This window comes from Paenibacillus sp. P4_E11, assembly GCF_056401635.1.
In genome coordinates this window covers 1-57,671 of record NZ_JBFUIX010000014.1, presented here as the reverse complement: position 1 = coordinate 57,671, position 57,671 = coordinate 1, and the positions used below count along the sequence as shown (strand labels likewise).

The window sequence follows — 57,671 nt, the reverse complement described above, 5'->3', positions numbered from 1 at the left end:
GGCAGTGTCCCTAGGCGGTCCTACTGGCCTTTCTCCCCGCAACAACTGCCTGATGTTAATAACCCGGCTCTCCGAGTCAATCACTCGGGAATTCCCCATCTGGGCGATGGAGGCAGCAGCTACAGCCGTAATATTAATCCAGCCTACTTCAATGCCTTGATTCTCATTGTGTATGCACAACTGAACGGGGTTGTATAGTGATGGCTGTGGAATCGGCTGGGTAAACATTGGATAGTTGGAGAACCCGCCTTCGTCTGGCAGGAAAAAAGCGATTTCCCTCTGCAAGGCGAATACTCGATTTCGCGGACGGATCACATCCGAATCGCCGACCCGAAATATCGATGCACTCGAGATCGCGTCCAAATTTATGTCCTGGACGTTTATTGTACGATTGCATAACATTCCTAAACACCCTCTTTCTCCGTTAAACTTGATCAGCGCTCTGCAGCAAGCGGAACTAACGGTCCAATAATGAGCGCCTCGGGTGGTGTGTCGAAGATCGAGGCGAGCGTAATAATGTCCGTATCCCCGACGAGAAATACAGACGAGATCGACACCCCTCTTATTTGAATGGTCCCAATTCGTATCTCTTTGTTAACCACATTCATGTTCATGACTCTTCCCCCTCCTGCTTCGGAAATGTTTGCAAGTACCGCTCTACACCAAGTCGGATATCGTTCTTGACCCGATCCGATATGATTTTTACGTGATCGTCCCGATCCTCCGCATCGTCCTTCAACTCAAACTTTTGCATGTAATGAGCGATCCGTTCGTTCACTTGCTTCTTAACGTCCGCCAAGATATGATCACGATATTCACCAGCCAACGACAAGTTGTATTTCCCTTCCATCGTCTTCATTTCATTCGGAACATCGACGTTCAAGTAATTCATAACTCCGCTTTGGATAGCAGCATACGATTCCGGTGCATCGGTCTTGATCGGGATCGGCCCTACCATCACATCATTATCTCCTATGGCGAACTGCTCGATTGATTTGGCATTGTCCGGCGTTATGCCGATATTTAAAGTTCCGTCCAGCTTCTCCACCTTGAGCTGATCGAAATTGTATTCGATTTTCTCCACATTAACTGCCTTCTGACGGCGGAGCGCCTGCAGCTCCAACAATATATCATCCAGCTTGCGATCCATCTTGACCAGTTTCTCCGATTGCCATAGCAATTGGGTATACAACTGACGGAATATGGCGTTCCAGTCGTAGCCGCTGTTCATCGTGCTCACCCCTTCCTACCTTGACCCTACTTGCAGTCAAGTCCCTTCTCCCTATTGTATGACGGGTAGACGGAAGGGCATGACACATCATGATGCATCCCTGTGCGTTAAGTTGGAGAAGGCAGCGGGACTAGAGGTGTGCCGACAGCCCCGGCTTGAGGCGCCGGCCCCGTGAATTGTCCGGTATTATACAACTGCGAGTGCGATTTAATAATGCCTGCAGTACCTATTTGCAAGATGGACGAATTGGATATGCCTCCAACCTTCAGCTGTTGGATCACGATGCTCTGATTGACGATGAGGTTCATTATTCGACCACCTTTTTACTGCCGGAATCGATGACATCCTGATCATTCGTCTTAGTAATGTTACCTGCGTTGTTAACTATCGACGGTCCGAAATTATCTCCAGTATTAAAGGAATTGGCGCCCGCGTATGTCTTGGACGTACTCACTGGAGAGATGACAATGGCATCGCCAATCTGTACGACTGAGCTTGGACCTACGCTTAGTATTTTGATGTTACCAACAATAGACGGCATGACGAACACCCTTCGCTCTTTAGTCCATGTGTTAGTGTATGAGTGTATCCGCCCAGTTGTGCGAATCGATTTGCGAAGGAGCTATTGTTGTGCACTCGACACCTGCATCTGACATAGAATGGGTGTATAAACCACGGACGTTACTACTTGATGGAATACGAATTGGAGGGATTACACGATGGCTGATGACGGCAAAGATTTCCCTTTTGGGTTCAATTGGAAGCAGTTCGAGGAACTATTCAACGGAATATCTTCCTTTCAACAAGGAAAAACCCAGGACTTGGCCTGGGTAGATAAATTCATTCATACAATGATGAAGCAGGCCGTACCGGACCCTGCCGCGAAGCAGAGCCAGCAGGGCCAGCAGGGCCAGCAGCCCCAGTCGTTGCAAACGGAAGTATTCGAAACGCATCGCAGCGTAATCGTCAAAATCCCTGTCCCTGACGAGTTGCTGCTACGTAAACTTCAGCTCTTCGCCAACTCCCAGAAGTTGAAAATCGAAGGACCTGGACAAAATGTGCAGTATGTCCGCCTGCCAGCCATCGTCCAATCTAATACGAGCAAAGCTGAGTTCCGTGATGGAACCCTTCAAATCCAAATGCGCAAAAAGGCTAAATCCGAGCGATTCGATGAGGTATACATCCGCTTCCTCTAGTCTTCCCGAAGTTTCTATTGATTCCCCACCAGAGGAATCCGAATGCTGAACGTAGTGCCCACGTCAGGCTCACTCGTTACATGTATGGAGCCCCGATGGTTCTCTATAATGCTGTAACTAACCATTAGACCTAGTCCAGTGCCCTTCTCCTTCGTCGTATAGAACGGCTGCCAGATGTGCGCCAGCTTCTCTGCTGGTATTCCACAGCCTTGATCTATTATGGACACAATCGCCTCGTTATGCCGCTTGGCTACATGGACGTTTAGCTCTCCGCCTTGTGGCATGGCCTCAATTGCATTCTTGATGAAATTAACGAACACTTGCTTCAATTGATTCTCATCACAACATATGTACAGACTTTCCTCGCCGAACGAACCTTCGATCTGAACATTGTTCAGAATGGCCTGCGGCTCCATAATCGAGATGACCATCTTCAGCAAGCTGTTCATCTCGTGCTGACGGAACGCTTGCTCATGAGGCTTGGCCAGTAGCAGCAGTTCGCTAGTAATCTCTTCGATGCGATTAAGCTCGGAATTCATAATGTCCACGTAACCCTGCTTGTCCTTCATCTGGGAAGACAATAGCTGCAGGAAGCCCTTGATCGAGGTCAACGGGTTGCGAATCTCATGAGCGATGCCTGCTGCAAGTTGACCAGCCATCAGCAGCTTCTCGGAGCGTAACATAAGCTCCTCCGTCTGCTTCCGTTCCGAAATGTCTCTGGAGACACAGAGCAGTCCTGTTCCCGCCCCCTCAGGATGATCTCGTACAAGGGTTGCCATTGTCTCCATCCAGACATAGTGTCCGTTCTTATGCAGAACTCGGTACGAATACAACGTCGAATCATGTTGATTCTCAAATTGTCTATTTAATTGCGCTTCGAGCAAGGACAATTCATTCGGATGAATGTATCGATCGTATCGCTTTCCCCTAAGTTCATGCTGTTCGTAGCCAAGCATTTTATTACAGGATGGAGATATGTACAGCATAACCCCATCAAGTGTACAGCGCATAATAAGATCAAACGAGTTTTCTTCAATAAGCTTGTACATCTCTTGACTAATCCGGAGGTTCTCGATTAGCCGCTTCTCCTGGGTAATATCTTTGGCTATCCCATAGACGCCCATCGTAATGCCATCTACCTGTATCGGCAAGAAATACATACGGAATTCAATCATGCTTCCGTTCTTATGCAGTACACGCGTGTAGAATTGTTGCGCTTCTCCGTTTGTGGCTTGCAGGAAATGATCGAACGTTTGCACGTAGTCCTCCGGGTGGATCTGGTTCGTGAGCATCGTTAGGAACAGCTCTCTGGCAGAGTAGCCGGTAATGAGTTCACAAGACTCATTGAGCGTAAGGAAACAGCCCCGCATGTCCAAGGAGAAGACCGCATCGGGATGATTGTCGAATAACGACTTGTAATGCTGCTTATTCAAGTGTAGTGCCTGCTCCAGCTTGAAATGCTGATCTAAATCCCGCCCATGCTTGGTTGCAATCGTTTCAATAGGTAGTTTCTCCTTGAATTGAACCAGATAACCGGACGATGTCCCAGAAGGAAGAATGACCTCATTCAAGTGCAGCTGTATGTCGGAGCAGCCGTTCTTATGGAACAACTTCACTTCACAGCACGATGTTTCTTCTACAATACAATCCATGAGGGATATGACGCGATCACCCCTCGTCATAATCACAGTTCCGATCAATTCAGTCATGATCCATTGTTGTTCCGTGTATCCAGAGAGCTCACACAAGGCTTTATTAACCATCAACCAGTTTCCATAACGATCCATCCAAGCTGCAGCCACAGCAGACATCTGGACGAATGACTTGAACAGCTCCCGTTCAGCCATCAATGAAACAAGCTCCAAGTTTCTCGCCCCCTGTGTCATTGCAAGAGTCATCCTTAGCAAAGTTACTACAATTTTCTAACACATCAATCCAATTTTGCAAGGTTTTTTTTCAAAAATTCCAATTTTATCCGTAATCAAAAAGAAAAAACCAAGCCGCGATCCTCCCGCAGCTTAGCTTAGCTTATATTTCCCAGTTTTGCCATTCACGTTTTTGTCTTTCCCGATCTTCCAGCCAATTCAGCGTTTTTCCATAAAGCTCTGTTTTGCTTTCTCCAGACGAATACGTGTGATCCCCCTTGAAGATCCACTCCAAATCGCATTGACCGTCGGTTCTCATCCAGAACACTTTCTGATAGATGGAACCATAATCAGGAGGAACGGTATCATCGGAGGTGCCGTGCAGTACCAGTACATCACCAGAAAAATAACGAACACGTGCCAAGGGTTGATGCGTCGCCAACGATTCGAAAAAGCTCGGCTTGAAGCTGTAACCCAAATAATCGGCTGACCCTTCCTGAATCGATTTATCGTAGGTCGGTTGTCCAACGATGCGAATAATATCATTGAAGGGATGGGCAACCGCTGACCATAGAGCCAGTGATTTGATTCGCTTATCGACCGATGCTGTCAGCAGTGCTACCGCACCACCCAGGCTATGACCGATTAAGGTCAATCGATCGGGATCGACGTAATCGACGTCCAGCAAGTAGTCCAGAACGACACGAGTCTGATTGATCAAGGAATCAAGTCCGCCGGCCCCATAATTTCCCGTACTCTCCCCGCAACCAGCGTAATCGAATCGGACAACGACGTAACCCGCACGGCTGAACAGCCGGGCCGCATTCACGAACAAGCGGTCTACTCCGATCCGATTGCCTACGAAGCCATGGCAGAATACGATCGTGGGGCATCGGTCAAGCGGGATACCACTATAGCCACCCTCCCGATTCGGATAATGAATCGCGGCCCTCAATTCCTCAGTATCATAAGGTATCGTAATCGTATGTTCCATCTTGCCATTCCTCCGATGCCATTTATCATATAATTCCTATTAGTTTACTATGTTTTAATGGTTATTTGCATAATATCACCGGGCCATGAATCTGTCAATCCCGATTTACCGCCGCAATTGATGAGCAGAAACAGCAAAACCTTCCCTTGCCGCTACAAAGGAAGGCTTGCCGTATTCAATGAACTTTATTCTTGTCTGTCCATGTTCTTACAGGCGCACCTTCACAGGCTTGCCCTGTCTGGCCGATTCATAAGCCGCGATGGCTACTGCCGTCGACTTCAGGCCATCTTCTCCTGTAATCGAAACAGGCACATTCTCGCGAAGTGCACGTATAAAGTCCCGAACGAGCGGGCCATCCATCCCATCTCCCCAGAAGCTGCGCACCGTCTTCCCACTCTCGCTGAAGAATGTCTCGTTCGCTTGTGCGAAACCGTCTACGCTGATGACGCCCTTCGTGCCGATGATTTCCATCGTCACGTCAGTACCCCTCACGTAGCCCAATGGTCGTGACCAGCTCGGGTCCAGGATACCAAGTGCCCCGTTGCGGAATTTCACATGAATCATCCCGGCATCGTCGATGCCCAGATTGTCATGGAACAACTCACCTACTTCGGCATACACTTCCTCCGGCTCCGTGTCCAGTATCCAGTTCATCAGGTCCATGACGTGAACCGTATGGTCCAGAACTGCGCCTCCTCCGGACAGCGCCGGATCAATGAACCATCGCCCGGGCATCCTCCCTCTATTCGTGCCCTTGATCGCCATGACGTCACCGATAGCCCCGTCGTCAATAGCAGCCTTGGCGTCAATGACGGCGGCCAAATAACGGCACGGGAAAGCAGTCATGAGCTGTACATTATACTCTTGGCAAACCGCGATCATCTGCTGCATCTRCTCAATTGATACACCGAGCGGCTTCTCACACAGCACATGCTTGCCAGCTCTTGCTGCATCTGATGTGAAGCGGCCGTGCTCCACATTCTCCGAACAGATGACGACGGCGTCCATCTCCTCAGCCAGYAGCTTATGATGATCGTCATAATAGGGGAGTCCCCACTCCTCTATGTGCTGCGCGACCCGGTCATACTCCGGGTCGTATAGTCCCACAACCTGAACTCCGTCAAGCTTCATCAGTTCGCGCAGGTAGCTATTGCCGTGGGAATGGGCAAAGCTGATCATTCCGATTCGTATAGTAGTCATCGTGACACCTCCTGAGCCTGGTGTTGGAATCGGACAGGCAATCCCGTTTGCAAGGATTCGATCGCCGCACAAGCCAGTCTGACCGCCATCACGCCATCAGCTGCTGTTACGATCGGTTCACTCCCGCTTCGCAAGCATGAGATGAAATGCTGCAGCTGCGTCGTGAATGGATCTACGAGCGAGGATCGATTCGGAAAGCCGACACCTCTCAAGTGGAATGGCTCCGGATCGGATCGTTGCACGACCATGGACCGAGTTTGCGTACTGTCGAATCGCAACACGCCCTTAGTGCCGGCCAGCTCCGTCTGAGTCAGGAACGAGCCCGGATACCCCCAGTAAGCCTCTACGTTGGCGATAGCGCCACTTACGAAGCGCAGGGTGGCAGAAGCATAGTCAACGCCGTCGTTCGTCCGGTTGGATGCGAATACACTCTTCACCTCGCCAAGTGTCCAGCGTAAGAAATCCAGGTCATGAATCATCAGATCCAGAATAATGCCCCCGCTTCTTACCTTGTCCACATACCAGGAGTTAGCCGGTGGCGACTTACTCGCCCGCTTCGCATGGGCAACTCCGATCTTCCCGACCGCATCTGCAGCAACCTGTTGGCGCAACTGCGCATACTCAGGAAAGAACCTAAGCACGTGAGCTGCATATAGCTTGACACCGCCGCGTTCACACGCTTCTTGCATCTCCATAGCATCCTCAGGTGAAAGAGCTAGCGGCTTCTCACAGATGACGTGCTTCCCATGTGCGGCCGCCAGGATAACGACCTCCTTATGTAGATGGGTGGGCAGCGTTACGCAGACTATATCCACATCCGATGAAGCTAGCAGCTCCTCATAAGACGTATAGGCAGCTGCTCCGAACTGTGCTGCGCACTCCAACAGTATGTCCTCGGAACGATTACTGATCGCAGACAATGTGACTCCCGCCATCTTGGACAATCGTTCCATATACATCTTCCCCATCGTCCCACAGCCGATTACAGCAATATTCATCGTTCGTCCTCCGCTTCTCCTGGTTGACTCAGGGTCAACCTCTTTAACATTTCGAGTACCGGTCGTTCAATGTCAGGTTCCAGCATGGCTGGCAAATGAAAGTAATAACTCGACTCATCTGTTTCATACCCGTTGCACTTGAGCTGATAAGCCATCGGTACATATCCGATCATACCATTCGAATAGCCCATCGGCAGAACATCGTCAGATAAGGCTTTCACGTAAAGCCCATATTCGACGACGACTTCGGCATTCATGGCTAGGAGTGATAAGCCCTCTGCAATATCCAGGCGGGTGAATTCCATCATAAGGGCAGTTTCGCGCTCATCGAAGCGGTTCAGCATTTCCATGGCCCACTCGTCATAGGGCGGTTTCCCTGCTGCGGCAAGTGTATTCAGCTCTTCTCGCGATGCAAGCGACCTAACTTGCAGCGGCACTTCTACTCTTACACCCGCCAGTTGTGTTCCCAGGAGCTCAGCCATCGGCCGTTTCAGCACTTTCAACACAGAATCGGCCAGCCGCTCCCCGAAATAAGCGACTTTGTCGCGAGGGTCCGTTATCGCAGGATCAGCGGATTCGGTATATATATTAATATCCGCGCAACATCCCTGCAGGAACATACAGACCGTACCGTCCAGGTCGCGTTCTAGCCTTTCCATCGCATGTCCAGTGAACTCGGACGATACTTCATTCGCACTCGTCGTAACCGGATGGCAGGCGTAGTGTACCATCAGCGCCTTCACTTTCCTATCGACACCGCTGAACCGGATCACATTCACATCATGATCAACCGGACCATCCGGATTCGGTCCACCGATAGTCGAGCCGTTGACGTATTTCCGGCGCTGGATTCCATTATCACAAGAACCCAAACCCCGCTCCACCGTGACCGGCTCCATATTCAGCATCGCTTCCTGTACAGCCTCATATAACTGCCGCTCCAATTGTTCCACATAAGCTTGATCGGCCGATCCGAGTAACCGATGGAAGCGGAAGCTCGTCTGCGGCCCTGAATGACTATGCGTAGCATTCAGAATGACGCATTCCGGCTTCATTCCCCAACGGGAAGTAAGCGTTGCACGAATCGTGTCCATCCGATCCGTCCCCCACCACAACAAGTCTGCGGAGACGATCAATGCCCGCTCACCGTCATTATGCCCTTGTCCGTCACCTTGCTGCAGTACAACCACTCTTGCATTTAGACGAGTATGTACATTCTCGAAAGGCCTGTTACCCCGTACGGCAAACCCTGATAACGGAATGGACCGTTCGGGAGTAATATCGATTTTTGCACAACCAAGCCGTAATGACATAGAAGCCCTACCTCCCATTATATTGCTATTTACCATAGTAAGGGACYACAACATTTTTTGCATGCCAAATCGATCTCGAAAAGAGACAAAATTGACGGAATTATTGATATCATAGTAATGTCTGTTCATACCCTCATTCAGGCTATAGCTTCCCATTGGAGGATTGTTTATATGGTCAAAATTCTTATTGTGGACGACGATCCGCACATTCGCACCCTGATGCGCCTCTACTTGAAAAATGAAGGGTTCGATCTGACCGAGGCGGACAACGGCATCGATGCACATGCCATCGTCAAAGGTACGGGAATCGATCTGGTCATCCTCGACATTATGATGCCGCATATGGACGGATGGGAGTTGTGCCAAGAGATTCGGAAAAACGATCCCGACATTCCGCTCCTGATGGTAACGGCCAAGGGCGAATCAGGTCAAAAGATAAAAGGCTTCCAGCTCGGGACCGACGATTATATGACGAAGCCGTTCGATCCTGTTGAGCTTGTGATGAGGGTCAAAGCGTTACTGAAGCGATACCGTATTGCCTCGTCCCAGGTCATCCCGTTGGGTGAAATCGTGCTGAACCGGAAGACGTATAAGGTCATTCGGGGAGACGAGGAATTGGCTTTGCCTCTGAAAGAATTCGAACTGCTGTTCATGCTTGCCGGCCACCCGGGGCAGATTTTTACGAGAGAGCAGTTGATCACACAGATTTGGGGCATGGATTACGAAGGCGACGACCGGACCGTCGACGTTCATATCAAGCGGCTACGGGAACGCTTTGCCGGGGACGTCCGCCATTTCCGCATTGAAACGGCACGAAGCGTCGGCTATCGTCTGGCGGTGAATCCGGGATGAAAACGTTATACGTTCGCGTCGTGCTGACTTTTCTGGCCGTTATCGTCATCAGCTTGATCTCATCCCTCTTCCTCGCCCTTGCACTATTCCAGAATGATCTAAACGATACGGGGAAAAACGATATGATCGCGGTCGGTGATCGTATGATTCGCGTGTACGAACAAACGAATCCTCCGGATTTGGATGATTTCATGGATCATATGGCCGAATTGGTTTCCTATACCTTGCAGCTTTACGACGGCAATGGCGGGGTGAACTCCTATGTACCGACCAAGGGCAAGAAGGCCGAAGAGATTAACCCGGAATCCGTTCGCAAGGTGCTGCGCGGAGAACTGTACCGTTCACAAGGAAAAGATAAAGGAACGTTCGTCGGCCTTCCGTTTTCATCCGAAGGAAAACGTTATGCCTTATTTGTGCAGAGCTCTTCCAAGAACGAAATCACGATCATCCGTTTGTTGTTCACCATTCTGCTCCTCATGCTCGCGATCGGAAGCTTGTGCATTCTCGTTGCCGGTAGATACCTGGTGAAGCCTCTTCAAGCGATGACGGATGCGACTAAGCGGCTGGCCAAAGGCGACTTCGATGTTCAGTTGAAAATCAATCGCAGAGACGAGCTGGGAACTCTCTCGCGGAGCATTAACGACATGGCTCGGGAAATCAAGCAAATGGAGCGTATGCGACAGGATTTCGTATCGAACGTGTCTCATGAAATCCAATCGCCGTTAACTTCCATCTCCGGATTCGCGAAGGCGTTGAAGGATGGCAATCTGGTTATTCCGGAGGACGATCGCGTCCAATACTTGGATATTATTGTTACCGAGAGCAACAGGTTGTCCAGACTCAGCGATAATCTGCTGAAGTTAACTTCCCTCGAATCGGATCATCATCCGTTCGAGACGGAATCGTTTAACCTCGATGAGCAAATTCGGCGAGTCATCGTTGCGTGCGAGCCCCAGTGGTCGGCCAAAAGCCTTCGCGTCGATATAGAGTCCCCTTCGGGTGCCGGCGTCAGAATAACGGCCGACCGGGATCAACTCAATCAAGTTTGGATGAATTTGCTCGGGAATGCAATCAAGTTCACGCCCCACGCCGGACAAGTCCTAATCGCGATCAGCCGACCCCATCCTCATGAGATTGCCGTTGCGATAAGCGATTCCGGGATCGGCATTGCGCCGGAGGATTTAAGCCCTATTTTCGAGCGCTTTTACAAGGCGGACAAGTCGCGGGCCGAAGACCGGAGCGGCAATGGTCTCGGTCTTGCCATCTCCCAAAAAATCGTTGCTCTCCATCACGGAAGCATAGAGGTCAATAGTACGGTCGGTCTGGGCACAACGTTCACCGTGACGCTCCCCGGTGTCCCTCCGTCCGATTCCGTCCTTATAAAAAAATGAGTTCACGCTCCGTTCATATTTCTCCCATAAGCTCATTGCGAAACACATTGAACCGATCGGAGGAATATAAACGATGAGCTTTATTCAGGATGTTATCGATTCATTGAAATGGTTGACTGTCTGGGAAATGATTTTATGTGCGTTAAACTTGTTCGTCTTGCTGCGGTATGCTTTGCCCCTTCTCAAAAATAACAGGTGGTTTGACTTTACACCGAGCATCGGTGTAATCATTGCGGTTATAAGCCTTATCAATGGCGATGCCTCTATACTGGCTCTGCTGATTTACTCCTCTACAGCCATCCTTTTCTTAAGCACCATTGGAATAATTTTCAAACCAGCCATTAAGCCGATGTCCCCGAAATTCCGGACCGTCATGGTTATCGTTTGCGTCCTCGGTTCCCTGCCTACGCTATTGGCATTATCCATTGCGGGTGAAGTTCGATACAATCCGGTGAGCGATTTAAGCGATAAGAGCTATTCCAAAGCTTTCATCGCGATGAACGAAAGGTTGTCCGCCGAATATCCTTTCGGAGACTGGAAAAAAATCGATTGGGAAGCAAAGAGAAATCAATACGAGCCACTATTCCTCCAAGCGGAAATCAACCAAGACCCGGACCTCTACTATAAAACTTTGAGGGAATACCTCTTTTCTTTCCGTGACGGTCATATCAAAATCGCGAACGAACAGCTGTACGACGATAATAACGCGTTTAAGAATGAAGTCGGCGGCGGAGTTGGGATTAGCGCGGTTCGATTGGATAACGGCAAGGTGTTGGTTAGCTTGCTGTTAGCGGGCAGCCCGGCCGACAAAAGCGGAATCAAGCTCGGAGCCGAAATCATTTCGTGGGACGGGAAAGACGTTCAGGAAGCATTGGACCAAACGTCCTGGAGCGAGAACCCGTCGGCAACCGAAGGAGATCGGATTCAAAATCAAGGACGGTTCTTGGCAAGAGCTCCGGTCGGCAAAGAAATCCAAGTCGAATTTCGGAATCGGGACGATCAAGCGATTATGACTGCGATGCTAACAGCCTACGACGATCAGTACGAGACCTTGAAGAAAACGAAGTTAAAGCTGAAGAAAGAAGATCCTCCCGTGGAAGGTGAGATCCTTCGGAACGAATACGGGTACGTTAAGATCAAATATTTCCTTCCCGGAACAACGCAATCCGATCCCGCGCAAGCGCTGGAAGATATATTAATAGAGTTTCAAGAGAAACACGTAAAGGGAATCATCATTGATCTACGGGATAATCCGGGCGGAGACGATGACCTTGTTGCCCAAATGGCAGGACATTTCGTGAACGAGAAGAAGATCTTTGAATACGTCAGCTACTACAATCGGAATACGGGACGTTTCGAAATCAACCGTGCCGAAACCAGAACCGTTCATCCTTCGCGGATTTACTTTCCAGGGAAAATCGCTGTCCTTATTAATCCTAACACTGCTAGCTCGGGGGAAGGCTTACCTTTRTTCTTAAAAGGAATGCCCAATGTCAAGATTGTCGGCTTTACGTCTACGAACGGTTCTTTCGGTGTCGTTTCCGCTCCTATAGAAATGAAAATGCCGGGAGGATATGTCGTGCGGTTCCCGGATGGCAGATCCCTAAATCGAGACAAAACGATTCAAGGCGATAGCGATGAACGTGGACAAGGCGGAGCGACTCCCGACATTACAGTTCCCATGAACGAGCAAACATTAAGGATGAAGGTTATCGAAGGGCAGGATGTGGAATTGAATTATGCGTTAGCTTCTTTCAATGGCTGATCCTTTTTCGTTGTTCTTAGCTTGATGGTCATGTGCTACTACCCCAAGGCAAAAAAAGTCCTGACGCTGTATGGCAGCGTCAGGACTTTTACGTTAGAAATCCGAACTTCCCATTTTGCCTGATTGAAAATCTTGAAAGGCTTCCATGATCTCTTCACGGCTATTCATCACAAATGGCCCGTGTTGATAAACCGGTTCATTAATCGGCTCACCACTTAGTATGATGACGAGTGTATCATCAGTTTGCCCTTCGATAAGGATTTCACCAGGGGTGTTGCCGAACAACACGAAACTCCCTTCTTTCGCAACGGTGGTGTCGTTGATTCGTGCACTCCCTCTGAGCACCAAGGCTGCAGTATTGTAAGAAGCCGGAAGTTCAAAGTTCGCTTTGCCGTTGGCTTTGAATGCTATATCGAACAAATGGATCGGAGTAAACGTATCAGCCGGTCCACGAACGCCATTATAATCCCCAGCAATGACACGAACAGTTCCACCATTGTCAGGCAGTTCTGCTAGACCCATATCTTTTTTCAACAGTTCTTGATATTTGGGAGCATGCATCTTATTAGCTCGTGGAAGATTCACCCAAAGTTGAATGAAATGAAACGTCCCGCCTCGTTTAGAAAACTCCTTCTCATGATACTCCTTATGCAACAGCCCGGAGCCAGCGGTCATCCACTGAACGTCCCCAGGTCCGATAATTCCGTGATTACCATGGTTGTCATGGTGCTCGACAGTTCCCTCGTAGGCAATAGACACGGTTTCGAAGCCCCGATGAGGATGTGCACCTACCCCCTTAGTTTCATTACTTGGTGGGAAATCATACGGTGCATTATAATCCAACAAGATAAAGGGACTGAATCGTTGCTGCAAGTTATTACCTGACGGAAAGTAATTGGATACTCGAAACCCATCACCTACCATGTGAACGGGTGCGCCTTGGAAAGTCCCCTCAATGGTCCGATAAATGTTTGTCATTTGAAGCCCTCCTTTTTGATCCTATAAGATCATTTGTCTTCAAATAAATAATCTTGATTTAAAGATAATACATAAATTGAATTAAGTCAACTACCGGATAACCTCTTCTTACAATCTATTCAACCCATCTGGGCTTATATGGTACAATTGGCGTATGATAATCAGGAGGTTGCCCGATGACCATATTCCCGATCTATGAAGAAGCTTTGCAAATGCGTAATATAACGGAAGGCATGTTCCCGTTCTACATTGGCATTCATTCCATAGGCAGCTACCCGGTTCACCATCATGAGTTCGCGGAATTCGGGCTCGTGTTGAAGGGGAAGGGCTCAACTGTAATCAACGGTGTGAAGTACGATTTCCAGCCCGGTACCATGTTCATGCTGCTTCCTCATCAAATTCATAATTTCTCTAACGACACGGATTGCTCGATAGAGCTCGTTTGCTGCATGTTCGACATCGGCATCTTAACTGACGCCCTGCTTGAACTCGAGGTTAGCAGTCTGCTTCTACGTATCGGTGACGACATTCAATCGCACCAATTGTTGGATTCCACACTCTTCCAGTCCGTAAGTGCAATGTTTCTGGATATGCGCAAGGAATTCGAAGGTTGTGAGCTGGGAAGGAACAGCTACCTTCGTGCCAAGCTAGTGGAAGTGTTGATGCTGTTCATCCGCTCACACAACGGGATCACCCAACCTCAATCGCTGCGTCCCCATGAGAAAAAGAAAGACACCTGGAAGCTGGTCCAGTATGTCAATACGCATTACATGCAGGAAAACGTTACGTTGGAGTTGTTAGCCAGCATGTTCCAAGTAAGTGTTCCCTATATTAGTCGCTCGTTCAAGGAGCTTGTCGGCCAAAGTTTCCTGAGCTACCTGCATGCCCTCCGTATTCGAAGAGCATCAAGTCTGCTCGCTTCAACCGAGATGACCGTGTCTGACATAGCGGCTGAGGTAGGCTTCGAATCATTCCGTACGTTCTCACGCGTGTTCAAGGAACTGAAAGGCGTGACGCCTTCCGAGTTCCGTCAAACCGCTGCTGGCACACTACCAACCCTTTGATTCAGGCAAATGTGAAATCTTCATCACGCAACGGCTCGACATGAAGCGTCCTGACGTAGCCGTTGCCTTTCTTGGAGAAGAAGTCATGCTGCTTCGTCCGCGTGCTGATGCCGTTGAACACGATCGGATTGACCGGCTCGTCCGGGAAGTATGACTCTAGTCCCAAGTTCATAAGAGCTTTATTCGCGTTATACCTGACGTACACAATAACTTCGTCCTGCAGACCAATGGGTGCATACAGCTCATTCGTATATTCGACTTCATTGTGATACAGCTCCGTGAACAGAGACATCAGTTCTTCTTTCGCCGCCTCGCGCGTATCCGCGTCCAACTGCTGGAACACTTCCTGCGCCAATGTTCCCACATACAGCCCGTGGATGCTCTCATCCCTCAGGATAAGGTCGATAATTTCCCCGCTACTTGTCATCTTTCCTTGCCCTGCCAAGTATAGCGGATAGAAGAAGCCRCTGTAGAACAAGAAGCTCTCCAGCAGGACGGAAGCGGCCATGGCCATGTACAATGACTTGGGCCCGCTAATGTCCGCATAGACGGAAGTAATGCGACTCGCCTTCAACTGCAAGCGTGGATTGCTCTCCACCCATCGGAATATTTCGTCGATCTCCTCAGCCGCCGCAAGCGTCGTGAAGATGCTGCTGTACGACTTCGCATGAATTTGCTCCATCATGCCCATGAAGGACAGCACAGCCTTGCGCTGCAGCCCCTCTACGTGCTCGACGATTCTTGGCATGCCTACCCCGCCTTGCACGGTATCCAGCAACGTTAGCCCGCCTAGCACTTTCTTGTATACGTCCTGCTCCACCTTGCTCAAGTCCATCCATGCCATCTGATCGTCGGACAACGGAATTTCCTCATCCGTCCAGAATTGCATCACATTTTGTTGCCAGAACGCTAATGTATAATCGTCGTCTGGTCGGTTCCAGTTGACTGCTTTCATGATATTCCGYCTCTTTCTTGTCGCATAGTCTGACTAGACCGCACAGCTCGTGCATTCTTCCACAGATAAATGCTTGGTCCTCGTATAATAAAGTGACTTCAGGCCTTTGTGGGCAGCGTAGATGTACATTCTCGCCAGATCACGGGTCGACACGCTGCTGTTCACGTGAAGAATCGTGGAGATGCCCTGGTCGATATGCTCGCCGATTTCTGCGATCAAGTCGATGATCTTGAACTGATCCATGTTGTAGGCTGATTTATAGTAAAACACATTACCAGGCGACAAATAAGGCATCGGATAATAAGTAGTAGAGTTCGCATATGTGCGAGTTTCAATCAACTCCACAACCGGCATCACACTGGAAGTCGCATTCTGAATGTAGGATATGCTTTGTGTAGGTGCAATCGCCAGTCTGTAAGCGTGATAGAGGCCGTTCTCCTGAACACGCTCCTTCAGCCCTGACCAATCGCTTGGTGTAGGAATCGTCATCCCGTCGAATAGTGCAGCAATCTTGGCCGTTCTCGGACTGTAATCTTGCTCCAAATACTTGTTGAAGTACACGCCTGAGGCATATTCGGACCGTTCAAAACCCTCGAAAGTCGTCTGACRCTGCTTGGCAATTTCCATACTTTTCTCAAGTGAATAATAGTTCATCATCATGAAGAAAGTGCGGGCAAAATCTTTCGCTTCCTCACTCTCGTATGCAATGCTGTTCTTGGCCAAGTAACCGTTCAAATTCATAGCGCCTAACCCTACGGAGTGAAGCTCAGCATTAGCCTTGCGCACACCAGGTGCGTTCTCGATGCGAGAGACGTTGCTCACAGTCGTGAGAGCTTCCATCCCAACATGGACCGACTCGCGGATCGCCTTGCGCTCCATGACATTGACGATGTTCAAGGAAGCCAGATTGCAGCTGATGTCGCGGCGAATCTGGTCCGGCATGTCATAATCGTTGATCGTGGAAGTTTCCTGCAGCTGGAATATTTCTGTACACAGGTTGGACATCTTCACCGAACCTAGATCCTTGAGCGCATGAGCGCGGTTCGCATTCGACTTGTTCATCATGTATGGATAACCGGACTCCAGCTGGATCGAGGCGATCTTGGTCAGCATCTCACGGGCGCTCATCACCGTCTTTTTCGTCACCAGTGGATTTTCCAGCAGCTCCTCGTACATTTCATCGATGTCCAGATCGTCGAGGTGCTTGCCATACGCCTTGAAGACAGAGTAGGAGCCGAATACCGTCAGAGGCTTGTTCTCTTCCGCCAGCCGGTACAGCTTGTCCGGAACGATCAACCCGATCGATAATGTCTTGATCCGCGATTTCTCATCTGCGTTAATCTTCTTGCAGTCTAGGAACTCCATAACGTCCCAGCCGAAGATGTTGTAATAAGCCGCTCCAGAGCCCTTGCGTTGGCCCATCTGATCCGCATAGGAGAACGAATCCTCCAGCAGCTTCAGGATCGGCATAATGCCTTTCGCTGCGCCCTCCACGCCCTTGATCGGCTCTCCACGCCCCCGCAGCTTGGACAAGTTGACGGCGACTCCGCCGCCGATCTTGGACAGCTGCATGCAAGTCCCGATCACATAGTTGATCGAGTTGAGTGAGTCGTCGGCTTCCAGCAGGAAGCAGGATACCATCTCGCCGCGACGGCTCTTCCCGGCGTTCAAGAACGTCGGGGTGGCCGGCTGTAGACGCTGCTCCACCATCGCCAGAGCGATCCGCTCGGCAAGCTCTGCATCGCCGTGCCCCAGGAACAGCGCCACGATGGCAACCCGATCCTCGTAACGCTCAAGATACAACCCCTTGTCGTTCGTCTTGAGGGCATAGTCCTTATAAAACTTCGAAACCGCCATGTAGGATTGGAATCGGAATCCCGCTTCCTCCGTCAAGCGGTATACGTTCTCCACTTGCTCGTATGTATAGTGATCGAATACGTTCGTATAATAATTTTCCTTGATCAAGTAGTCCAGCTTCTCACGCAGCGATCCGAATGGAACGCTCTTCGCTTGTACCTCCACCATGAAGGCAGCCGCCGCCTCGCGGTCCTTCTCCAGATCGTAAAAGCCGTCTTCCGTTCTTTGCATCAGCTGGTTGTTCAATTCAATATGCTGCAACTCGTCTCATCCCCTCTTGAAATTGTTCTACGTCAATAGCCGTTCCAGAAAGTTCGAACTTATGTACGATCGGTACCCCATACAACTCCGAAATCTTATCCGCGCTCTTCGCGAATGAGGCTCCCCAATTCCGGTTCCCACTTGCCGAGACACCTCTTAACAAGGTGCGGTTGCGGGATAGAAAGGACATCACCTGCTCCGGAGCGTGCCCGAAGCCAGTTGTATAAGTAATCATTACGTACGGCTCGTCCATCGCCGCACTCTCGCAATCTTGTAATTTTATCGCTCTGAAGCCTAGTTTCTTCACGAATCTTTCTACATTCCCTGTTCTTGAATCGTAGACGACCAGCACGCTAATTCCACCCTTTCCACTCCAAGCTGCCCATATGAAAAGGCGCATCTGACTTGTGATAGAAAGTCAGACACGCCTTGTAATTCACGCTATGATACACCTACCTGCCTCTCAACAGGAAAGCGTTGCTTAACACGAACTTGCAAGCTTGTCCGACACTTCCCTATCTCCCGTAGGTTCAATGTGCCATTATGAAGGGCAGGTCTCCTGGCTCCAGATTCATCACTCTATCCGCCTTCCCAGTCTCACGACAAGTGGCTGTTGGATCGAGCTTCTCTGTTACAGTGGCGGGACCGCATCGGATTGCTCGTACTCGCTCGTACGTACCGAATTTCCCTATTAAGCCTACACTAGATTTACCTAGCTAGGCACCCATTCATATCAATATGTAGTTGTCGATCTCAACAATATATCAATATATTGAAATTGTCAATGGAAGGGCATGGAAAAGCGATAGAAAAAGAGGCCTGCAGATCAATAATCCGCAAGCCCCTTTCTTACTCGACTCAGTCTGTTTTGAATGTAACTTTTTTACCAAGAGCGGTCGTAACTTGTTCACCGTATGCATCGAAGATAGCTTTTGCCTTATACGTATCCAACAGTTCTGCTAAATACTTCGGCCAGTTGCTGGAGTCTTTCTCCTCAAACAGCACTTTCACTTGTTTAGCGCGCATTTGAGTACGGTAAGAACCAATATCCAAACCTACAGGTGGTGATACGTTTGTACCAAGTACATAAAATTTGTTCTTCTTCATCACTTCAAGGATGGCACGATCATGATCGGTCTCACGAGGATCTACAATCGTGATACCAAGCGCACGGGATGGATCTTTAACGTTGTAGCTGAATACACTGCCCCATATCTCTGTGAAGTTACCATTATCCCCGATATCTTTCTTAATTGCATCTTGAATCAGCGTGACTTTGTTGCCTTCCTTCTTATAATGAACGCCTTCTTTACCTACGTTCGCCAGAAGGTAGCCATCTGGGGTTGCAAGCCAATCTAAAATTTCGATGGTACGTTCGATCTTCTTAGGATCTGTCTTGGCATTGAATAAGAACGGAACGCCTGGAAGCGGTTCGTACGCGACTGGCAAATCACCAGCAACGTGGAATGCTGCAAACTCGGCTTTCTGGTTCCCGGTCACTTCACGGGTCTTCTTCTGTGTACTGTTATTCGTGTTGTCAAATGCAATGTCACGTACACCAGAGTAGAAAATCCCTACTTTACCTTGTTGAACTTTGGTAGCTGCATCGCCTGCTTTGTTGAGAAACCAGTCCGGATCGACAACTTTCAGATCAAGCGTTTTACGAATATCATCAATTACTTTGGCCGTACGCAAGTTCGTTCCGCTATCGATGAAATTATTGTCTTTGTCGATGAAGAATCCTGGTACCAAGCCATTCTTATACCATTCCGGGAAATCACCAGTGATTGACGTACCTGAACCGGCTGTTGTAAAACCATACGTGTCATTCTTACCGTTGCCATCTGGATCGTTGAACGTAAACGCCTTCATAACCGCGATCATTTCATCATAATTGGTAGGCACTTTCAGCTTCAAGTTAGGATCCTTTGCATTCAATGCATCAATCCAGTCTTTCCGCACATAATAGGACGCATAGGAGGTTTTCTCGAACGGTACTGGAGCGCGCATGAACTTGCCGCCCACTTGGTAACGCTTCATTTCTACATCGCTTACCCATTTGAAATAATTCGGCATTTTAGCCGGTGTTACGTAATTGGTCAGATCCGCCAGTACGCCGTCTGTCACATACTTGGTCGTTGCAGTACCTTCCGCTTGGAACATATCCGGTGCGCTGCCTGACGCAATCATCGTATTCAGCTTATTGGTGAAATCCGGTCCAATGGACATGAAATCCAGCTTGATCTCGACATTGAACTTCTCTTCAATTGCTTTCTTAATGAAATCTTTATCACCGCTAGGAAGACTGGAAGTATTGGTAGGAACGCCTACCATCCAGGTAAGGCTGAGCTTTTCCTTAGTAGGTGCAGCAGATTTAGTAGGCTCATTAGACTTGGCTGGCGTAGGTGTGGCAGTATTGGTCTTGCTGCTGCAAGCGCTTAATACAAGTGCAGACGCCATAGTCAATAAGATAGCTTGATTCATTCTCTTCAATGCGACGACCTCCCTAGGATACTTGCTTTAAAATTCGATTTCAGCAAACGCTTTCATTACATCCAAAAATACAGTGTGGTTTACTTCACCTCCCGATGGAATTAACTACGGTCAGCTTACTCAGTGTTTCAATGGCTTTCAATCGCAATTCGTTTATCTGTATATTACCTGTATAAAATTACACCTAGATATATCCTGTTACTATCCTGTATGTATCTATTATATAGCATAAAAGTTCGTCTAAGCAACCACCTTTTTTTCATGTTAGGTTCTCTGCCACGAGCCTAGCACTGCCCGAACCTTCGAAAAGCCGCTGTAATCACACTTTTGGTGCGTAGACTTTATGTGGATTTGTATCAAATTACCTGTTCCATCCGAGTTAATCGGTACGAATTGAACGGCTCGGTTCATAGATTCCATAGATTCACGCTCAATATTTTCCAAACGAACATAGTTCGATGCTAGTTCTACTTCGATGTTGCGAGGCCTACTATATGAATCAAGCGGAGCATCCGTATCTATCACGCTTTCGAGTTGAATGCCCTGAAGGTAGATTGGAATACTGGTCCATTGTGCGGCAAAGTGGTGTGCGAGTGACTGGAATCCGCTTCTGGATGGATGAACGTCATCGACGAATAAACCAGGGTTAACACCGATTCCACGCTCGTGATCCTTAGACCATTCATAGAAGTCTACTACAGTAGCACCATATGCTGGTAGATGCTCACTCATCCATGTGTTCAACCTGCGAATCTGATCACGCCAAGCTGGAGTAGCGGCATTATGTTCACCCATATTGGAAAATATGCTGAGAATGCCATGCTCCTTCGCACTCTTCGCCATATGAATCCAATAACGTTGGATGAAGGCGTCATCGCGATTCTGGAACACATCGTTAATTCCCGCAACGATAAATAAGGCGTAGGGCTTGCCTTCCAGTGTTTTCGCACCACGGCTGTCTCCCAGCTCGATGGTTTCCCCTAACACATCACGACGCCATCTCGCCCAGATCTCATCGGTCCGCTGACCGCCAATCCCGTGATTGTACCAATGCAGCCCCGTAATCGTTCCCAGTTCATAAGACAACTGACCCGGTACATTGTTATGCTCGGGACTGAACCCAGGTGCACCATCTACTTGCATTCTGCTTCTAGTTTGGGGAGAACCCGCACTAATGCTGTCTCCGATCACGACCCCGAATGGGAGACGGAACTGGAAGGCAGAATGCGTCTCCCCATCAGCCCCAATGGGCTCCAGCCAACAAGCAGCACGATTATGGACCGTACTGATGAGGCCGTTAGGTTGGTTGATCGACCCATAGGGTTGCGTTTCCTTTTGCTCTGCGAATAAGGTTACTAGTTTGCGCATACGACTGCCCCCTAATCTGAACTGAAAAAAGATGCTCTATGGCTATTATTTTACTTCATTATTTGATCATAAACCATGCCATTTTCCTTCTCTTGTAAGCCAACAATTAACTGCTCCTTCCTCTATTCACCGAACATTGACAAACTCGGACCGGCGTTGTAAGGTGGAAGTAATTGAAACGACCATCGCTTGGCGGAGCATTGAAGAGCCGTCAGCATTGTCACTGGGGGAGCCTGAATAATCGCGGGCTGAGATGAAGACACGTATGCTTCGAACCCTTTGAACCTGATCTGGTTGATGCCAGCGTAGGGAAGTGGAGCAAGGCGCAACCGCGCCTGCATGATAATTGACATGTATCCGCCCCTACTGAGGGCGGATTTTTTTATTACCTTTCCTGGAGGAATACTCATGAGCTCGAACGCTTCATTCGAACGTTATTCCCGGCAAATGCTGTTCGCCCCCATCGGGGTGGACGGTCAGAACAAGCTCGCTGCCGCCTCCGTCCTTATCGTAGGAATGGGAGCGCTAGGAACCGTGCTTGCCAACCATATGGCGCGTGCTGGTGTCGGCCACGTACGGTTCGTGGATCGTGATTATGTGGAAGCGAGTAACTTGCAGCGGCAAATGCTGTATGACGAGGAAGATGTGCGGCAATCACTGCCCAAGGCTATAGCAGCGGAACGTAAGCTCGCTCTGATCAACTCCTCCGTTCGTCTAGAACCGATCGTATCCGACGTGACAGCAGCGAATGCAGAGCAGCTTGTTGCGGGAATGGACCTCGTGTTGGACGGCACCGACAATTTCCACACCCGCTTCATTATGAATGATGTCTGCTTCAAGCATCGAATCCCGTTCGTATACGGCGGTGCTGTCGGATCTAGGGGCATGAGTGCCATCTTCGTCCCAGGGACTACGCCCTGCTTACGATGCTTAATCCAACCGGGCGAAGGCACAGCTGAGACTTGTGATCGGATCGGTGTGCTCTCTCCTGTCGTCGATATCGCGGCCTCTTATCAGTCGGTTGAAGCTCTTAAGTTGCTTGTCGGCGCTGAAAGTGCACGGAGGAACAGCTTGCTTACATTCGACGTATGGAACAACTACCATTATGAAATGAAATTCGGCACCCCGCTTCCGGATTGCCCGACTTGCGGCACGCATCAATACCCTGCCCTCCAGCTGAATGAAGCGGAGGAGGTCGCATCGTTATGCGGACGTGAGACGGTACAGTTCCGATTGGCTTCCTCGTTCGATCTGGACGAATGGGAGCGTAAGCTGTCCGGTACTGCAGTCGTGGAACGTAATCCTTTCTTGTTAAAAGCATTTCTGAGCGAAGGCGAGCGGATCGTATTGTTCCGAGATGGCCGAGCGCTCGTGCAAGGAACGGATGATCCGGTCCGAGCCAAAACGTTGTACGCCCGCTATATCGGTATGTGAGAGGAGCAGATGAGATGAAAGAATTCAAACTATACGTCATCACCGGGGAAATGTTTCACCCTGGACGCGAGATGCTGGAAGTGATGGAACAAGCGATTGTCGGTGGAACGGACATTATCCAATTGCGGGACAAATCGAATTCCAAGCGGGTCGTGCTAGAGAAAGCACTCGGCTTACGAGAGTTGACTCGGCGGTATGGGGTCACATTTATCGTGAACGACCATATTGATATCGCACTTGCTGTTGATGCCGACGGCATTCATCTGGGTCAAGATGATCTGCCAATCGCTGAAGCTCGCCGCATTGTCGGGCCGGACAAATGGATCGGCATCTCGACGCATGCGATCGAAGAAGCAAGGGAAGCCGAGCGGGAAGGCGCCGATTATATCGGAGTCGGACCAGTGTTCGCGACGAAGAGCAAAGTTGACGTAGTCGCCCCGGTATCGACCGATTACGTACGGCAAGTTGCGAGTGAGATTCGAATCCCCTTCGTGGCAATAGGCGGCATCAAGCTTCACAATATAGATCAAGTGTTGGAGGCTGGGGCGACGCGTATTTGTGCTATCAGTGAGATTGTCGGCAGCTCTGACGTGCAAGGGACATGTGCCGCATTTCTCGATCGAATCAACAGTGCCGCGTACAGGAGGAACTGACATGGAACTTTGGGTGAACGGGGCAAGAAGAACGACATCCGTCCGTACCGTCGAGGGGCTGCTCCAGGAGTACGGGATGGAACGCAAGCTCGTCGTCGTAGAGATTGACGGCGTCATCGTGCCACGGGAACAGTGGCCTACAACCGAGTTAAGCGAAAGCATGAAGATTGAGCTTGTACATTTTGTCGGAGGAGGCTGAGTTCACGATGACCATTCAAGATCAGTTAATAATAGCAGGGAAAGCGCTCAGCTCCCGATTCTTCCTGGGAACCGGACGCTACCCGAATCCTTATATACAGAAGCAAGCCATTGCAGCGTCCGGAGCAGAGGTGCTCACGTTCGCCATTCGCCGTATTAATCTGGATTCGCCGGAGGACGATTCCATCCTCCAGCATCTGGAAGAACGGACCTATACGTTCCTGCCGAACACGTCTGGTGCGAAGACCGCTGAGGAGGCTGTCCGGCTAGCTCGATTAGCTCGGGCATCCGGCTTGAGCGATTGGATCAAGGTCGAGATCAGCGCGTCCGAGAAGACGCTGCTTCCCGACCCGATCGAAACGCTGAGAGCTACCGAGATCCTAGCGCGCGAAGGGTTTGTTGTCCTGCCCTACACGTCAGACGATCCGGTGCTGTGCAAGCGGCTAGAAGAAGCGGGTGCGGCAGCTGTCATGCCCGGCGGCTCGCCGATCGGCACAGGGCTTGGCATTCTGAATCCGTACAATCTCGGATTAATCGTGGAAGAAGCCCGCGTCCCGATCATCGTCGACGCCGGACTCGGTTCAGCCATGGACGTAGCCCAGGCGATGGAGCTTGGTGCAGGCGGCGTGCTCATGAATACGCCAGTCGCGAAGGCCAAGGATCCGGTTCGCATGGCGGAAGCCATGAAGCTTGCCATTAACGCCGGACGGCTGTCTTATATGGCTGGACGCATACCGAAGAAGCGGTATGCTTCCGCTAGCAGCGGCGGCGAAGAATGGGTGTTGAAGTAAGATGGCTGAACATTGGCTAGTTATTGGCGGCGGCGTGATTGGACTCTCGTGCGCCTATGAGCTGCGCAAGCGAGGATATGAAGTAACCGTCGTCGAGCAGGACAGCTGCGGTGGACAAGCTTCCGGCGCCGCTGCGGGGATGCTGGCTCCGTTCTCGGAGAACAGCGAGCAGCCGGACGCTTTCTTCGAGCTGTGTCTGGATAGCTTACGGTTGTATGAGAATTGGCAGCAAGAAATTCGCGAGGTGTCCGGGATGGAATTCGAATACTCCCGCTCCGGCAGCTTGTATGCATACTTCCACGAAGCAGATCGTCTTGCTATGGAATCCCGCCGGTTATGGCAGCAGCCCTATGGAGCAGATGCTGAACTTGTGACTGGCGAGGAATTGTTCCGTCTCGAGCATGGGTTATCCCGCAACGCGATTGGAGCGTTGCACTATCCGAATGAGTCGCATGTATATGCGCCGCATTTTGTCAAAGCCTTGGAGCAGGCATGCCGAAATATTGGGGTGAGCATTCGCGACCATGCAGGTGCACTCACGATGGAGGAGGCGGAGTTTGGAGCCAGCGTACGGGTTGGACTTGCTTCTGGCGAATATGTGTCAGGTGATCGAATGGTACTCTGTACTGGAGCTTGGTCCCAGCAGTGGGAGGAAGCCTGGGGGGTGAATGTCCCGGTGTACCCGATAAGGGGACAAATCTGTGCTTACGACTCGTCGCTAGTCGGTGATGTGCACCATATGGTCTTCTGCAGCCAAGGATATGTGGTCAGTAAAACGAATGGAACCCTCGTGTGCGGTGCGTCCGAGGATGTGGCCGGCTTCGACACGTCGGTCACAGCCAAGGGTCTTGCCCGATTGCAGAGCTGGAACGGCAAGCTCCTTCCATCGCTTAACGACCACACTCCATTCCACCAGTGGGCCGGGTTGCGGCCAGCTACCCAGGATGGGTGGCCGCTGATCGGGTCAGTTCCGCGATCGAAGGCTGTTCTATTCGCTGTCGGGCATTACCGCAACGGCATCCTGCTCAGTCCAGCTACAGCGATGCTGATAGGCGATCTGGCTGACGGAAGTCCAACATCGTATAGCGAGACGAAACTGATGCAATATGGTCGGGCATTCGCTCCGAATCGCTTCACATAAAGACCTGATCTGATTCAGGCAAATTTATTAAATAAGGAGCACGCCGCTATATGGATCCAACTGTTCATATCCCAAGGGCGCTGACAATAGCCGGATCCGATTCCGGCGGCGGCGCGGGTATCCAAGCCGACCTCAAGACGTTCCAGGAGCTGGGCGTGTTCGGTATGAGCGCCATTACGGCGATTACGGCACAGAATACGCTTGGCGTTCAGCATGTGTTCGCGCTTCCGGCGGCAATCGTCGAGCAGCAGCTTGATTCTGTGCTGTCCGATATCGGAACAGACGCAGTCAAGACAGGTATGCTGTTCTCCGCGGAGTTGATCCGACTCGTCGCCCGTAAAATCGCTGAATATGGCGTCAGCCAAAGTCTGGTCGTCGATCCGGTCATGATCGCTAAGGGCGGGGCAACCTTGTTACAGCTAGAAGCCGTGCAGGCGCTGCGCGATGAGCTGTTGCCGCTCGCTGCCGTCGTGACACCGAACGTGCCGGAAGCTTGCGCATTGCTCGGCCTGGATGCCATCGAGGATGTCGATGGCATGATTGTGGCAGCGCAACGGCTGCACAAGCTTGGCCCGCGCTACGTGCTGCTGAAGGGCGGGCACCTCGACGGCGACGAAGCCGTGGACGTGCTGTTCGACGGGTCGGAAGCGGCGCTGTTCCGCACGCCGCGCATCCGCACCCGGCACACGCACGGCACCGGCTGCACGACCGCCTCGGCGATTGCCGCCGGGCTAGCCCGAGGGCTGCCGATGGCTGCCGCGGTTGACGAAGCGAAGCGCTTCGTCACCGCGGCCATCGCCGCAGCCCTGCCGCTCGGGCACGGCATCGGCCCGACGAACCACGCGGCGTACCGCCGTCAACTCGAGGCGCCGCGCAGCTAGCTTGATTCGCAGGGACGAGTCGAGGCACCGCGCAGCTTGCTTGATTCACAGGGACGAGGTAAGCTCTCCTGCCTTGTTCCTGCCCCCTCGCTTCCTGCCTCAGCCTCTGCGTCCTGCGCCCTACTTCCTGCCCCCGCTTCCCGCTTCCTGCCTCCTTCTCTCCTACCTCTGCGGTTCGACCGTGGGCCAATAAGGTAACTGAGTTCTCTTATTTACTACTACCACCCCAAACATCTGGAAATAAGAGAACTGTGTTCTCTTATTTCTGTTATATGTGCCCCGTCTATCCCGATTTGCCGAAATAGGAGAACTCAGATCTTCTATTTCGGCAAAGATAGGCAGTGTCTGGCGAATAAGGTAACTGAGTTCTCTTATTACTTAGCCCGACTCCCAACCCCCTACTCGTTCTTTCGCCTCCGTCGGTAATCAAATCGACCTTCACTGACCACCTGATTCACAAGCCGCTGGAGCGGCTGCTGCTGTAAGCAGGCTCGGGCAATTCTCTCGCGATCTGCTCCACCTGATAACCGAAACCGAAGCCTCCAATCGTATGCAGCTTGACCGTTCCATCCTGCCTCCGATACAAGCCCGGATGAACAACGGCTTCAGGCAGCGAAGCATCGGGATAAAACTGCATCCCGTTCGTCTCCACGCCCATAATCGTTCCAGCGTAGTAAGCCAGCAGCAGATGCGGAATTTGCGCCAGCATCGGATTGGTCAAATCCTGCACCATTAGCGTCATGCCATGCGCTTTGGCCCAGCAAAGACTGAGCAATGCTCCTGTCTGGGTTTTGCATGTCTTCAAGGCGACTCCCGTCCAGCCCAGCTCTCGCCCCAGTTTCACGAGCTCCCAATCATGGGCACTCTCGTCCAGGAACAATGGCTTCCTCGCGCTGACACTGCGTACATCGAGCGGATGTGCATGCAGATCATAGGGAAAGGGTTGCTCGATATACAAGAGGCTTTTATAAATATCCGGCTGCTCCAGCATGAGTCGATCGAGAATATCCGTTACATATCGCGGGTTCTCAACTTGACAGTTGAAATCAGCCGTGAGCCATACGACTCCTCGGGGTAATGCAATCCGTCCTACTTGGAGAAGACGGTCATAATCCCACTCCGCATCGTTCCCAGTCAGCTTGACCTTTAAGCATGTCAGTCCATCCTGCTCGATCCAATCCTCTAGTGTGCAAGCATACCCATCGTTCGGCTCGTTTCCCGTTAACTCATGGCGGAACAAGAGGTCCTTCCCCCCTACCAAGTGCCAAGCCACGAGCTCCTTCCCAGATGGGACGGTGAAATAATGCTCCGGGTAAAAGCCCTCGAAATGGACATCAGCTCCAACTGCGGGCTGTAGATAGGCAGCTAGATCAGCGTTCATGTATGTCGCGTTATATGTTGCATATACGGAGACACTATTCGTCTGTCCATACGCATCATGCAGCGCCAAGTCGAACAAGGAGAAGCTGACCAAGGCGGCCAAGTAGGGGAGCGGTTCCGCAAGTCCCGAATCCCTATTGAACTGCTGAACCAAACGGGGAAGCCTTTCCTTCATATAGCGGTAGCCGAGCTCAAAGGCATGCCCATACTCCGCCCACTCCGACAAATCCCGGGCAATCGCTGTACAGAACGCTTGGAGCGCTCCTTCCCGTGTTTCATAGCTCAATGAACTGGGCCACACCCATTGCACACTGAGCGRGGTCTCCCCCCATCCTTCTGCGCTTACACCAAGACGGTTACGGGTCTGGATGCAAGCTCTTGCACACGAGACCTGGGTCAACGTTTCAGCACCGAATTTCAAAGGGACCCGTGTCTGAACCGGCAGCAAGTACAGCTGTACGCCTTCCACAGTTATATCATACGGTTTCACTGAGGCTCCTCCCACCCTGCTGCTCCAGAGCTCGTCGCACATAATCGACTTCTTCCTTTAACGTTGGTAATAGTTGTTCGATGTTGTCTGAATGGTAGAAAGGTTGAAAGTTCAGCACACCTTGGAACTTTATATCATGGAGCGCAGCTGCGATCACACTCCAGTTCGTCACACCTTCCTGACAAGGAGCGAACTCCGGCTTCCAGCCTTTGCTGGGCAAAGACCGCTCCTCTTCCGCGTTGCTGTATCTCCCATCTTTTACTCCGATTGCCGCCAAATAATGGCCCAAACTGACTATCGCCCGCCGCCAATTTTCTGAACCTTCTCGGAACTGATTGCCGGGGTCCAACATGATGCCGACATGCTCGGGTGGCAAGTCCCGAACCACATATAGCGCCGCTAGCGAATGCGGAATGAGCATTTTGTCGCCATGATGCACTTGATACACAGCCTTCAATCTGTGTTTGGCACATAATTCGGCCATCTGATTCATGGAAGCTCGCGCACGATCAAGCTGGGTGAATATGTCTTCACGCTCGGAGTAGTTGAAGTAGGACATCCGGAACCCACGAATCCCTGCGTCTGCCATCACTTGTAATGGCGTTGCATCCTGTAGCAGCTCATCCGCAGAATAACCTGTTGTAGCAAATTGCACCTTGACATTATGCCGTTGCATCGCCAGGATGAAAGGCGTGACCTCTGTCGCCATGTTCAATGGTGTCACCCAATACCCGTCGCGGACGATTAGATCGACAGCGTCGAAGCCCGCCTCCAAGGTGGCCGCTCCAAGCTCATCCAGCGACAAGCTCTGAAAAAACTTAGGAAACAATGAATAGTATGGCGCATTCCTAGTACTCATCGTGTGAACCCCTCCCCTATGCTAATCGATCCAGCATGTCCCAAGTGACGGTCATCAATGGCTGCCGCCCATTCAAATATGCCTCAACATCCTGAACGACCTGATTGCCAATATGAACGCTTGCTCCCCCGGCAACATGAGACGTATAAATGGCATTAGGCAAAGACCGAAGCGGATTATCCATACTCGCAGGCTCCGGGTCGGATACGTCGAGAAACGCGAACAGACGCCCTTTTTGCAGCTCAGCGATCAAGGCAGACTCATCGATACAGGCGCCTCGGGAAGCGTTAATGAACACAGCATTGTCTTTCATAGCCTGGAACTCCTGGGCCCCCAGCATCTTCTTCGTCTGCGGTGTCAATGGGGTATGCATCGTGATCGCGTCACTTGCCTGGCACAGCTCCAGAACTGAATCCACCTTGACTGCACCTAGCTCGGCCGCAGCCTCATGTGTAATGAACGGGTCATACAGCATGATCTTCGGTCCGAAAGGGCGCAACACTTGCAGCACGAGGCGGCCAACTTGAGAAGCACCGATAACACCAATCGTCGATGCCGCCAAGTAGGATCTGCCCGGAACCAGGGCTCGGAATTCCGTTCGGTTACTCTGGGCATTCGGTATAACTCGGCGAAGTCCGATGATCATCTCACCTAGCACAAGTTCTGCTACGGTTCTCCCGATCGCGGGGGCGCATGAAGCTATCATCAATTCCCGGCCTTTCAAATCCTCCGTGAAAAACCCCTTCACAGTTCCAGCGGCATGCTCCCACAGCCGAATGGTCGGACAGCTGTCCAGAATCGACTTAGTCGGGGTTACTGTACCCCATGAGCCAATGGCAATCTCACATCCCTGCAGAAATTCGCATGCCTCCGCTTCGGTCATATGTGCATTCTGGTCGTGCCAGTTGACCGTTCCCAACGCTTCCAGCTGCTGACGGCTTTCCGGTGTGAATATTGCATTTTGCGTGCTATGCGGCAATAATATGTGTATGTTCGCCAAGATCAACGCACCTCTCATCCCAATATGTGTTCAGCTTTAATGTACCACTGCTGCGATCTGGGACGAATAGCATTTTTCATCTAAAACTTATCATTATGCGTGCTATTATTCAGGAGCTGATTGTGACATTGGATACGATAAACTTACTCATTCTGGAGAAACCTCATAAGCAGGATACTGGGAAGGTCGCGCTACACACCCACCCGTTCTGGCAGCTGGAAATCGCTTTGCATGGCCCGATCAGTTACTTGTGGAACGGCCAGCAAGACAGGCTGCATACTGGAGACATGCTGTTGATTCCACCTGGAGTGGAACATGCCTTCTCGTACGAGATGCCTGGGTGCTCGTGGTTCACGCTGAAGTTCGAATACGATTCGACTGCGGGGAGAATGCCGGAAGGGGCGGTTATCCGCCAATCGCTGATCAATGACAAGCTAGTCGCGCTCTTGCAGACGATGGTGTCGGATTCCATCATGAAGCCGTATGAGAAACGGTTCGTGGAAGGGTTCGTTCAATCGTTATTTGCCATCCTGTTATCGGCGGACGTATCTACGGAGGGCCCTCATGAGCATGCACTAGTACGGAATGTTACGGAGCGGGTACGGGCACGGGGCGGCAAACCGATCCAGATTCAGGAATTGTCGGAGCAGATGGGGTATACGCGAAGTTATTTGTCCAAGCAGTTCCGCTTGATGACAGGCGAACATCTAAAGTCGTTCATTGATCGGGTGCGGCTGGATAAAGCGAAGGAAATGCTGCTCTATAGCGAATTCGTCATTGCTGAAATTACGGAATCGCTTGGGTTCAAGGACGCTTTTTCATTTTCTCGTTTTTTCAAAAACGGAGCGGGTGAAAGCCCCAGAGCGTACCGGAAGAGGCATTCAGGGACGTAGGAGAACCCAATTTGCTCGTAGGGGTGGAAGTGAGTATGGGGTGAATCCAGGCGGAAGCTTCGCGTTCGGTTGTTTCATCGGGTGGTTCTGGTTGATCTTGAAAAATGTTGTATCTAGTGTCGGTAAAAAAGTAACGGCCTGAATGTATTGAAACATTCAGGCCCGTGAAGGAGAATTAGTCGATTTTATCGACTAACCAGTGCTCAGGACGACGCGACCAGTTATGACTTGGTCTTCGGCTTGGACGTGGCCAACAATCCTCCAACACCGCTTAACGAGCTGAGCCAGACGACGATCGAGCTGCGGTCCCGCTCCGCTCCCAGCTGTTCGAACAGCTGGAATGCTGCAGATTCCATAATAGGCTCGCCGTTCCATGTATCAACAACCAGCTTGCGGATGCCGCTTAACCGAACGATGACCCTCACAATTCCGCTTAATATCCTTAATTCGCTTGGTTGATCTGCAACCCCGGTAGATCGCTCCAATTCGTAAAATCGTCTGCCGTTATTCTCGATCCACATCGTTAGACGCCCTTGTCGCATCACGATAAAGTTACCGGGCTTTCTAGCGAAGGCGATCCTAACCGAATCCGGCCAAGGGACGAGTATTCCGTATGGGTTAGCCGGATCTACGGCGCATAATACGACGGGCTGATCGTCCGAAGCTCTGAACGGAACAGGTTGTCTCAGCGCATCCACGTCCGGTGGCGTGGAGAACTGCAGCTCAGGAATCCCACGAACCCACAAACCGCGTGTCAACAGGCCCCACGTTTCCAATCGGCGAATCGGCTCGCTTAACTGATCCGAAGAGACGTCCAACCGTTCGGAAAGCATGCCCTTGGTGAACAAGCCGTAACTGTTCATCAAGTGTTGGATCCAACCGGTTAACACCGCATCGGAGGAAGCATCTTCGGCTGTTGAGCCTTCCGCCAACGACTCCAGCAAGTACCACCTGCCAAGACCCGATTGAAACTTGCCACGACTATTCGACTTCGCAGTCGACTTTCCGCTGCCAGACTGTCCATGCATGCGTACTGGTGCGAATTGATCGTTCGAGACGTAACCATCCCAAGCGAGCTCCAGCAGCTGTTCCAGCAGCGCAGACGGGGCAAGACCGGCATCCCGGCTTAATGCCGTCAAGAAGCACGCGCCCTTGCTGTGGAGCAGCTCTATAAGCGCTGCATGACGTTCAGGCGACTTCCTATTCAGAAATGGTCGATACAAGGCTTTGGACTCGGTTAGGAAAAACGTAATTTTCCCTTCCTTATCTCCTTCGTCCTTACGTCCGATCCAGATAACTTCTCCCATCGCACATAGCTGATCCAACGTTTCCTTGCGGTAATCGCTCAACCTTGTGGGGAATATGATCGCTTCCCAGTGGGACAGCGGCAAGAATACGCCCTGCAGCTTCTCAATTACCAACCGGAGCCCCTCGGTACCGCCCTCCTGATGGTCCGCCGCATCCCGCTGCACGAGCTGCAGCTTCAGGATGCGCTCGCACAGCCGCGCCGGGTCGACGGGCTCTGCCTGTCGGCGAAGTTCGCGTGTGGATAGCCGAACCATCTGCTCGGCCGCCTTGCTGCTCGTCCACAGCCGTTCGTCGCTGTCCGCGAACGGCGAAGGCTCCACGATCCCTTGTTCCGACCATCGCGCAACCAAGGAACTTGTGAATTTGTCCGTGAGGCCGAACCTTGCCGACAACTGCTCCTCGGTTACGTACAGTTGCCTGTCTACAAAGCGGCTGATGATGAACGTTAGAGATTGCGAATCATTCGGGAAGGCTGCATACGTATCCGCTTCATCCGCGCATATCCATCGCTCCTCGTCCGCTAGTATGATCTGTCGTACACGCTTGTCCAGGCTCAGTTCTTCCAACCAAGCAACGACCCGATCAGCTTCCACCAGCTTGCTCAGCTCAGCAAGCGTCGAGTCACCTCTTTGCTTCAGCAGCCTATGGAGCCCTGAAGCCTCTTCTGCCTGCTGCCCCGAGTTTGACATCCACTCCCCACTGTTATCAGGATCCAGTGTCTCCACCAACTGCTTCAACGCGGTCGTACCGAATGTTCGAACAGCCGCTTCCCTGTTAATGGACAGCAGTTGAAGCCGTATGTCCTTGGCTAATGCATCCGACTCATATATTTGTTGGTTTGTGAATTCCCACAAGAACTGAATCGCATACGGAGAAGGTGCCGCATTCTTGTGCACCGACACGTGAATCGCCCCGGATGCAATCGCTCGCAATGTGTGAACCAGCCGCTTGACGTCAAGCATCTCCTCCAGACAAACGTCCATCGCTTCTTGAATAAGCGGGAACTGATCCGCGTAAGGCAGTGCGTCGCGGAGCAGCGCTTCACTACGCAGCCGCTTGACCCAGAGCGGTGTTCGGCCATAGCTCCGGGCCAGCAGAAGTGACGTCTCTGCGAGACGACGGAACGTCGCCCCGAACAGCGGAGATCCAGTGACCGCTTCACGCAACAGATCTTCGACGCGATTCGCCGTTACACCCATAATCAGATCTACCCAGCTCGTGTCCCACTCCGGGAATACAAATTCTATCCCGTTCTCCTTCACATAAGTATAGAACCGATAAGGCAGCACTTGCTCAAGTGTACGCTGCAGAACGAGCTGCCAAGTCCGGTTCACACGTCGACCCAACAGGCTATGAATAATGAGATGCACATGCTCCACATCGTCTTTGTACTGCTCGATCACGATGTGTCGATCCGTAGGTACGGCGCATGCGCTGCGTTGACGGCTGACGAGTGAGACGAGCCGTTCAGCCGATTGTGCATCCATCGAGTAAGAATCGGATAGCCATAAGGCCGCTTCCGACTCGTTCCAGTCCTGCTCCTCATGTGGCTCCCCTTCATGTTGCGCTTCTTGCGGTTGCATGCGTACCAGCAACGCCCCGATCATACTCCCGAGCCGCTGAGAGAGGTCGTACGAGCGTCCGACACCTTCGCCCCGCCAGAACGGGATTTCGCTATATGCGTTAGATGCTTCCTTGACCGTAACTCTGTCGTTCTGAATCGATTGGATCATCCATGACGACGTCCCGAGCATGAATACATCGCCCACCCGACTCTCGTGAATAAACTCCTCGTCTAATTCCCCGAGCTGGGTGCGGGATTCATGATGATAGACGGTGTAGGCGGAGCTCTGTGGGATCGTCCCAGCGCCGAGAATCGCTGCCATCTTCGTATTGCTGCGCGGGGCCAGTGTGCCCCAATGAGTCAAGCTCGAATCTGACGCTAATACGCCAGCGGGGGTCGAATTAGCGCCACGCTGGTCGCCATGCGCCTGGACCCCTTCATCCGTAGCGGAAGTAGCGGCGTCCCCTCCATCATGGCGAATCCAATCAAGCAACGGCTTGCTGAACGGGTAATACCCGGACAGCACCTGCAGCATGCCCGCAAGCCGCCTCCGGCCGAGCGAGCGGTAGCCGTAGCTGCGACGCAGCAGCGCGTAAGCGCGCTCTGCGGTAATCGGGCCCGCGGCGGCCATTGCCKCCAGCTGCTGCGCCAAGACATCCAGATCCCCCTCGGGGATCTGGATGTCCTCGATCGCGCGCGCAGCGATGTCGCGGGCCAGCAGCGCGCACTCGGCGAGTGCGCCCGGTTCGCGCGCGACGATGACGCCGCGGCTGACGTCGCCGACGCTGTGGCCCGCGCGTCCGATGCGCTGGATGCCGGCAGCGGCGCTTTGCGGGGAATCGATCTGGATCACCAGATCGATGTGGCCTACGTCGATGCCGAGCTCGAGCGACGCGGTCGCCACCAGACAGCGCAGCTCACCCGCCTTGAGGGCGCGTTCGACTTCAAGCCGCTTCTCGCGCGAGACGCTGCCATGGTGCGAGCGGGCCAAGTCGTAGCCGACATGGTCGTTCAAGTGTAGGGTCAACCGCTCGCACAGACGGCGATTGTTGACGAAGATAAGCACCGACCGCGCGCCCTCCATGTGCTGCAGCAGCAGTTCGACGAGCGGTGCCCATGCCGATTCGTCGTCACCTTTGCTGCGCCTTCGGTACGACTCCGGCATTGTGACGGTCAAGTCGAACTGCTTGTCCATCCGGCTCTCGACGATGACCGATGGCCGCTCGCTTCCCTCCTCGTTGTAGCCCACGAGGAAAGCCGCTACCCGCTCAAGCGGGCGAATCGTGGCTGACACGCCAAGGCGCTGAGGTTCCCGGCCACACCATGCGGACAGCCGTTCGAGTGATACCGCCATGTGCAACCCACGCTTGTCCGCGGCAAGCTGATGAATCTCATCGACGATCACTTGCTCTACCGTCTGCAGCATCGCCCTTGCCTTCTCGGAGGCCAGCAGCAAGTAGAGTGATTCCGGTGTCGTCACCAAGATGTCGGGCGGATGCTTGATCATGGAAGCCCGTGTACTTTGGGAAGTGTCCCCAGTACGGATGCCGACTCGTATGCCAGGCCAATCCAGCTCATTCGCACGGGCATACGCTTCCATCTCCGCCAAAAAGCCGAACAGATGATGGTGAATATCGTTGTTCAGTGCTTTGAGCGGCGTAATGTAGAGCAAGCGCACACCTGCACGCCAGGTCTGTTCTCCTGGTGCAACCTGCTTCGCTCTCACGATCCGGTCCAGCCAAGGTAGAATGGACGCCAGAGTTTTCCCGGAACCAGTAGGAGCTGCGATCAGGACATCTTGCCCTGTACGTATAGCCGGCCAAGCGTTCCGTTGAACTTCAGTTGGCAGGCCGAACGTCTGATGAAACCACCCTCGTATAACCGGATCTTGAATCCAGTCTACCGATTCCGGTCGTGAATCCGTCATCCACTCTCTCACCTTTCCAATATGAATATGATAGAATAATAGGGACATTGAATCCAAGAAGCATGTGCTAACAACTTGAAAGGACAGATTCCCTATGGCAATTCTACATAATGACTGGGCCCCTCTGCTGGAGCCGGAGTTCGACAAACCTTATTACAAACAGCTTCACCAATTTCTCGCCGAGGAATACCGAACCGCTACCGTTTACCCTGATAAATACAATATATTCACGGCGCTGCATTCGACCGGGTATGCAGCAACGAAGGCGATTATTCTCGGACAGGATCCTTACCACGGCCCTGGTCAAGCTCATGGGCTAAGCTTCTCTGTGCAGCCTGGAGTTTCCACACCCCCGTCGCTGCAAAACATGTTCAAAGAATTGCAAGCCGACCTTGGTATCCCAATTCCTCGTCATGGGCATCTTCTAAGCTGGGCGGAACAAGGCGTTCTCATGTTGAACACTGTTATGACTGTAAGGGAAAGCTCGCCTAACTCGCATAAAGCCAAGGGCTGGGAAACGTTCACTGATCGGATTATTGCCTTGCTGAACGATCGATCTCAACCGGTCGTGTTCGTTCTGTGGGGGAGTCATGCTCAGCAAAAAAGGCAGCAAATCGATACGTCCCGCCATTTCATCATTCAATCCCCGCATCCGAGTCCATTGTCTGCTCATCGCGGATTTTTCGGCAGCCGTCCGTTCTCAAGCATCAACCGCTGTCTCAAGCAGATTGGTAGCCCAGAGATCGACTGGAAGCTGCCGGAGTTAAGTAACTAGACACTTCTAACATTTAATCTTGTAATAACGCCGCAATCTCCTCATCGCCGCATGCAGCAGCCATCGCCATCGGAGTCATGCCAGCTTCGTTCGTTGCCTGCGGGTCGGCTCCACGCTCAAGCAGCAGACGTACCATATCCGCCTGCTTGTTGTGCACCGCACTGTGCAGCGGCGTCCAATCCGATTGCTGGCGTGCATTCACATCTGCGCCGTGATCTAGCAGCAGAAGAGCAATCGCCAGCTGCCGCATGGCGGCCGCACTGTGCAGCGGCGTGACGCGCATCGTGTTGTAGGATACCGTCTTCGCGTCGGCACCTTCCTTCAAGAGCAGACGAGCGACCTCTTCCTGTCCGAAGAAAGCTGCCAGGCCAATTGGTGTAAACCCATCATGGGCGTAGCTGTTCAGCAGCTCAGGCTTTTGCTGAATCAGACTCCGGACCGTCTCCAGCTTGCCTAACGCACATGACTCGTATAAATTAAGCAGTGACCCAGATTCTAGCAAATACGCTACGATTTCCTTGGCTCCAAAATAAGCTGCTAATAATATCGGGCTGTTGCCTTGTGCATCCCGCAAATTGACCAACTCCGGACGTTTCGTGCATTGTAACGTTACCGCCTCTAGATCTTTTCGCCTCAGTGCATCGAATAAAGGCTGTTGCATGCAGAACGCCTCCTTGTATATACATATCTACTACTATGCTTTTAGTATAACGGAATCACTAACCAAAAAAACAATTTCTTTTGTCGAAAGCTCCCATAATAAAAAAAGAAACGGTCGTTCCGGCTAAGCCACTTGCGCGGGGGCCTCGAAATAAAAAAAGCTGCCCACACAGGTCCATTCAGACCATGTGGGGCAGCCTTGCTGTTCATAACAATCTTATACCGCGTAAATTTGCGGGTTCTGCCGGCGGCATTCTTCCATAACGGCCATCTGCTGACGAACCTGCTCTGGTGTAATCTCAAGAGCAGCGCCTTCCGTCAACGTGTTATACAACTTCTTGTATAACATGTTCGTCATCACATCGAAGCCTGCCATTCCTTCAGGCAGCGTGATTTCCCAGTTATCCTCATGCCAAGTCAGCGCCTCGCTGCAATAGGCCGGATTTCCATTCTTATCCATGAGCGGCTGCTTGATCAGTTCCTGCTTCGGCGCTTCTTCCGGCTTGAAGAACTTCCAAGTCAGCTTGCTCGAGTTTCCTGTCAACCCACCGTTCGTACCTTGAATCGTAAATTGCGGTCTTGGGTAAGTGGAGCAGGAGGAAATCTCCAGATCAATCGTCGGACGTCCCGGACCTCTAAGAATAATCTTCACATAGTCCTCGGCATCGCCGAACGTATTGGCGCGGTCCATGATGCAAGTAACTTGCGGCATGATATCCGTCCCGAACAGTTGCAAAGCTTGATCGACAGGGTGAGGTCCCGTGTTCATCAAGTTGCCGCCATTATTGCTTTGCAGCGTCTGCCAGTCCCAACGGCGAGAGAAGCCATTGCTAGTAAAGTCCACTTGCACGATACGGCCCAGATCGCCAGATTGAATAATCTCACGCATCTTCATAAATGCAGGCATATATCTCGACTGCTGGAATACAGCCAAGCGTGCACCTGATTTCTGAGCGGCTATCAGTTGGTCTACTTCCTCTGGCTTCTTCGCAAGCGGCTTCTCGCAAAGCACGTTGATGCCACGATTGAGCAGTTCCAGGGAGATCGGAAAGTGAAGATCGCTTGGTGAAGCATTGACCACTAGATCCAATTGCTCGTTGTCCACCATTTCCTGCCAAGTTGTATACGCGTTGCAACCGAATTCCTCAACCGCGCGATTGCGACGATCCTCCAGACCGTCGGCAATTGCTGTAATCGTATACATGTCCTTCAGACGCAGCAAGCCGTGAGCATGAATGTTGCGACCACTTCGGCCTTGTCCGATTATACCTACTTTAAGTGTTTTTGAGCTCATGTGTTTCAATTCCTCTTTTCGCGATTAGAATGAGTGAGCGGATGTTGCCTATAAAAACAAAAAAGACTGCTACAAGTAACTATACCTTGCTGCCGCCTTTTTCTACTAGCACTATTTTTGTAAGCAGATTGCTTTATTTTTCGTTAGCTCTACTCACGCACGAGCAAACGTCTTCTTGTATTCCGTAGGGGTTAAGCCTGTTCGCTTCTTGAACGTCCGGATGAAATGGCTTAAATGCCGGAAGCCGACCTGGAAGCACACTTGCGTCATCGTATGCACCCCTTGTCGAATCAACTCCATCGCCCGTTCGATACGAACCTCGTGGACGAATTCGACGAACGACTGCCCAGTCTCCTTCTTGAATGCGTGGCTGAAATACGCCGGTGTCATGCTCGCCAATTCGGCCGCCTTCTCCAGCGGTATATCTTGACCGAAATTATCGCAGATGTATTGAATGACGCAGCCGAATGGTCTTTCCTGAAGCCGTACTGGATTGCTGGCAGGCCGCTTGATCGACTTACGTGACTCGCGGTCAATCAGGATCAACAGCTTCACTAGGTTAATTCGGGTCGAGAATTCGTAACCTTGGTCGCGGTGTTCGAATTCGTCCTGAATGTCCAGCAGCAGCTGCTCTACCAGCAGTTGCTTGTCCTTGGAGATGTGCAACCAAGGCTGCAGCCACTCCGAGGAATTGTCGACATGCTCGTGATTCCGCATATACCAGGTGATGGAGTCAGAAAACGATTGTAGCTCATCGTGCACCAGGAAAGGCATGAAGTCGACCAGAACGATCTCGAATTCTTTTCCCTCGAAGGCATTCAGGCTGTGCTCGATCCCTGGTGGGATGATGAATATATCACCCTTGCCAACCGTCAGCGACTTTCCCCGGAATTGATGACTGCAGACGCCCTTCATCACATAGGCGATCTGAATGTAATCATGCATGTGCAGAGGCTGCTTCAAGTCCTGCGTGCTATAGCGTATGAATTTGAAAGGATAACCTTCCAGCTTCTGATTTTTATACTCGTATAGCAGGGTAGCCATTGTGCTGTTCCTCCCGTTTCGGAGCCTGTTCTGCCTCTAGCATATAATAAATGGGCGAGAGGAACAACCGCTATCTCGTTTCGGCCAAAGTCTTCCATCATTTCGCCTCGAGCATCATGACCGCATAAGCAACCTCGCGTCCATTCACAAGCAGTGCAATCCGATGCTCGCCTGGATAATGTGTTCGGGTCGTCAAGTTCGACCAGCGATGTGTCCGTGTTGCAGCAAGACGTGCTCCGCCAGATACTGTTTTGTCGGACAAGAGGAACAATTTGCGCGATGTACGTCCCCCTGCCTTCACAAAGTCAATTCCGTATTCGATGCGTATATGTATGGGGTCGCCTTCCCGGATATGGAGCTCATAACTAAGTTCACAGCTCTCTCCGATTGAAAGTGTTTCCGGCTCCACCGACAAGGAGGCAAAGGTCATTAGCGGTGCCTCGACCGAGGGTTCCGCGTACCCGAACAACGCCATGATCTCGGGATCTGCCTTGCGGATTAAGGTTCGACACCCATGCCTCACGATCCAGTCCGTGTGTGGATGAACGCCTTTCCAACGGCGGGCTATCTCGAGTACGACTGAAGGATGATCCTTCGCAATGTCGTTCAAGTTGTTGGCGACACTCTTGCGGACGTAGAGCGAATCGTCTTCCTTCAGCGTTTCCAACACGGGCAGCAGCGGAGCCGGGTCTCGCTTGAACATCGGAAGCGCTTGCCCCCATGGTAGACGCGGCCTGCAGCCCTCGCTTGCAAGACGGCGAACATGCTCGTCCGGATGCTTCGACCAAACTGCCATCTGGACCATCATTCGCTCGGGGTCTCGCAGCAGGAACGGTCTAACGGCGAATTCCGCGGATGACTTCGACGTGAACCGCTCAAGAGCTGCCATGGACAGCGTCCAGTGTTCCTCTGCCTGACCATACACCTCCACGAAATCCGGGAAGAACAAATACGGGAACCCGACGCAGTCCTTATCGATCGTGAACAGCACGTCCAACGCCTCTTCATAACGAGCTGGGAGATAGGTCCCGAGTGTTTCTGAGATCCGCCGCATCCTGGCCTTCAGCTCTAGCCCTTCCCATGTGTCGTTCATCGTCGCACCGATGAAACCTTCCGTATGGAAAGTGCCGTATACGGCACGCACCCTCTCGCCGAATTGGCGCAGAAAATCCTCACTGTACATGTCTTTCAATGGTTCCGCCATCCTAGATCCCCTCCTACTGTCTTATTATAGACGATCAAGAGAGGGTGTACCAGACAGCAAGGGACGAGCAGCATGCCGCCCGTCCCTTTACTATGACTTATTTGGTCTGTGCCATCGCTTTCAATGCATCAGCAACTTCCTTATCGTAGGTCTCTCCTCCGAGCTTGTTCCAGCCGTCTACCATAGCACTGTATTCTTTCTCGAAGTCAGGGGCCATGATCAACTTAGCGGACGCTTCGTACATGTATTTGCTCAATATGGCATTGTTCTTCTCGGAAAACGGACGAGGTTGATCGACGCTCTTCGGAGCCACTCCAAGTTTCCTGGACAGCTCCTGATGCTCGAATGTGAAATCGCCTGCATCCGGGTTTTCCGGTGTATTGTTCAATTTCTTGTGCTGCTCGAGCGTGTAGTCCATGCTGCCGTTATACAGAATACCAATGTCTCCCGCTGCAAACATATCCACCTTACGCTGATCTGGATTGATCGGGATGAATAGACCTTCTTCCATTTTATGATGTACGCCTTCTTTGCCTCGCAGAATCATCGTAATGTTTTTGGGATCGGCCATCCAGTTCAAATATTTGATCGCTGCCTCTGGTACTTTGCTTGTTTTGGGAATCATGATCAGCATGCCGCTTTTCTGATTGGCGTTCATCATTTGCTTCCCGTCAGGTCGGATCAGCGGTGGCACGTTCACCCATTTGGCTGTAGGCACCGATTTACGTACTACTCCATTGGTCATGGACGCAGAGCCATTCGAATCGATCACGCCGACCCAGCCTTTGGCCAGCGCCTCGTTCATCTTCTGGTTGTTCACATCGGTAGCGAATTCACGAGAAATTAGCCCCTCTTTGTACGCCTTGTTCATGTAAGCGAATGTTTGTTTACCTTCAGGGGTGATCCAACCGGATGTGAACTTGCCGTCCTTGTAAGTTCCCGTTGGCATATACGCAATGCCCGATGGACCATCGTTGTTGTTCCCGAGCCCGAAGCTGACCTCAAACCAGAAGCTTTGCATCCCTTGCGAAGGGGCCGGCAACCCCCACKGCACTACATTTTCCTTGCCGACGCCGCCAGGGTCTTTGTCTTTGAACGCTTTCATTACCGTATACAATTCATCGGTCGTTTTCGGTATAGCCAGTCCAAGTTTGTCCAGCCAATCCCCACGAATTTTCATCATCGCCCCTGCCACGGATTCCACTCTTGCAGGTACGGCATACCGCTTGCCTTTATATTTGCCCGCGAGTCCTAGTGCGACTTTATTCTGTTCTTTCAGCACTGGGCCATATTTATCGAGCAGTTCGCTCATCTCATGCAATCCACCCTGCTCTGCATAACGCTGCATGATCGGTTCGTTATAGGTGAAGATGATGTCCGGAGCTCCTCCGGAAGCTAGCCATATATTCAGCTTCTCTTCTTCCTGGGCGCGCGGTACGGGCACGAATTCGATATCAATGCCGATCTTCTTCACTTCATCCTTGATCCAGTTCGTTAAGTAATTGTCTGTGATTGTCGCTCCCGGCGGCGCGGTACCGCGATCCCACAATTCGACCTTGAGCTTAACCGGTTGTGCCGGCGTTGCCGACGCGGTCGGCGATGCAGTAGGCGATGTACTCGACGTACCCGAATCGGCCCCTTTGTTATCTCCACCCGAACAAGCAGCAAGCGTTCCCATTGATAATGATAAGACGAGACCTGCAATCAACCCTTTTTTACCCTTTCGCATACCGTGCCCTCCCTTTCATTCCATAGGAATGTATATACAGGGATATCTGAATCCCACCCTGTCACCCTTTGACAGCGCCAATCATGACGCCCTTGACAAAATACTTCTGCAAAAACGGATACACAAGCAAGATCGGTACGGTGGCAAACACGATCGTCGCCGCTTTGAGCGACTCTTCCATTAAATTCAAATGCTGAGTTTGCTGCAGCTCGAGCACTGACACCGGCGTCTGCGACAGAAGCAGGATATTGCGCAGCTTCACCTGAAGTGTGTGCAGATCGGGATTGTCAAGATATAGAAGCGGCCCGAAGTAGCTGTTCCAATGATTCACTGCATAGAACAGACTGATTGTGGCAATGGCTGGGATCGATAACGGCAGTACGATCTTAAGCAAGTAGCGCGTGTTGCTGCAGCCGTCTATTGTTCCCGCCTCGCGCAGTTCCTCGGGGAGTCCTTGGAAGAACGTTTTCAATACAATCATGTTGAAGCTGCTAATCAGGCCTGGAATGATGATAGCCGTAAGTGAATTAAGCATCCCCAACCACTTGATCAGTAGATAGCCTGGAATCAAGCCGCCGCTGAACACCATCGTCACGATGATATAGTTCAGCATAATTGAACGGTATTTCAAATCTCTGCGAGATAGCGGGTAAGCAGTCAATATCGTGAACAGCATCTGTGAGGCCGTGCCAACAACCGTTACGAAGACTGTTACGTACAAGGAATGGATGACACCTGGATCGCCAAGCACCGCTTTCATCGGATCCCAGGTAAACCCGACCGGATAGAAGGTTACCGCTCCTGTTTTGATCGCATGGTTGTCACTGAAGGCATTGGCGAATGTATTCAGGAACGGAAACAGGCATGTGAGCGTAAACAGTCCGATTAGCGTGTAATTGAGCGTATGGAAAGCTATCTCGCCGGTTCTCATTTTGACAATACGATTACTTGGTTTGGCAGTCATTCGCAGGCACCCTTTCATTGGCGGAAACTTCGATTACCACATACCTTCTTGGCCCAGTCGCCGGGCGAAAAAATTGGCCGATATGATGAGGACAAGATTGATGATCGATTGCAGCAGACCCACCGCCGTCGTCATCGAGAAGTACGCCTGCTTAATGCCCACGTTATACACGAATGTACTGATCACCTCGGCTACGCCGCCGACGAGCGGGTTTTGCAACGCCAGCACATGCTCGATCCCGATCGAGACGAGATGCCCGACGCTGATAATCAGCAGGATGACGACGGTCGGCAATATGCCTGGCAGCGTGATGTGCCACATTTTGCGAAACCGTCCCGCTCCATCGACGACAGCCGCTTCATACAATGAAGGATCGATCGCGGTCATCGCCGCCAGGTATATAATCGTCCCCCAACCGGCGCCCGCCCAGATGCCTGAGCCTACATAAGTGGCGACCCACCAGCTCTCGCTAGCCATGAAGTAAATGCTCTTCAGTCCCAGCGCCTCAAGCAGCTGATTGACAATTCCGTACTTCGGGGAGAGCAAGTTGTATACGATGCCGCTCAATATGATCCACGAGATGAAATGCGGCAAGTAGAGCAGCGATTGTGAAATCCGTTTGAAATAGCGAGAGCGTACTTCATTCAGCATGAGCGCCAGCACAATCGGTGCTGGGAAGCCGAAGACGAGACTGAGGATGTTCAGCATCAGCGTATTGCGAATCATTTCATAAAACCCTGGGAACCTGACCATATCCCGAAAGTTCTGCAAGCCGATCCAATCGCTTCCGAAAATCCCTTTGAATATGTTGTAATCCTTGAAAGCGACTACAAGTCCGAACATCGGTGTATAGGAGAATATGGCGTAGAAGAGGATGGCCGGAATGAGCATGATATACAAGTCGTAATGTCTTCTGAGCTCCTTGGACACTTTGTTGTTCAACCGGTTACCTCCCCTTCCCAAGACCTCCATTTGTGATGTGTCGTCGCCCATTCCGCTTTATCAAAAATGTATGTGGAACGCATAGGTGCAGCGAACAGCTTCTTGCCCTTGCTATACAGGGCGCTGCCATTGATGAGACCGTAAGAAACGTTGGCCGGCTTCACTTCGACAAATGCAAAATCAGCATCCGTTTCCATCAAGCCATAATCTAGCTTACCGTCCTCCCATGTATAACGCGGACCACTGCCGCCGAATATCGGTTCATCCAGCAGCCCCTTGTGCATATCGAGCTTGTAAGCTAGATGCAATTCGGTCTTGTTCGTATATGTAAGAGCCAGTGTATCCGCCTCTGCAGCAAGGTGGTGAATCACGACCCGCCCAACACTCGGAGCAGCCGCTTGACTATGTGGAGTCAGGACCGTAACGAAGCAGCTCATGTCACCAGCTCGGAACGGCTTCGATTCCGCTTCGTAGATCATGACACTGTCGCCATAATTACGACGGATGCGCTCCCAGCCGGTTGCTCGAACCGTATTCGGGAACTCGATCAGCAAGGACAAGTCATCGCGGTTCCTATAAGGATTGGAGCAGCCTACTCCTCTGTGGATATAGGGAATGCTCGTATCGTAGCAGCCAGATGCCAGCTGCACCGCTTTTCCCGTATGCCACAGGTTGGCCATCGTCAGCGTCTGATCACAGTCCGACTTGACCCAATCGACAACGATGTACACATTGTCACCTTTCACATAAGTAACCATGCGGTCCCATACCAGCCTGCGCGTCGGATCGTGAAGCCGTGTGCGGCTATAATCTAGTCGTTCGAACTGCTGGAAGTGAATCCGTTCGGTGCTAACTTTCTTATAGAACCCGTCATCGTGCAGCAAGTCGTACATCGCTGAAGTTTGACCTGGCTCCATATTCGCTGGTGTCCCCGCTTCAGAGACAGCATCTGCCACGTCTTTATCGTCAGTCCTGAACACAAGCCGGTTGTGATATATGTCCGCTCGATACTTACCGTTCGGAACGTTCTCACGGTACCCTCCGTCATGCAGCAATATATTTTGTTCGCAAGCGAGCATTATAATCGCATTCTCATCGCTATGTCCGTGGTGCATCTTCTCGGCCTTGACCGGAATCGTCGTACGTAGATATTCACGTGGCACGAGGGCATACGGGCCTTCATCGCGATAGTTGAGCAGCATGTACGAGGAGTTGTCCTCCCACCCGTCGCGGAAGACGATCTTCTTGCCGACGAGTTCTTCCAACAGCTCTTCACTGCCCCCATTCGGCTTGACTGGTTCCAACGAATCATCCGCCCACTGGTAGGCTAAGATCAGGAAGCAGGCCGCGGTCACCGATGCTTCCTCACTTGCAGATGCCATGGCGAATTCATATAGCTTCTCGGCCGCGTGCTTCATATGGCTGTTCTTGTATACGGAAGCGCCCTTCTCCAGGATGGGAATCCACAAGTACCAGGTGGCGTTGAAGTTCGAATCGCCATAATCAGGGACTTGCCCGTAAGGCGTAATGAGCCGTGCAATGTAGTCGAAGTAATATCGGGTCTGCGGAAGCCCATAATACTCTTCCTCGCGGCCTCTGTATTTCGCATATTCCATCGTGCCCAAGAGCCACAAATTCATATAAGCCTGGGCGTCTTCGATTGACCAGCCTCCGAATGAATCTTTGGCCATTTGATCGCAGAGCTTATTCCAATATGCGGTTTCCTCTGTTTCACCGATAGCCTTCGCGGCAAGCGTTGCCCCCCAGACGCGAAGCATCGAACGATTATGTGCGCCCCATTCGGGAAAATATAACGTCGCATGGATCGAGCTGCCTATCCATTGCTCGATTCTGCTCTGTTCTTCCGCATTCAACACGCCGCTGTCCTTCACATACAGATAGCCGTAAATGTAATGCGGCGATTGGAACGCCGCTTCCATAGCGGGGATTCCTTTGCTGTATTCCGGATGGAGGCGAATCTGCTCTTCCGTCACGAATGACATGTACGATCCGATGTCGAGCAAATAAGATTTGGCTTGTTGCGCATAATTCATATCGCCTGTGATATGGTACATAAAACCTTCCATATGTACTTGTACCGGGATGATGCCGGGGGGCGAGTACATGCCGAAAAATTGCTTCGGATTGTACGCGCTTCTCCACTTCTCCACCGACTCGCTGTAGATCGATCTCCCATAGTCGAGTGCCTTGCGTACGTAGTCCAAGTAAACGGATTTATTCATGTGTCGGCTCCTTTCCTACTGTATCCACTAAGGGCTGTGTGCTTCCTTATCCGTCCCTGTTCTTATTTAACCGAATAATGAAAGCGCTCACCATTTAAAAATCTATCGTTTTATTAGATAATTTATCTTCTTCCGACTCTCGGACAGGCAGAATAATTCGAATCGTCGTCCCGTGCCCCGGCTCGCTTGCAATCGTCAAGCCGTAATCGGTACCATATAAGATTCGCACCCGCTTATGCACGCTCCGAACACCCACTCGTGTCGGAGCCGCTTCTTCTCCGTCCGTCTGCATCAACTTGTCCACCCTTTCCGGTGAAATGCCGATACCGGTATCCTTCACTTCCAGCACAATCGTGCCGTCTTCTTCCTGGCATCGGATCTCAATCAGCCCTTTGCCCGGTTTCTTCTCGATCCCATGAAGGATCGCATTTTCCACTATCGGCTGCAATATAAACTTCGGTACCTTTCGCTCAAGAAGCGATTCGTCCAAATCGTAATGCACTGCTAATTTGTCGTCGTAAACCATTTGTTCCAGTTCCAAGTATTTGCGAATATAAGCGATTTCTTCGTCCAGGGTAACGAAGTCTGAAGTATTGCGTACAGTATCCTGGAAAAGAGAGCCGAGTAGAAATATCATCCGGCCGATCTCCTTCTCGTCCTTCAGAATGGCCAGACTTTGAATCGATTCGAGCGTGTTATACAGAAAGTGCGGATTGATCTGCGCCTGCAATGCCTTGTATTCGAATTGCAGCGTGCGGTACTCCGCCATTTGCTTCTGCGCTTGCTCTTCATAGATTTTGTCGACGAGGTCTTTGATTTTATCGCTCATGAGATTGAATTTCTCGGCGAGCATTCCGATCTCATCACGGCTTCGCGGTGGCTGAATTTTGTCAAAGAACCCTTCGGATACATTCTTCATGCTTCGGACAAATAAACGCAAATTGGACGTGATGTTGCTAGAGATGACGATCGTCAGCACCATAGCCGCGATGRAGGAGAGGAGAAAGGCAGCTAGAATCCATAAGCGTATCAAGTCGGCAGGGGCAGTAATATCCTGCAGCGAGAMGACATTGATTAGCTTCCAGCCTTTGAGCGAGGATATGTTGACCGAGGCGATGTAGCGTTCATCGAGGATCTCAATCTGCTGTTTATCCGCAATTCCTGCGAGTTTGTCAACCGAACCCTGTAGCTTATCTTCGGACCGATACAGCAGCAGATCATCCTGTTCGTTCAGGACGAACACTCGACCGTATTGAAGCGCTTCGAATTGAGCGTATTCCCCCTTGAGATAGCGGCTGTTTATACCTATTACGATGTACCCGCAAAATTCCGTTGTATTCACATCGTACAGCGCCCGCTGCATATAGATCAGTCGTTCGTCCTGCGCAACCCATAGTGCCTGACCGCGGTGTTCCTTAAGATTAGGCAGATTAACTAGAGGTTCGGGAGGGATATACAACTGCGACTGAACCAGATTGTTTTTAATTTGCGAATAACTTTCTCCATTGGCATCGTACAAATACACAAATTCGACCCCGTTGATGGTGTAGACGAGACTGTACAGGAAATTACCGATCTGTAACCGATTCTGCATTTGTTTATCCGGATCACCTGAAGTTGCACTCGCCAGCAACACCGAACCGATCCCGGCGTTCAGGTAACGAGTGAACATTTGCTCCTCCAGCTCTTGCGCCTTGCCATCCAAGCTTTTACCGATCTGCTGCAAAATATAGTGGGAATAGTTCGTCGTCGACGTTTYGAGTGATTTGACCGATACGGAATAACTGATCGCGCTGAYCATGRTCAGCGCGATCAAGATAACGAACGTGAACGACAATAACATTTTGGTGCGCAGCTTGGCATGAAGCAAGGGGGTGAACAGTTTCTGTAGTCCCATCAGTCCGCTCCTCCGCTGCTCATTAGGAATCGAGCAGCTTCTTTTCAGTTGCGTTTGAATTTTTGCTGATATTCTTTGGGGGCCGAGCCGGTAAATCGCTTGAACACCTGGAAAAAGTAAGCGTATTCCTTGAAGCCGACCATCTCGCCGACCTCGTTCACCTTGCGTGTCGGGTCTTCCAACAGCCGCTTGGCCGCTTGAATTCTCGTTTTCGATACGATGTTTACGAAGTTGTCACCCGTCTCCTGCCGCAGTATTCGACTCAAGTAATTGGGGCTCAGCTTGAATCGTTCAGCGATAGAGGTTAGGCTCACATCCTGATGATAATGAACGTTAATGTAATCGATAATATGTTGGGTCATCCGGCCGTACGAGGCCCCGTTCCCTTCGAAAGCGGACTTCACCCCCAACACGATATCGGTCAAGTAAGAGCGCGCCTGCGACAAGCTGTTCAACCGAGATACCTCATTCACAATTTGATCGATTCCTTTATCTACCGCGAATTCGTTGCCAGTGGCACGGTAATGAAAGCGGACCGCCAACAGGCACACTTCCAATAAGAGCGCTTTCATAACTGTGATACTGCCAGTACTGTATTCTTCCATACGATCCAACAGGCGTTCCACGGCGAATAGCACAACATCCTTCGGTTCTGACTCCAATGTTCGAGTGAACTCTTCCAGTTCCTTCATAATCGTATGTTTCACGTGCTGATTGTCCAAGCGTGGCATTTGCGGCGTCAGCACCTGCCTGTCATTCTGGAAAAAGCTTTGTTCCAGCAATGCGTTGGTCTCCTCATAGGCTTGCTTCAACCCATACCGTGTCTTGTAATAAGAACTGGACGCTACATTGATTACAATCCCATGTTGGCGTTCGATCTGAACCGCCAGTTCGTGCCCGAATCGGCGCAAGCTCACCTCCATGTCACGTTGCGACATCGAAGATTTGAACGATACCACGACCGCAAGCTGGCCGTTATGGAAACACTCCAGCGTATCCATCCCCATTCTGCTCTTCATTTCCTGCACATGGCCGAATACGTGCTTAAGCCCGTCTGCAGGTACTTGACCTCCCCCGGCGCTTTCATTCATTCGTACACAACGCACGAGCATAAGCGAGAAGACGATCCCTTCCGCTGAGAACGCGCGCATAACTTCCTTCCACTCCTGCTCATCCATCGTCTTCCCGCCGATCGAATCCGCTACCAGCTTGCTGCTTACGGAAGGAGCCAAGCTGCGGAACTCCGCTTCCAATCGGCTTACTTCGCCCGCTAGCTGTTCCTTCTCCTGTACTTCCCGTCGCGCACTCGTAAGATCCGTTAACGCCGCGTCAATCACCCTGTACAAGTCGTCATAATYGATTGGCTTGACGATCAGGTCATATACGCCTTGCTTAACGGCCATTCTGGCATATTCGAATTCTCGATGTCCGGTGATCAGGATCGTTTTGGATCCCGGCAGGTGGGAGGTCATCCAATTGGCTAGATCCAGTCCACTTAGTCCTGGCATCTTGATATCCGTGATCAAGAGATCAGGGAGCTCTCTGGCCAGCATCGCTCGGCCCTCCAGCCCATCCTCGGCTTGACCTACAATTATGCAGTTCAAGCTTGGCCAATCGATGGCTTTCACGATCGCTTTGCGGATCATAGGTTTGTCGTCGATTACGGCTACCTTCAACATCGCGCCTGCCTCCCTTGTATGGAAAGTATGTGCCTATAACGTCGTGCCAAAAAGACCGGCGGATTATCCGCCGATCGTTTCAATGCGGATCTTCCAATCCACTTCTAGGTCTAGTTCAATGTCTACCTCGATAGCTGCCGGTATGGAAACAAACATGACACGTTCGCCGCCTTCCTTCGACCAATTGACATCGATTCTTCCGAACGGCGTAGGCAACGAGCCTTGCACCCACATCAACGATGTGTTCGGAGGACATATTCCGATTCGAGCGAATCCCGGCTCCTTTCTCTGTATGCCCAACAGCTGAGCGGCAAGCATATAGACGGGGGCGGAAGAACTGCCATGCGCCTCACTGCGATGCGCAGTCGAGAATGTCTCCCATGCTGTTGTTGATCCTTGTTGCACCATTATACCCCAGCCGCTGCGAATTTTGTCCAGCGTCAAGTCAAGACGTCCCATCCGGTTCCAGCATTCCATTAAATACACGGACATGAATGGCATCCCGATGTCCAGCCAATGCTCCGGGCGATCAACCAGCTTATGCTCGACCGAGATCACATCGTCCGGATGGAGACAGCCGGTCATGTACAGAAACAGATGCGTATGGACACTCCTTGTCGTTGAAGCCGTACCGGTGCGATACAAGCCGTCCAAGTATTCACCGCTATCCCCGACGCGCAAGTAGCGCCAGATAGCTTCTCGGAGCCGCTCATAGCCAGCCTCATGCCGCCTAGCTTGTTCCGGTTGACCCGTAATCTCGGCCATCTCTGCCGCAATAAGATGGCAGTAGGCCAACAGCGCCTGCTGCACCGTCACGATGCCGGCATACGGCAAATCTAGCGGGGCCCAATCCAGCAAATTCCAGGAGGAAATATCAAGAAGATCACGCGAATCCAGAAATCCCTCGTATGTCTGAAGAGTAGCAGCAATATGGGGCAGCATCGTCGTGTACAAGGACATATCCCCTGTATACTCTACATAATCCTTGCAAGCCATAATCCAGCTGAATGTCCATACCGGAATCGATGCTTGCCAATCAGATGGCAATTGGGCGAGCAGGAGTGAACTTTGCTGCCTCGATCGCGGCACCAGTTCAAGACAATGCTTGGCCAGCTCTCCCGCTCCGAACACCTGATAAGCGGCTAAGGCGCTCACCCGAAAATCGCCAGTCCAGAACACCTGCTCGAAAGTCGGACAGTCGGTGAACGCGTCTTCCATACAAATCTGCAGYGTTTGACGAGAAATATCCCAAATATCGTTCAACAGCGGATCCGAGCAGCGGAATGCCGCATGGTTAGTCGTTGGGTAGGCCACATAATGCAGCTTCAACTGATGCAATCGGACAGGCTCCTCCATCTGACGGATGGCGATCATGGCATAACGCAAGCCCATTCTTGTACCGCTAGTAAATAGTTGTCGACCTTCCCGGCATATGTAACGGAAAGCGTTGTTGCATCCGGACGTAAAGATAGCCTTCCCTTCCCGAAGCCGTTCGAAGCCATAGACGTCGATCACCGTTCCAGCCTTCGCTTCCAACTCAAACTCGATATGCCCGATATATATGTTGCCGAAATCAACGATAAGCTCCATATCCCCGCCGCGTTCCGGCAGTGGGAGCATGGTCGGATGTGCATGTGGTTGGATCATGTGCTCCAACTCCGCGGTGACCGGCACGGTACGCAGCACTTGCTTGCGGTGCATCATGGAGATGATTAACTTGTTGTGCATCACCCACTCAGGAGGGACATCCATGCACATCGAGTCAACTGCCGAAAGTTCTGTTAATGTACTTATGTTGCCGACTTGTGCGAGCAGAGGAAGGTTTTCGTTCAGCCCTGTGCTCTTTTCCACACCGCCATACACCGGCTGCACACCGTCCGCCGACGGGACGATCACTTCAATCGGTCCAATCGTTACGAATGCTGCACTTTCTTCCGATTGTCCTTCGCCCTGCAGAAGCGGGTGGACGAACGTGACTGGGATGTCGAACCGAAGCTCCATATGGGTCAGTACATCGTTATGTATGCCCATGATTTCCATGATAAACAAATGCAGACCCGGCAGCAGCACGATGTCCTCACCGGCCACGTACCAGCGGTCGTCGATTTTGAAGCGGCCCTGCACACCGTTCCAGCGGGAATGGGCGAACGTTATTGTGCCTTGTGTTGAGGATTCCACGAACAAGGCGGAGATCAGGAAGCCACTGAAAATCTTCGCATTCGCATCACGGCAGCCCGGGAAGAAGTTGTCTCTCATATTCACCGATACGATGTGCGCATTCGGACGCACTTCGCTCACTGTGCTCACCTGCACAGGATGCAAGGTTCGCTTCGACATCAGCGGAATCGTACGAGGATGTAACGTCCCCCAAGGCGCTTCACCAGATGCAGCGATGACATGGCTGTCCAACCAATCGTCGTCCACGTATTCGGCTTCGATCCAGCTATCATCTTGCAGGGTCGCATTATACCATTCCATCCAGCCAAGATTAACATTTCGCTTGACTACATAGCGGTCGTACGCTTCATGGAGCTTCTGCTTCCAGCTTGCATCCGTAACAAGCACAACACGGCTGCTGCCATTGTTAGCTGTAAGCTCAAGTTGTGCGATCAACCCCGCTTCTCCTTCTATGTACTGATAATTAGAATGACCGAAGTGCCATACCTTGACAGCGATTACATTATTGCCATGCTTGAGCAAGTGTCCGACTTCATACGTATCGTAGAACCAGTGTTCAATCGTTGACCGGATCGGCCCATACCCTACTTCTATTCCATTGACCCATACTTGATAGCGCGAATCGGCTGATATCTGGAGTACCACACTCCGAAGATCCTCATCTTGTATAGAGAACGTTTTGCGAAAGCAACGATGTTCATTGACAGGCCTTCTATCCCCATCATTCCATATCCAATTAGCAATCGTCTCCATCCCAATCCCCCCAACAGAACTATCGTATTCTACAGGTACAACCGATATTTGCCGTTCCTTTCATTTAACCTGATCCCGTTGTCGTGATCCATTTCAATATCTTATCGTTTTATGCGAAAATTTTATCTTTTTCACCAAAAAAAACAACCCTTCTAATCGTAAGGCTGGTTCCGATCCCCTTATTAAGAGAGTTGCTTGATCAGACTAACCCGAACGATATCATCCCATATCGGGCCTCGACGAACTTCTCGATATCCAAGCTTATGGTTCAACTCCACTACATGAGGGTTGGTTTCCTCGGTGTGTGTATAGATCACATTCACCTTATGCTCCTGTGCGGCCTTCTCCACTTGTAACTTCAACATCGTAGCTAATCCTTGGCGGCGATAGTCCGGATGTACCCACAGTTGAAATATTTCCAGAAATCGGCCATCCTCTTGAAACAAATTGCGGTCCAACTCGCTGAAAATGGTTTTCCAAGGCTTTGTCTCATCCCGGTTAGCGATGTTGTACATAATCATACCAACTTGGCGGTCCGTATCCGGCTCCACCAACACATAAGCGCCTTTGTCCGGCTCCATTACATATTTCAAAATTTTCTCGGCATGATCCTGCTGCTCTTGTGGTGTTCTCTCCGGGCTATCGACACTTGTGTATCCATCATCCTTCAAATCGATCCGAACCAGAAATCCATGATCCATCATCTCGGCTTTTCTTAATGCAAGCAAGCTTATCGCCTCATCTCTACGCGCCTTGATGCATAATCAATACATTGCCTTCGGAGTCTTTGAACCCGAATGCCCGTCGACTAGGATCACTTACAATGTCCACTTCCGGTTCATTGAAAGTTACGCCCTTGTCCTTCAAATATGTAAACGCCTGTTTCAGGTCCCGGGTCTCGAATGTAAATAGTTGATTCGGACTCGGAACAATCGTTTCCCGCTTCATGCTGTCCAACAGCAAGGTGACGTGCTCCAATCGGATCGCATAAACGGTCCTCTCCTGTGGATCGGAAGCTTCCGTGTAGTTCAAGTCCGGCTTCATACCGAACAGCTCACGATACCATCTTACAGCCCGCGGCATATTCGTCACCGGTACGAACACATTGCCTACTCCGAATTGGAAAGGCAGCCGATCATGTTCCTGGATCACTCCCCACATGTTGCCGAATGGATCGTAAAATTTCAACACCCAACCGAACCCTTCGTCTCGGAAAAAAGTAATTTCCACTCCCAGCTCCGACAACTTCTCGTGCAACTGATGAATGTCGTGAGTCTGATAGAGCAGTACCGGGAAAGTCTCTCCCTTTACCGTGAAGTTCGCCGAAGTGGCGTCCGCCGTTTCCCACAGCATGAGCATCGGGCCAGACGGCAAATTCAAAAAAGCGTGAGCCCCATCCCTCTTTCCTGTCAGGACGAATCCCAAATGCTTCCCATACCAATCAATCGCAGCATCCAAGCTCGGAACCGGAATTTGCATGTGATACAACTGGCTCAATGCCTTCTTGCTCATGTTTCATCGCTCCTCAACAGGTTGGGCTATTCACAATGATTAGATCATACGTTCGCACAGCCCTTTTATCGAAATTCGTGATGTTCCAATAAATTCCTGCATGTGCACGAAAAAATTATTGTTCCGTCAGTTTCATATAAGAATCCACATCTTCCATCACCAGATCGACAGCGGCTGTCCAGAAATCAGGCTTGGTAAGATCGATAACCAGATGCTTGGACGCCAGCTCTTCGACCCGTCATCCTGGCGGAGTCCAGAAGGAGCTGTTCGTACTTGTGATCAAACCGATCACCCCAGTGCTTGGCTATGGCGTGAATGTCGATGCTGAACAAGTACCCGAACGCGTATGGATAGTTTTATATGAAACCGCAACCGAACAACAGCTCACTTGATATACAAAAGATACTTACTTACGAAATGTTGGTACTTTACTTATGATATAGTACAATAAATCATAGCTAGTGCAGCTTTAGGAATGAATAAGTCAAATGAAAAGGAGCGATCGACATGGAGTTAACCAATAGAACCGCAATCATTACTGGAGCAGGAAAAGGTATCGGGAGAGCAACTGCCATCTCATTGGCACAAGAAGGTGTCCATCTTGGACTAGTGGCTAGAACGAGCTCCGATCTAGAATCTCTTCAATCGTTACTGACAAGCACATACGGAATCCGAGTTTATACCGCACAAGCGGATATTTCCAATAAAATGGAAGTGGATCAAGCCGTTAGCACACTTATTGAACAACTGGGTTCGATCGATATATTGCTCAACAATGCCGGAACTGGACAATTCGGGACCTTGCTCGAGATGGACCCCGAGCAGTGGGAGCGTATTATTCAAACGAACCTAATGGGTACGTATTATGTAACTCGTGCTGTCCTTCCAACCATGCTTGCACAAAGCAGCGGTAGCATTATTAATGTGGCATCCACAGCTGGCGAACGAGGTTTCGCTACCGGTTCTGCATACTGTGCCTCCAAGTTCGCTGTATTAGGACTAACCGAGTCCCTCATGCAAGAAGTCCGCAAATCCAATATCCGTGTTACTGCCCTCACTCCGAGCACGGTTAATACAGAATTGGCCGTTCAGGCCGGGTTGAAGATTGGCGATGAGGATCGTATGATGCAGGCGGAAGATGTGGCTGAGTTAATCCTTGCGACTTTGAAGCTGCCACAGCGGGTTTTCATTAAATCTGCTGGAATATGGACCACTAACCCGCAATAAAAAAAGCTCCTATCGGAGCAACTCGGTGAAGCGGGTTCGTCTTTAGCGGTAACTTTTTATGCCGAATCAGGATGTAAAATCTCGAAGTTTATACTTTCTGATTCTGTAAGGATAAACACCTAACCGCGACCTTTGACGGCGTGCGTTTGCCGAAACGATGATTAATCAGTGAAATTAATCTTTCTGAAACGTTAAAAAAATGGTGGAGGTAACCGTGATGAATGAGCTTAGTAGCCCGACCCGCATATCAGTCCTGGATCTTGCGCCTATTAAAGCGGGCAGCACAGCAGCAGATTCTTTCCGCCATACACTCGATCTAGCCCAACACGCCGAGAAGTGGGGCTATCGCCGATTCTGGCTTGCCGAGCATCATAATATGCCGGGTATCGCCAGTGCAGCAACCTCGCTCGTTATTGGTTACGTGGCAGCGGGTACCAAGACGATTCGGGTCGGTTCCGGAGGCATTATGCTGCCTAACCATGCTCCATTAATGATTGCTGAACAGTTCGGTACGCTTGAATCGATGTACCCCGGACGTATTGATCTGGGACTTGGACGCGCTCCTGGTTCTGATCAATTGGCTGCTCGTGCGCTGAGACGCGGACTTGGGAGTGATGGCAACGATTTCCCTGAACTCTTAAGTGAGCTTCGCGGCTATCTGGACCCTTCGCTTGGATCGCGGCCACTCGGTGTAAGAGCCATTCCAGGTGAAGGCTTGGACATTCCGATCTGGTTGCTTGGCTCCAGCGGATTCAGCGCACAGCTAGCGGGCCAACTCGGCTTACCGTTCGCGTTCGCCAGCCATTTCGCACCCGATTATATATTGCCGGCATTAGAATTATATCGCAGTCACTTCCGTCCTTCGGCTGCGCTCGATAAACCTCATGTGATGGTTGGCATTAACGTATTCGCCGCCGACACAGATGAGGAGGCCCGTTTTCTGGCGACATCTCTGCAACAGCAATTCCTGAACATTATCCGCGGGCGCAGTGGGATGTTAAGCCCGCCAGTTGCCAACATGGATGCTGTCTGGACGCAGCAGGAGAAAGCTCACCTCGACCGAACATTGAGCTATTCCCTCACCGGCAGTAAACAGACGGTCCGACAAAGACTGGACGAGATCTTGGAACGAACACAAGCTGATGAGCTGATCGCTACAGCTCCTATCTATGATCATCAAGCCCGATTAAGATCGTATGAACTGTTTGCTGAAGTCGTTCTCGGAAAACAATAAGTGTATAAGTAAAAATGTAAAATGCATAACGACAAG

The 57,671-nt window shown here is 51.1% G+C and carries 47 protein-coding genes, 2 pseudogenes and 2 riboswitches (1 of these 51 running past the window's edge); of the genes and pseudogenes, 15 read left to right on the top strand and 34 right to left on the bottom strand.

The annotated features are described in order from the left end of the window. From AC1DWB_RS08410 to AC1DWB_RS08390, 5 genes are all read right to left on the bottom strand, one after another. Positions 1-402, bottom strand: the 5' portion of a protein-coding gene (locus tag AC1DWB_RS08410) for a spore germination protein GerPE (protein ID WP_477540599.1). 21 nt of this gene lie to the left of the window's left edge; only the first 402 of its 423 coding nucleotides appear in the window; it begins with the start codon at positions 400-402; the stop codon falls past the left edge of the window. A gap of 32 nt (positions 403-434) precedes the next feature. Continuing rightward, complete coding sequence (locus AC1DWB_RS08405) at positions 435-614, bottom strand: spore gernimation protein GerPD (protein ID WP_477540598.1); 180 nt, start codon at positions 612-614, stop codon at positions 435-437. Next, on the bottom strand, positions 611-1,231 hold the full coding sequence (gene gerPC / locus AC1DWB_RS08400) for a spore germination protein GerPC (protein WP_477540597.1): 621 nt from the start codon (positions 1,229-1,231) through the stop codon (positions 611-613). Before gerPC ends, AC1DWB_RS08405 begins: the two co-directional genes overlap by 4 nt. 107 nt (positions 1,232-1,338) lie before the next feature. Continuing rightward, on the bottom strand, positions 1,339-1,539 hold the full coding sequence (locus tag AC1DWB_RS08395) for a spore germination protein GerPB (protein ID WP_477540596.1): 201 nt from the start codon (positions 1,537-1,539) through the stop codon (positions 1,339-1,341). Further along, positions 1,539-1,772 (bottom strand): spore germination protein, encoded by a 234-nt coding sequence (locus AC1DWB_RS08390; RefSeq protein ID WP_477540595.1) that lies wholly within the window; start codon positions 1,770-1,772, stop codon positions 1,539-1,541. The genes AC1DWB_RS08395 and AC1DWB_RS08390 overlap by 1 nt, the downstream gene beginning before the upstream one ends. 178 nt (positions 1,773-1,950) lie before the next feature. On the opposite strand from AC1DWB_RS08390, the gene AC1DWB_RS08385 reads away from it, so the two are divergent. After that, positions 1,951-2,427 carry an Hsp20/alpha crystallin family protein gene (locus AC1DWB_RS08385; protein WP_477540594.1) on the top strand — a complete coding sequence of 159 codons (477 nt, stop codon included), beginning with the start codon at positions 1,951-1,953 and terminating at the stop codon, positions 2,425-2,427. Positions 2,428-2,441: 14 nt separating this feature from the next. Here the strand turns inward: AC1DWB_RS08385 and AC1DWB_RS08380 are convergent, their stop codons facing one another. From AC1DWB_RS08380 to AC1DWB_RS08360, 5 genes are all read right to left on the bottom strand, one after another. Further along, positions 2,442-4,292: a PAS domain S-box protein gene (locus AC1DWB_RS08380; protein WP_477540593.1), complete on the bottom strand. Its 1,851-nt coding sequence runs from the start codon at positions 4,290-4,292 to the stop codon at positions 2,442-2,444. Positions 4,293-4,455: 163 nt separating this feature from the next. Beyond that, on the bottom strand, positions 4,456-5,286 hold the full coding sequence (locus AC1DWB_RS08375) for an alpha/beta hydrolase (protein WP_477540592.1): 831 nt from the start codon (positions 5,284-5,286) through the stop codon (positions 4,456-4,458). A gap of 207 nt (positions 5,287-5,493) precedes the next feature. Beyond that, positions 5,494-6,486, bottom strand: a complete 993-nt coding sequence (locus tag AC1DWB_RS08370) for a Gfo/Idh/MocA family protein (protein WP_477540591.1) — start codon at positions 6,484-6,486, stop codon at positions 5,494-5,496. Next, positions 6,483-7,484, bottom strand: a complete 1,002-nt coding sequence (locus AC1DWB_RS08365; RefSeq protein ID WP_477540590.1) for a Gfo/Idh/MocA family protein — start codon at positions 7,482-7,484, stop codon at positions 6,483-6,485. Before AC1DWB_RS08365 ends, AC1DWB_RS08370 begins: the two co-directional genes overlap by 4 nt. Continuing rightward, the gene (locus AC1DWB_RS08360) at positions 7,481-8,797 is read right to left on the bottom strand and encodes a neutral/alkaline non-lysosomal ceramidase N-terminal domain-containing protein (RefSeq protein ID WP_477540589.1); all 1,317 of its coding nucleotides are present in this window, start codon (positions 8,795-8,797) and stop codon (positions 7,481-7,483) included. Before AC1DWB_RS08360 ends, AC1DWB_RS08365 begins: the two co-directional genes overlap by 4 nt. Before the next feature lie 171 nt (positions 8,798-8,968). Between AC1DWB_RS08360 and AC1DWB_RS08355 the strand changes: the two genes are divergently transcribed. From AC1DWB_RS08355 to AC1DWB_RS08345, 3 genes are all read left to right on the top strand, one after another. After that, positions 8,969-9,649 carry a response regulator transcription factor gene (locus AC1DWB_RS08355; protein ID WP_477540588.1) on the top strand — a complete coding sequence of 227 codons (681 nt, stop codon included), beginning with the start codon at positions 8,969-8,971 and terminating at the stop codon, positions 9,647-9,649. Next, positions 9,646-11,040, top strand: coding sequence for a HAMP domain-containing sensor histidine kinase (locus tag AC1DWB_RS08350; protein ID WP_477540587.1), 1,395 nt, complete (start codon positions 9,646-9,648; stop codon positions 11,038-11,040). The genes AC1DWB_RS08355 and AC1DWB_RS08350 overlap by 4 nt, the downstream gene beginning before the upstream one ends. 73 nt (positions 11,041-11,113) lie before the next feature. Continuing rightward, on the top strand, positions 11,114-12,805 hold the full coding sequence (locus AC1DWB_RS08345; RefSeq protein ID WP_477540586.1) for a S41 family peptidase: 1,692 nt from the start codon (positions 11,114-11,116) through the stop codon (positions 12,803-12,805). A 93-nt stretch (positions 12,806-12,898) separates the two neighbouring features. On the opposite strand, the gene AC1DWB_RS08340 is transcribed toward AC1DWB_RS08345, so the two are convergent. Then, complete coding sequence (locus AC1DWB_RS08340) at positions 12,899-13,783, bottom strand: pirin family protein (RefSeq protein WP_477540585.1); 885 nt, start codon at positions 13,781-13,783, stop codon at positions 12,899-12,901. 176 nt (positions 13,784-13,959) lie between these two features. Here AC1DWB_RS08340 and AC1DWB_RS08335 point away from each other — a divergent pair, with 176 nt between their 5' ends. Then, positions 13,960-14,847: a helix-turn-helix domain-containing protein gene (locus AC1DWB_RS08335; protein WP_477540584.1), complete on the top strand. Its 888-nt coding sequence runs from the start codon at positions 13,960-13,962 to the stop codon at positions 14,845-14,847. Position 14,848: 1 nt separating this feature from the next. On the opposite strand, the gene nrdF is transcribed toward AC1DWB_RS08335, so the two are convergent. The 5 genes from nrdF to AC1DWB_RS08310 form a co-directional block, all read right to left on the bottom strand. Further along, positions 14,849-15,802: a class 1b ribonucleoside-diphosphate reductase subunit beta gene (gene nrdF, locus AC1DWB_RS08330; RefSeq protein WP_477540583.1), complete on the bottom strand. Its 954-nt coding sequence runs from the start codon at positions 15,800-15,802 to the stop codon at positions 14,849-14,851. A gap of 33 nt (positions 15,803-15,835) precedes the next feature. After that, positions 15,836-17,920 carry a class 1b ribonucleoside-diphosphate reductase subunit alpha gene (gene nrdE / locus AC1DWB_RS08325; RefSeq protein ID WP_477540582.1) on the bottom strand — a complete coding sequence of 695 codons (2,085 nt, stop codon included), beginning with the start codon at positions 17,918-17,920 and terminating at the stop codon, positions 15,836-15,838. Next, entirely contained in the window at positions 17,907-18,272 is a 366-nt protein-coding gene (gene nrdI / locus AC1DWB_RS08320) for a class Ib ribonucleoside-diphosphate reductase assembly flavoprotein NrdI (protein ID WP_477540581.1), read from the bottom strand. The genes nrdE and nrdI overlap by 14 nt, the downstream gene beginning before the upstream one ends. Before the next feature lie 180 nt (positions 18,273-18,452). Further along, a riboswitch (cobalamin riboswitch) is annotated at positions 18,453-18,663 on the bottom strand. Positions 18,664-18,778: 115 nt separating this feature from the next. Continuing rightward, positions 18,779-20,413 (bottom strand): type 2 periplasmic-binding domain-containing protein, encoded by a 1,635-nt coding sequence (locus AC1DWB_RS08315; protein WP_477540580.1) that lies wholly within the window; start codon positions 20,411-20,413, stop codon positions 18,779-18,781. A gap of 264 nt (positions 20,414-20,677) precedes the next feature. Next, positions 20,678-21,781, bottom strand: coding sequence for an SGNH/GDSL hydrolase family protein (locus tag AC1DWB_RS08310; RefSeq protein WP_477540579.1), 1,104 nt, complete (start codon positions 21,779-21,781; stop codon positions 20,678-20,680). A gap of 215 nt (positions 21,782-21,996) precedes the next feature. Further along, a riboswitch (TPP riboswitch) is annotated at positions 21,997-22,110 on the top strand. Positions 22,111-22,189: 79 nt separating this feature from the next. Between AC1DWB_RS08310 and AC1DWB_RS08305 the strand changes: the two genes are divergently transcribed. Genes AC1DWB_RS08305 through thiD form a run of 6 tightly spaced genes read left to right on the top strand, consistent with a single transcriptional unit; the run spans position 22,190 to position 26,879 of the window. Next, positions 22,190-23,215: a ThiF family adenylyltransferase gene (locus tag AC1DWB_RS08305; RefSeq protein WP_477540578.1), complete on the top strand. Its 1,026-nt coding sequence runs from the start codon at positions 22,190-22,192 to the stop codon at positions 23,213-23,215. Positions 23,216-23,229: 14 nt separating this feature from the next. Next, positions 23,230-23,868 carry a thiamine phosphate synthase gene (gene thiE, locus AC1DWB_RS08300; RefSeq protein ID WP_477540577.1) on the top strand — a complete coding sequence of 213 codons (639 nt, stop codon included), beginning with the start codon at positions 23,230-23,232 and terminating at the stop codon, positions 23,866-23,868. A 1-nt stretch (position 23,869) separates the two neighbouring features. Next, positions 23,870-24,067: a sulfur carrier protein ThiS gene (gene thiS / locus AC1DWB_RS08295; protein WP_477540576.1), complete on the top strand. Its 198-nt coding sequence runs from the start codon at positions 23,870-23,872 to the stop codon at positions 24,065-24,067. 7 nt (positions 24,068-24,074) lie between these two features. After that, positions 24,075-24,857, top strand: a complete 783-nt coding sequence (locus AC1DWB_RS08290) for a thiazole synthase (RefSeq protein WP_477540575.1) — start codon at positions 24,075-24,077, stop codon at positions 24,855-24,857. 1 nt (position 24,858) lies between these two features. After that, positions 24,859-25,998 (top strand): glycine oxidase ThiO, encoded by a 1,140-nt coding sequence (gene thiO, locus AC1DWB_RS08285; RefSeq protein WP_477540574.1) that lies wholly within the window; start codon positions 24,859-24,861, stop codon positions 25,996-25,998. 50 nt (positions 25,999-26,048) lie between these two features. Further along, on the top strand, positions 26,049-26,879 hold the full coding sequence (thiD, locus tag AC1DWB_RS08280) for a bifunctional hydroxymethylpyrimidine kinase/phosphomethylpyrimidine kinase (protein WP_477540573.1): 831 nt from the start codon (positions 26,049-26,051) through the stop codon (positions 26,877-26,879). 454 nt (positions 26,880-27,333) lie between these two features. On the opposite strand, the gene AC1DWB_RS08275 is transcribed toward thiD, so the two are convergent. Genes AC1DWB_RS08275 through AC1DWB_RS08265 form a run of 3 tightly spaced genes read right to left on the bottom strand, consistent with a single transcriptional unit; the run spans position 27,334 to position 30,608 of the window. Continuing rightward, positions 27,334-28,749 carry an enolase C-terminal domain-like protein gene (locus AC1DWB_RS08275; RefSeq protein ID WP_477540572.1) on the bottom strand — a complete coding sequence of 472 codons (1,416 nt, stop codon included), beginning with the start codon at positions 28,747-28,749 and terminating at the stop codon, positions 27,334-27,336. Continuing rightward, positions 28,736-29,608, bottom strand: a complete 873-nt coding sequence (locus tag AC1DWB_RS08270) for a sugar phosphate isomerase/epimerase family protein (RefSeq protein WP_477540571.1) — start codon at positions 29,606-29,608, stop codon at positions 28,736-28,738. The genes AC1DWB_RS08275 and AC1DWB_RS08270 overlap by 14 nt, the downstream gene beginning before the upstream one ends. A gap of 16 nt (positions 29,609-29,624) precedes the next feature. Continuing rightward, the gene (locus AC1DWB_RS08265) at positions 29,625-30,608 is read right to left on the bottom strand and encodes a hydroxyacid dehydrogenase (RefSeq protein ID WP_477540570.1); all 984 of its coding nucleotides are present in this window, start codon (positions 30,606-30,608) and stop codon (positions 29,625-29,627) included. A 128-nt stretch (positions 30,609-30,736) separates the two neighbouring features. Between AC1DWB_RS08265 and AC1DWB_RS08260 the strand changes: the two genes are divergently transcribed. Next, positions 30,737-31,501, top strand: coding sequence for a helix-turn-helix domain-containing protein (locus tag AC1DWB_RS08260; protein WP_477540569.1), 765 nt, complete (start codon positions 30,737-30,739; stop codon positions 31,499-31,501). Positions 31,502-31,722: 221 nt separating this feature from the next. On the opposite strand, the pseudogene AC1DWB_RS08255 reads toward AC1DWB_RS08260, so the two are convergent. After that, positions 31,723-32,382: pseudogene (locus AC1DWB_RS08255) on the bottom strand (Lhr family helicase); the annotation flags it as partial. Between the two features lie 369 nt (positions 32,383-32,751). Beyond that, a pseudogene (locus AC1DWB_RS08250) lies at positions 32,752-36,300 on the bottom strand (DEAD/DEAH box helicase); the annotation flags it as partial. A 94-nt stretch (positions 36,301-36,394) separates the two neighbouring features. Here AC1DWB_RS08250 and AC1DWB_RS08245 point away from each other — a divergent pair. Next, the gene (locus tag AC1DWB_RS08245) at positions 36,395-37,075 is read left to right on the top strand and encodes a uracil-DNA glycosylase (protein ID WP_477540568.1); all 681 of its coding nucleotides are present in this window, start codon (positions 36,395-36,397) and stop codon (positions 37,073-37,075) included. Between the two features lie 13 nt (positions 37,076-37,088). On the opposite strand, the gene AC1DWB_RS08240 is transcribed toward AC1DWB_RS08245, so the two are convergent. The 13 genes from AC1DWB_RS08240 to AC1DWB_RS08180 form a co-directional block, all read right to left on the bottom strand. Next, positions 37,089-37,736, bottom strand: coding sequence for an ankyrin repeat domain-containing protein (locus tag AC1DWB_RS08240; protein ID WP_477540567.1), 648 nt, complete (start codon positions 37,734-37,736; stop codon positions 37,089-37,091). A 216-nt stretch (positions 37,737-37,952) separates the two neighbouring features. Beyond that, on the bottom strand, positions 37,953-39,029 hold the full coding sequence (locus AC1DWB_RS08235) for a Gfo/Idh/MocA family protein (protein WP_477540566.1): 1,077 nt from the start codon (positions 39,027-39,029) through the stop codon (positions 37,953-37,955). Between the two features lie 153 nt (positions 39,030-39,182). Then, entirely contained in the window at positions 39,183-40,073 is an 891-nt protein-coding gene (locus AC1DWB_RS08230; protein ID WP_477540565.1) for an AraC family transcriptional regulator, read from the bottom strand. A 97-nt stretch (positions 40,074-40,170) separates the two neighbouring features. After that, entirely contained in the window at positions 40,171-41,277 is a 1,107-nt protein-coding gene (locus AC1DWB_RS08225; RefSeq protein ID WP_477540564.1) for a DNA alkylation repair protein, read from the bottom strand. Between the two features lie 97 nt (positions 41,278-41,374). Next, complete coding sequence (locus tag AC1DWB_RS08220) at positions 41,375-43,006, bottom strand: extracellular solute-binding protein (protein WP_477540563.1); 1,632 nt, start codon at positions 43,004-43,006, stop codon at positions 41,375-41,377. 61 nt (positions 43,007-43,067) lie between these two features. Further along, positions 43,068-43,970, bottom strand: a complete 903-nt coding sequence (locus tag AC1DWB_RS08215) for a carbohydrate ABC transporter permease (protein WP_477540562.1) — start codon at positions 43,968-43,970, stop codon at positions 43,068-43,070. Between the two features lie 33 nt (positions 43,971-44,003). Then, on the bottom strand, positions 44,004-44,912 hold the full coding sequence (locus AC1DWB_RS08210) for an ABC transporter permease (RefSeq protein ID WP_477540561.1): 909 nt from the start codon (positions 44,910-44,912) through the stop codon (positions 44,004-44,006). After that, the gene (locus tag AC1DWB_RS08205; protein WP_477540560.1) at positions 44,909-47,155 is read right to left on the bottom strand and encodes a hypothetical protein; all 2,247 of its coding nucleotides are present in this window, start codon (positions 47,153-47,155) and stop codon (positions 44,909-44,911) included. Before AC1DWB_RS08205 ends, AC1DWB_RS08210 begins: the two co-directional genes overlap by 4 nt. Before the next feature lie 94 nt (positions 47,156-47,249). Further along, positions 47,250-49,052 carry a cache domain-containing sensor histidine kinase gene (locus tag AC1DWB_RS08200; protein ID WP_477540559.1) on the bottom strand — a complete coding sequence of 601 codons (1,803 nt, stop codon included), beginning with the start codon at positions 49,050-49,052 and terminating at the stop codon, positions 47,250-47,252. Between the two features lie 44 nt (positions 49,053-49,096). After that, a complete protein-coding gene (locus AC1DWB_RS08195; RefSeq protein ID WP_477540558.1) occupies positions 49,097-50,731 on the bottom strand; it encodes a response regulator transcription factor in 1,635 nt (544 codons plus the stop codon). A 63-nt stretch (positions 50,732-50,794) separates the two neighbouring features. After that, entirely contained in the window at positions 50,795-53,662 is a 2,868-nt protein-coding gene (locus tag AC1DWB_RS08190; protein ID WP_477540557.1) for a family 78 glycoside hydrolase catalytic domain, read from the bottom strand. Positions 53,663-53,844: 182 nt separating this feature from the next. Further along, positions 53,845-54,390, bottom strand: a complete 546-nt coding sequence (locus AC1DWB_RS08185) for a GNAT family N-acetyltransferase (protein ID WP_477540556.1) — start codon at positions 54,388-54,390, stop codon at positions 53,845-53,847. A 16-nt stretch (positions 54,391-54,406) separates the two neighbouring features. Next, positions 54,407-55,174 carry a VOC family protein gene (locus AC1DWB_RS08180; RefSeq protein WP_477540555.1) on the bottom strand — a complete coding sequence of 256 codons (768 nt, stop codon included), beginning with the start codon at positions 55,172-55,174 and terminating at the stop codon, positions 54,407-54,409. Between the two features lie 507 nt (positions 55,175-55,681). Between AC1DWB_RS08180 and AC1DWB_RS08175 the strand changes: the two genes are divergently transcribed. Together AC1DWB_RS08175 and AC1DWB_RS08170 are read left to right on the top strand one after the other, a co-directional pair. Continuing rightward, on the top strand, positions 55,682-56,401 hold the full coding sequence (locus AC1DWB_RS08175; RefSeq protein ID WP_477540554.1) for a 3-ketoacyl-ACP reductase: 720 nt from the start codon (positions 55,682-55,684) through the stop codon (positions 56,399-56,401). A 217-nt stretch (positions 56,402-56,618) separates the two neighbouring features. After that, positions 56,619-57,635 carry an LLM class flavin-dependent oxidoreductase gene (locus tag AC1DWB_RS08170; protein ID WP_477540553.1) on the top strand — a complete coding sequence of 339 codons (1,017 nt, stop codon included), beginning with the start codon at positions 56,619-56,621 and terminating at the stop codon, positions 57,633-57,635. Positions 57,636-57,671: the final 36 nt, after the last annotated feature.

Bases quoted from the DNA above. Each gene is read 5' to 3' on its own strand.
- thiD (WP_477540573.1), top strand. From the start codon at position 26,049: ATGGATCCAACTGTTCATATCCCAAGGGCGCTGACAATAGCCGGATCC.
- AC1DWB_RS08180 (WP_477540555.1), bottom strand. From the start codon at position 55,174: ATGAGCAAGAAGGCATTGAGCCAGTTGTATCACATGCAAATTCCGGTT.
- AC1DWB_RS08175 (WP_477540554.1), top strand. From the start codon at position 55,682: ATGGAGTTAACCAATAGAACCGCAATCATTACTGGAGCAGGAAAAGGT.
- thiS (WP_477540576.1), top strand. From the start codon at position 23,870: ATGGAACTTTGGGTGAACGGGGCAAGAAGAACGACATCCGTCCGTACC.
- gerPC (WP_477540597.1), bottom strand. From the start codon at position 1,231: ATGAACAGCGGCTACGACTGGAACGCCATATTCCGTCAGTTGTATACC.
- AC1DWB_RS08245 (WP_477540568.1), top strand. From the start codon at position 36,395: ATGGCAATTCTACATAATGACTGGGCCCCTCTGCTGGAGCCGGAGTTC.
- AC1DWB_RS08215 (WP_477540562.1), bottom strand. From the start codon at position 43,970: ATGACTGCCAAACCAAGTAATCGTATTGTCAAAATGAGAACCGGCGAG.
- AC1DWB_RS08225 (WP_477540564.1), bottom strand. From the start codon at position 41,277: ATGGCGGAACCATTGAAAGACATGTACAGTGAGGATTTTCTGCGCCAA.
- AC1DWB_RS08405 (WP_477540598.1), bottom strand. From the start codon at position 614: ATGAACATGAATGTGGTTAACAAAGAGATACGAATTGGGACCATTCAA.
- thiE (WP_477540577.1), top strand. From the start codon at position 23,230: ATGAAAGAATTCAAACTATACGTCATCACCGGGGAAATGTTTCACCCT.
- AC1DWB_RS08230 (WP_477540565.1), bottom strand. From the start codon at position 40,073: ATGGCTACCCTGCTATACGAGTATAAAAATCAGAAGCTGGAAGGTTAT.
- AC1DWB_RS08365 (WP_477540590.1), bottom strand. From the start codon at position 7,484: ATGAATATTGCTGTAATCGGCTGTGGGACGATGGGGAAGATGTATATG.
- AC1DWB_RS08205 (WP_477540560.1), bottom strand. From the start codon at position 47,155: ATGAATAAATCCGTTTACTTGGACTACGTACGCAAGGCACTCGACTAT.
- AC1DWB_RS08385 (WP_477540594.1), top strand. From the start codon at position 1,951: ATGGCTGATGACGGCAAAGATTTCCCTTTTGGGTTCAATTGGAAGCAG.
- AC1DWB_RS08375 (WP_477540592.1), bottom strand. From the start codon at position 5,286: ATGGAACATACGATTACGATACCTTATGATACTGAGGAATTGAGGGCC.
- AC1DWB_RS08235 (WP_477540566.1), bottom strand. From the start codon at position 39,029: ATGAGCTCAAAAACACTTAAAGTAGGTATAATCGGACAAGGCCGAAGT.
- AC1DWB_RS08340 (WP_477540585.1), bottom strand. From the start codon at position 13,783: ATGACAAACATTTATCGGACCATTGAGGGGACTTTCCAAGGCGCACCC.
- AC1DWB_RS08290 (WP_477540575.1), top strand. From the start codon at position 24,075: ATGACCATTCAAGATCAGTTAATAATAGCAGGGAAAGCGCTCAGCTCC.
- AC1DWB_RS08240 (WP_477540567.1), bottom strand. From the start codon at position 37,736: ATGCAACAGCCTTTATTCGATGCACTGAGGCGAAAAGATCTAGAGGCG.
- AC1DWB_RS08350 (WP_477540587.1), top strand. From the start codon at position 9,646: ATGAAAACGTTATACGTTCGCGTCGTGCTGACTTTTCTGGCCGTTATC.
- AC1DWB_RS08170 (WP_477540553.1), top strand. From the start codon at position 56,619: ATGAATGAGCTTAGTAGCCCGACCCGCATATCAGTCCTGGATCTTGCG.
- AC1DWB_RS08360 (WP_477540589.1), bottom strand. From the start codon at position 8,797: ATGTCATTACGGCTTGGTTGTGCAAAAATCGATATTACTCCCGAACGG.
- AC1DWB_RS08305 (WP_477540578.1), top strand. From the start codon at position 22,190: ATGAGCTCGAACGCTTCATTCGAACGTTATTCCCGGCAAATGCTGTTC.
- thiO (WP_477540574.1), top strand. From the start codon at position 24,859: ATGGCTGAACATTGGCTAGTTATTGGCGGCGGCGTGATTGGACTCTCG.
- AC1DWB_RS08335 (WP_477540584.1), top strand. From the start codon at position 13,960: ATGACCATATTCCCGATCTATGAAGAAGCTTTGCAAATGCGTAATATA.
- AC1DWB_RS08270 (WP_477540571.1), bottom strand. From the start codon at position 29,608: ATGAGTACTAGGAATGCGCCATACTATTCATTGTTTCCTAAGTTTTTT.
- AC1DWB_RS08390 (WP_477540595.1), bottom strand. From the start codon at position 1,772: ATGCCGTCTATTGTTGGTAACATCAAAATACTAAGCGTAGGTCCAAGC.
- AC1DWB_RS08355 (WP_477540588.1), top strand. From the start codon at position 8,969: ATGGTCAAAATTCTTATTGTGGACGACGATCCGCACATTCGCACCCTG.
- AC1DWB_RS08395 (WP_477540596.1), bottom strand. From the start codon at position 1,539: ATGAACCTCATCGTCAATCAGAGCATCGTGATCCAACAGCTGAAGGTT.
- AC1DWB_RS08310 (WP_477540579.1), bottom strand. From the start codon at position 21,781: ATGCGCAAACTAGTAACCTTATTCGCAGAGCAAAAGGAAACGCAACCC.